A 41,240-nucleotide genomic window follows, 5' to 3' on the forward strand; every position below is an offset into this window, starting at 1 on the left:
AAGGAGCAGGACTATTCGCTCAACCCCGGCCGCTATGTCGGCGTGGTGATCGAGGAAGACGGCAAGAGCGAAGAGGAATTTATCGACGGCCTGCTGGCGATGAACGACGAGCTGACCCGTCTCAACGGCGAGGCCCGCGAACTGGAAACCGTGATCGCCCACAATATCCGCCAACTGACTGGCGAGGCCTGAGTGCGGCTGCCAGTCTTGGGGCGTACCCACAAGGAGCGTTACCGATGAAAAAGGATTTGATCGTCAAACTGCATGCCGCCTTCGAAGACATCGTTCAGCGCCACGCGGAAACCGCCACCGAATTCTGGCTGGCCCGCGAGCTGCAACCGATGCTTGGTTATGCCCGCTGGGAAAACTTCGCCAAGATCGTCGACAAGGCCAAGGCCTCCTGCGAGGCGGCGGGCAATCGGGTCGACGACCATTTTCGTGATGTCACGAAAATGGTCAGCCTCGGCTCCGGCTCCCAGCGCGCCGTCGAGGATATCGCCCTGACCCGCTACGCCTGCTACCTGATCGCGCAGAACGGTGACCCGAGCAAAGAGCCCATCGCCTTCGCCCAAACCTACTTCGCCCTGCAAACCCGCAAGCAGGAGCTGATCGAACAGCGCCTGGCGGAAAGCGAACGGCTGGTCGCGCGCAAAAAACTCACCGCCTCGGAAAAACAGCTGTCCAGCGTGATCTACGAACGCCTGGGTGAGGAACAGAGCTTTGCCCGCATCCGCAGTCGCGGCGATCAGGCGCTGTTCGGCGGCGTCAGTACCCAGCAGATGAAGGAACGCCTCGGCGTGCCGCAGAGCCGGCCACTGGCCGACTTTCTGCCGACCATCACCATCAAGGCCAAGGATTTCGCCAACGAAATCACCAACTTCAATATCAAGAAAGACGACCTCGACAGCGAACGCGAAATCACCAACGAGCATGTAAAGAACAATGCCGATGTGCGAGCGCTGCTTGGGGATCGCGGCATCGTGCCCGAGCAGTTGCCGGCGGCTGAAGATCTGAAAAAGATTGAGCGGCGGCATACGGCAGAGGCCAAGAAGCTGCCGAAGACGGTGGAGCGGTTGGATGATGAGTCAAAGCATGAGTAGTCAGCAAAAGGTCAATCTATGAGTGGTTTCGATGAGTACAAGCTGGGCGACTTGCTGACCTTCCAGCGTGGTTTTGACATCACTAAAAGCGAACAACAGGAAGGAGATGTTCCGATAGTTTCTTCGTCGGGTATTTCCAGCTTTCACAACCAGTCCAAATCGAGTGCGCCTGGTGTGGTGATTGGCCGTAAAGGCTCCTTGGGAACAGTGCACTACCTCAAAGCCAAGTATTGGCCGCATGACACGACGCTATGGGTAAAAGACTTCAAGGGTAACGATCCTAGGTTTATCTATTATTTTTTGCAGACCTTGCATCTTGAGAACTTTGACGTCGGATCGTCTAACCCCACGCTAAATCGGAATCACCTTCACAAAATAAGAGTGCTTTTTCCAAAGAAGCAACAGAAGAAAATTGCCGCCGTTCTTTCCGCCTACGACGATCTAATCGATAACAACCGCCGCCGTATCGAACTGCTGGAGCAAATGGCCGAGGAGCTTTACCGCGAATGGTTTGTGCGCTTCCGTTTTCCGGGCTATCGGCAGGCGAAGTTTGAGAAGGGCTTGCCTGTGGATTGGGAACGAAAGGCGCTTGGCTCTCTTGGAACATACCTGAATGGCTATGCATTCAAGCCCTCTGATCTGTCTCTAGCAGGCATTCCGGTCATTAAGATCAAGGAGATAAATGGCGGGGTTACGGCTGAAACCCCACGAAACAGTGGTGAGTCCATAGCCAAGAAATATCACTTCGATGATGGATCTATTATTTTTTCGTGGTCAGCAACCCTGGCTGTGAAAATCTGGGATCAAGGCCCAGGGCTCTTAAATCAGCATCTGTTCAAGGTCGCACCTGTTGACGTTATTCCCAGTAGCTTTTTGTATTTATCAATCAAATTCTGCCTGCCAATATTTGATTCGCTAACCACAGGCTCCACGATGAAACACATCAAGCGCAAAGAACTTGATGCTGTAAAAATCGGCTTGCCAGGCAAGGCGATTCTTGAGGCGTTTGACAGATCCGCCTCTCCGCTCGTGCAAGAGAAACTAAAGCTCTCAAAGTCGAACCAGCTCTTGATTGAAGCGAGGAATCAGCTTTTGACCAGATTGATCTCCGGCAAACTCCCCGTCGATCAACTGGATATCCAGTTTCCCCCCAGCATGCGCGAGGCCGACGCGGCCCGACAGGAAGTAGCCTATGCCTAATCTGTTTTCCGAGGACGATATCGAGCGCACCCTGCTGGGTCGGCTGCATGAGCAATACGGCTATGAATTGCTCAATTGCATAACCGCGCAGCCCGGTGATTTGCAGGACGGCTCCGGCCGCCGCGACAAGCGCGATGTCATACTCGGCGACAGATTGCAGGCAACCGCCCGGCGGCTAAACCCGCAGATACCCGATGCCGAGCTGGAGCAGGCCTTGGCGCAGTTCGCCGAGCGACGCCAGGCCATGACCCTGGTGGCCGCTAACCGCGAGCTGGATGCTTTGCTGCGCGATGGCATCGCCGTGCGTTACCAGCAGGACGGCCAATGGCAGCAGGAGCAGCTGCGCCTCATCGACTTCAACGAGGCGAGCAACAACGACTTTCTTGCCGTCACTCAGCTGTGGATCAAGGGTATCAACGACAAGTACCTGCGCCCGGATGTGCTGCTCTATGTAAACGGCATTCCGCTGGTGTTTATCGAGCTGAAAAATTCGAATATTCCGGTGCGCAATGCCTACGACGACAACCTGGTGCGTTACCGGAAGAGCATTCCGCAGCTTTTCCTCACCAACGCCTTCTGTGTACTCAGCAATGCCCTGGAAACCCGCGTCGGTAGCCTGACCGCTGAGTGGGAGCACTTCTTTAGCTGGCTGCGGGTGGACGACGAGAAGGAAAAGCTCGACCGCGCCCAGATCAAGGAGCAAGGCACCAGCATCGAGCGGGTGATCGACGGTCTGTTCGCCCCCGAGCGGCTGCTGGACTACGTGGAAAACTACGTGCTGTTCCACAAGCAGACGCAGAAGATCATCGCCCAGAACCACCAGTTTATCGGCGTCAACCGCGCCTTCACGCGCTTCCAGCAGCGCAAGGCGCTGCGCGGCAAGCTCGGGGTGTTCTGGCACACCCAAGGCTCGGGCAAGAGCTTTTCGATGATCTTCTATGCGCGCAAGATCCTGCGCAAACTGCCGGGGCACTTCACCTTTCTGGTGGTCACCGACCGTGATGACCTCGATGGGCAGATCTTCCGCAACTTCCTCAACACCGGCACGGTGCAGAGCCACGAGGCTGCCCGGCCGAAAAACAGCGAGGAGCTGCGCACCTTCCTCGGCCAGAGCAAACGCCTGGTGTTTACCCTGATTCAGAAGTTCCGCTACGACAAAGGCAAGACTTACCCCTTGCTCTCTGATCGCGACGATATTGTGGTGATCGTCGACGAGGCGCACCGCACCCAGTACAAGAGCCTGGCGGAAAACATGCGTGCCGGTTTGCCTAAGGCCAACTTCGTCGCCTTTACCGGCACGCCACTGCTGGGCCGCGAGCGCAAGACCAACCAGTGGTTTGGCGATTACGTGTCCGAATACAACTTCCAGCAGTCGATGGACGACGGCGCCACCGTGCCGCTGTTCTACCAGAAGCGCGTGCCCGAGGTGCTGATCCAGAACGACGACCTCAGCGAGGAGTTCTACCAGATCCTCGAAGAGGAAAATCTCGACGAGGCGCAGCAGGAAAAGCTCGAACGCCAGTTTGCCCAAGAAGTGCAGGTGATAAAGCGCGACGACCGCCTGGAAACCATCGCCCGCGACATCGTCTACCACTTCCCGCGCCGGGGTTATCTGGGCAAAGGCATCGTCATCGCCGTGGACAAGTTCACGGCGGTAAAGCTCTACGACAAGGTGCAGCGGCTGTGGAAGGAAGAACTAAAAGCCCTGCGCGGGCGGATCAAGGACACGCCCAACGAGGTGGAAAAGGCCCGGCTGAAAAAGATCGTCGCCTATATGCACGTCGTGCAAATGGCCGTGGTGATCAGTGAGGAAGCCGGCGAGGAAGAGAAGTTCAAGCTGCAAGGCCTGGAAGTCGCCCGCCACCGCCAGCGTATGAACGCGCTGGACGAGCACGGCCATGATATCGAGCACAACTTCAAAGAACCTGAGCACCCGCTGCAGCTGGTGTTCGTCTGCGCCATGTGGCTGACCGGCTTCGATGCGCCGACCGTTTCCACCCTGTACCTCGACAAGCCGATGAAGGGCCACACCCTGATGCAGGCCATCGCCCGCGCCAACCGGGTGACCTCGCACCAGATCAACGGCACGAATAAGACCAACGGCGAAATCGTCGATTACTACAACGTCTTCCGCAATATGAAGCAGGCGTTGAAGGATTACGCCCAGGGCGAAGAAGGCACGGACGAGCCGCCGGTGCAGGACAAGAGCGTACTGCGCGGGCTGCTGGACGATGCCATCGCCGAAGGCCTGGGTTACTGCCACGAGCGAGGCATTGCCCTGGAAGAGGTGCTGGGCCGCGAGGAGATTTTCAAGAATCTCAGCCGCTTCAACGAATTCGCCGACATCCTGCTGGGCAATGAGGAGTGGCGCAAAACCTTCAACGTCTACCAGAACACCGTCGCCGCCCTGTACGAAGCGTGCAAACCGGAGATCCTCGGTAACAAGCTGGTGCGGGTGGTGGCAGCCTTCGATTACTTGCGCGGGGTGATCGACAGCCTGGTCGAGCAGGTGGATATCGACCAAGTGACCCGGCGCATCGACGAACTGCTGGATGAAAGCGTGGTGGTGGATAACGCCGAAGCCTTCCATCAGCAAGAACCGCAGGGCGCTTACCAGATCGTGCGCAAAGGCCGTACCTGGGACCTGAGCAAGATCGACTTCGACAAGCTACGTGAAGAGTTTAAACAAACTGCCTACAAGAACATCGAGATCGCCGACCTGCGCGGCTTTCTGGAGCAGAAGGTGGCGCAGATGCTGGCCGTGAATAAAACCCGCAGCGACTTCGCCCAGCGCCTGCAGGAAATCATCGACCGTTATAACGCTGGCGGCTCGGCCACCGAGGACTACCACGAAGAACTGCTGCGTTATCTGGAAGCGCTGAGCGCCGAAGACGACCGGCATATTCGCGAGGGCTTGAGTGAAGACGAACTGGAGCTGTTCGACCTACTGAAGAAGGACAGCATGACCCAGGATGAGACCCAGAAGGTCAAGCTGGCAGCCAAATCGCTGCTGCAGCGCTTGCTGGACGGTCAGCCCAAGGTTCTGGTGCAGGACTGGTTCAAGGACAGCCAGACCCAGCGCAGCGTTCGCTCCGCAGTGGAGCAGGTATTGGATAGCAACCTGCCGGAGAGTTACGACCGGGTGCTGTTCAAGGAGAAATGCGACAACGTCTTCGAGCTGGTACTGGATTACGCCAGCCAGGGGCGTAAGTGGGCGGCTTGAGTTGTTGCTACTCGCCGCCCACCTCTTCCACGTGCAGCGCGCCGGTTTCGTGACTTTCCAGCACCACATAGGCGCTGGCGCAGAACAGCGAGTTGAGGCGCTTCATGTCGCCGATCAGCTCCAGGTGCAGCGAGCTGGTTTCGATGCTCTGCACCACCTGGCGGTGCAAGCGGCCGACGTGGGCATGCGCCAGGCGCCGTTCCTGGGCGCGGAAGCGGCGCTTCTCGCGCAGCAGTTGGCGAGCGCTTTCGGGGTCGGCGCTGAGGAACACGCTGAGGCCCAGGCGCAGGTTGGCGAGCAACTGGGCATGCAGGCTGGCCAGTTCCTCCAGGCCGCTGTCGGAGAACGAATGGCGTTGTGCGGTCTTCTGGTCCTGCACCTTGCCGAGCATGCGTTCGAGGATGTCGCCGGCCTGTTGCAGGTTGACCGCCAGTTCGATGATCTCCGCCCAGCGCCGGCTGTCGTGTTCGCTCAAGACCTCGCGCGGCACCTGGGCCAGGTACAGTTTGACCGCGCTGTACAGTGCATCGACATCGTCGTCGAGGCGGCGCAGTTCCTTGCTCAGCGCCGGCTGGCTGCCGCGTAGCACCTCCAGCAGGTGGCTGAGCATGGTTTCGATCAGGTCGCCGATGCGCAGGGTTTCGCGCACCGCATTGGCCAGCGCCAGGCTCGGCGTGGCCAGCGCGGTGGGGTCGAGGTGGCGCGGGCGAGCCACGCCGTTTTCGTCCGGGCGATCCGGCAGCAGCCAGTTGCAGAAGCGCGCCATCAGATCAATGCTCGGCAGCATCAGCAGGCAGCGCAGGCCGTTGTAGAGCAGGTGGAAGCCGATCACCAGTTCCTCGGGGCGCCAGTTCAGGCTGTCCAGCCAGTTCACCAGTGGGTCGAGCAGCGGAATCACCAGCAGCAGGCCGATCAATTTGTAGAGCAGGCTGCCCAGCGCCACGCGGCGCCCGGCCGGGGTTTGCATGCTGGTGTTGAGGAAGGCCAGCACGCCGCTGCCGATGTTGGCGCCGATGACCAGGCCGATGGCCACCGGCAGGCTGATCAGCCCCGAGCCGGTGAGGGTGGCGGTGAGCAGCACGGCGGCCAGGCTGGAGTAGGAAATCAGTGCGAATAGCGCGCCGACCAGGGCATCCAGCAGCAGGTCGCCGGTCAGCGAGGCGAACAGCACCTTGATGCCCTGGGCCTGGGTGATTGGCGTGGCGGCGGCGACGATCAACTCCAGCGCCAGAATCATCAAGCCCAAGCCGATGGCCACGCGGCCGAGCTGGCCGGCGCGGGTCTGTTTGCGCGAGAGGAAGAAGATCACTCCGAGGAAGATCAACAGCGGCGACAGCCAGCTCAGGTCGAAGGTCAGCACCCGCGCCATCAGCGCCGTGCCGACATCCGCGCCGAGCATGATCGCCAGCGCCGGCGGCAGCGCCATCAGGCCCTGGCTGACGAACGAGGTCACCAGCAGCGCGGTGGCGTTGCTGCTCTGCACCAGCGCGGTGACGCCGATGCCGGCGGCGAACGCCAGTGGTCGTTTGCCGACGTTATGGCTGAGGATCTTGCGCAGGTGCGAGCCGTACACGCGCAGGATGCCGCTACGCACGATATGCGTGCCCCAGATCAGCAGGGCAATGGCTGAGAGCAGATTGAGCAGGGTCAGCATGTGGCCTCCTGGCGAGAGCGGCGTGTCGGCGAGTCGTGGACACCGGCTTTGGGGGCCGTTGGCGGCTATTGGGCTCGTCGGCTTCGCGGGGGCTTCTAGGTTGCAGTTAAGCGTGTCTGGCGCGCTTTTGCCTCAGGGATTCGGCGGATTTGCCGAGCAGCGTTCCGCCCAACGGCATGGACAGCCCGCCACGACTGGCTAGGGTGGTGTTACCGAAGGTTGTGATTTTCGCGCGCGCGTGGCCGCCTTGTTCGATGCGCAGCGTCTACATGGAGGTATCCGATGTTTAGAATCCCCTTGGCTCTCCTGCTGCTGTTAACGGTTGGCGGCTGCGGTACCCGCGAAGTGACGGTGGAGCGTAGCGCCGAACGCATCGGTACCAAGATATCCAGCTACGAGGATCGGTTTGGCGTGTGCTGGCCGTTCGAGCTGGATCGGACTGTCACCGGTACGTCCCCGCCACTGGGCGAAGCCGGCGAGGTGATCGCCGGTTTCCACAACCATGTAAAACGTGGGCAGACCTGCCACACCCAGGATAGCCGCGCTTACCACGGCGTTTTCGTCTTCGACTTGAGCGACCTGCGAGGCGACGCGGTGATTGCCGCCACCTTGCGCCTGGAGCGGCGCAACACGCCGGTGCCGATCAATATAGAGCGCGCGGTACCGAGTGGCGTCGTCCGCAGCGCGTTGTGCAATTTACGCTTGCGCGTCGCCACCGAGTCGCTGAATGCCGGCACCACATTTGGCGAAGTGGCGGCCATTAACCTGCGCCGCACCGGGGTACAGCAGGACCAGTCGACGGTTGCCGTAGGGGTCGGGGTCACCAGGGAGGTTCAGCAGTGGGTGCAGGGCCGGCGGGAGAATTTCGGTTTCGTCCTCGGTCCGGAAGAGGGCGCCATCGACAAGAACGAAAACACCTGCACCGGCTATTGGTTCAACCCGCGCCTGGAAATCCGCGTACTGCGCGCGATTGACCCAGAGCCATAGTGGACACGGCGCATTCAGGCGTAGGGCGGACATGCCGCAGCGCGACTTGTCCGCCGCAAAGCTCGGTGGACAAGGCTTCGCCATGTCTACCCTACGGGCTTGTGTGGGGAGCGGATAAATCCGCGCCCCACACGAGCCAATGGCCCTGGTCAATCTGCCTGGCGAGTCGCCATGTTGGTCGCCGCTCGCCCCTGCTACCCTAGCGGCCATCGATGCCAACGGCCGTTGCTCATGCTCACGCTCTACCACGCCCCTGACCTGGAAACCCTTGGCGAGCTGGCCACCACGCTGCTCGCGACGCCTGCACGCGATCCGTTCGCGCCGGCGCGGGTGGTGGTGCCGAGTCAGGGCATGGGCCGCTGGCTGACGTTGGAACTGGCGCGCAGTCAGGGCATCGCCATGCAGCTGGAGGTGCAGCTGCCGGCCAAATTTGTCTGGGACCTGTCGCGGTTGTGCCTGGGGCAGCTGCCGGAGCAGTCGGCCTTCAGCCCCAGCAGCTTGAGCTGGCGGCTGTATGACTGGCTGTGCGAGCCGGCCCATCTGGCCGAAGCGCCACGCCTGGCGCACTATCTCGCCGGCGGCGATGAGCGGCGTAGGCTGTCACTTGCCGTCAAGATCGCCGACGTACTCGACCAATACCTGCTGTATCGCGACGACTGGCTGGCCGCTTGGGAGCGCAACGAGCTGCTCGATCTCGGTCCGGACGAGGCCTGGCAGGCCCTGCTCTGGCGCGAGTTGACCAAGGACGGCCACCCGCACCGCGCGCGCCTGCTCGAAGACCTGTTGCGCCGCCTGTATGACGCCACGCCCATCGCCGGGTTGCCTGAACGTCTGCTGGTGTTCGGCATCAGCAGCCTGCCGCCGCACCATATGCGCGTGCTGGAGGGCCTGGCGCGGCACACCCAGGTAGTGATCTTCGCGCTTAACCCGTGCCGCGAAGCCTGGGGCGAGATTCGCGATATCCGTGAGCTGGCGCGCCAGCCCGAGGCCGGCCCCGAGGATTGGTACCTGGATGTCGGCCATCCGCTGCTGGCTAGCCTGGGCAAGCAGGGTCGCGACTTTTTCGACAGCCTGTTCAGCCTGGCCTCGGTCGAAGGCAGCCAGGAAACCGGCCTGTATTCCGAAGATGACGACCTGCACGACGCCAGCCTGTTGCAGGCGCTGCAGAACGACATCCTGCGCCTGCGCACCCGGCAACCCGATGAGCGCCTGGTTTTGCGCGAAGACGACCGCTCGCTGGAACTGCATATCGCCCACTCGCCGCTGCGCGAGGTGGAAATCCTGCATGACCAACTGCTCGCGCGCTTTGCCGCCGACCCCGCGCTGACCCCGGATCAGGTGGTGGTACTGACCCCGGATATCGAGCGTTACGCGCCCTATATCGAAGCCGTTTTCGCCCCGCGTGAAGGCGTGCCAAGGATTCCCTTTAGCCTGGCCGACCGCAGCCTGCGCGCGGAAATCCCGCTGATCGAGGCCTTCCTCAATCTGCTGGCGCTGCCGGAAAGCCGCTTTGCCGCCGAGGAAATCCTCACCGGGCTGGAGCAGCCGGCCATCGCCCGCCGCGCTGGGATCGAAGCCGAAGACCTGCCGCTGCTGCGCGACTGGCTGCGCGAGGCCGGCGTGCGCTGGGGCCGCGATGGCGCGCACCGCGAGCAACTGGGCCTGCCGGCGGATGCCGCGTTTACCTGGCGGCAAGGGCTGGACCGCCTGCTGCTGGGCTTCGCCGCACCGCCACAGCTGGCCGGCCTGGGCGCGCCGCTACTGGGCGACAGCTGGCCGCTGGATGCCCTGGAAGGCGGCCGTGCGCAGCTGCTCGGGCGCCTGGTCGCATTCGTCGAGCGCCTGGCCGCGCTGGCGCAGCAGCTGCAACGCGCGCGCAGCCTCAGCGAATGGGCCGAGAGCTTGCAGCAACTGATCGACAGCCTGTTCGACGAGCGCGAGGCCGGCGACACCCTGTTGCTTTTGTCCAAGGCCTGCGCGGCGCTCAAGGAACAGGGCGACGCCTCGGGTGTCGAGCGGCCGATCGAGCTGGCGCTGATCCGCCAGCAGCTGACTGCCGCCCTGGAGCAAGGCAGCGCCGCCTCCGGGTTCCTCACCGGCGCGGTGACCTTCTGCACCATGGTGCCGATGCGCAGCCTGCCGTTTCGCCTGGTCTGCCTGCTCGGACTGGACGACGGCGCATTGCCACGCCGTACCCCGGCCGCCGGCTTCGACCTGATCAGCCAGGCGCCGCGGCGTGGCGACCGCGCACGGCGGCTCGACGACCGCTACCTGCTGCTGGAAACCCTGCTCTCGGCGCGCAGCGGCCTGTACCTCAGCTATGTCGGCCGCGACCCGCGCAGCAACGCCGAACTGCCGCCCTCGGTGCTGGTCAGCGAGCTGCTGGATGTGGTCGATCTCACTGCGATCTGTGCGGCGGATGGCGAGAAAGCCAGCGCGCGAATTACCCAGCAGCATCCGCTGCAACCCTTCGCCCCCGGCAATTTCGCTGGCGGTCAGCAGGCCGGTTTCGCCGCGCCCTGGTTCCGCGCCGCCCAGCGCCTGAGCCAGGCCGCCGAGTCGCCAACGCCTTTTGCCAGCGTGCTGGCCGAGCCGGATCAGGACCGGCCGGGCGGCGCTCCGCTGACCCTCGAACCCAGCCAGTTGATCCACTGCTTCAAGCACCCGGCGCGCTACCTGCTGGAGCAGCGCCTCGGCCTGCGTCTGGCCGAGGGCGAGGAAGCCCTGGCCGGCGACGAGCCCTTCAGCGTCGAGTGGACCAGCCAGCACGGTCTGCGTCAGCTGGCACTGCACGCCATCGAGCGGGGCTGGAGTGAGCGCCAGGAGCGCGCGGTGGCTGCCGCTTCCGGCTGGCTGCCGGTGGGCGAGCTGGGCCAGGCGCACTGGGGGCAGATTCGCGGGCCGATCCGCGCCTTCGCCCCGACCCTGTTCGACGAGCGCCCGGATGACCCATCGCAGCCGCTGCTGGTGGATATCGAGCTGGCCGGCGTGCGCATTCACGGCTGGCTGGACGGGGTCAGCGCCAGCGGCCTGTTCGACTACCGCCTGCGTGATCTGGGAGCCTGGGAACTGGCGCCGTTCTGGCTGCGTCACCTGCTGCTCAACTGCGCCGCCACGCCCGGCATCAGCCGCGACAGCCGCCTGCTCTCGCCAAAAAGCGAATGGCGGCTGGGGCCGCTGGCGGGGCCCCTGGAGCTGCTCGAGCCCTGGCTGCATGCCTACAAAAGCGCGCTATGCGAACCCTTGCCGGTACTCGCCAAATGCAGCTATGGCTTCGCCAAAAAATGGCGCAAACCCGGGCGCAAGGAGCCGATTGATGCGGCGCGCAGCGAGGCGCGAGTGATGTGGCACGGCAACGACTACATGACCGGCGAAGGCCAGGACCCCTGGAACGCGCTGGCCTTCCGCGACCGCGAGCCGCTGGGCGAGCGCTTCGAAGCGCTGGCCGAACAACTCTACGGCCCGGCGCTGGATGCCCTGCAAGGCAGTGAAGAGGACGAGGCATGAGCAGCGCCAGCCTGGATTTGTTGCAGGACAGTTTCACCGGCCGCTCGCTGATCGAGGCCAGCGCCGGTACCGGTAAGACCTGGACGCTGACCGCGCTGTACGCGCGCCTGCTGCTGGAAAAGCAGCTGAATGTCAGCCAGATCCTGGTGGTGACCTTTACCACCGCGGCCACCGCCGAGCTGCGCGAGCGCATTCGCTTGCGGCTGGCCGAGCTGCTGGCGGTATATGACCAGGGCCCGGGCAGCGACGAGCTGCTCAATCGCCTGCACGCCCAGTACCCGGACGCGGCCAGCCATCGGCGCTTGCTGCTGGCGGTGCACGGTTTCGACGAGGCGGCGATCTTCACCATCCACGGTTTCTGCCAGCGCGCCTTGCAGGACGCCGCGTTCGAGGCCGGCGGCGATTTCGACAACGAGCTGACCCATGACGACCGCGAGATCCTCGACGCCCTGCTCGCCGACCTCTGGCGGCATGAGCTGGCCGCCGCCGAGCCGGAGTGGGCAGCGTTTCTGGTGCAGCACAAGCTGACCCCGCAGAGCCTGCGCCAGCGCCTGCGCAATCACCTGGGCAAACCCTATCTGCGTATCGAGCCGCAACCGGGGGTCAGCAGCGAGATGAGCGCATTGCGCGCCGCCTGGCAGCAGGCCCAGCGCCTCTGGCAGGGCGAAAGCGCCGGCTGGCTGGCGCAACTTAAGGCCTTCGACGGCTTTAAGAGCAATATGTGCAACCCGGCCAAGCTGGGTGTCTGGCAGGCCGAGCTGGATGGCTATTTCAGCGATGCAGCGGCGCTGTTCAGCAAGACCGAGGCGCATCGCCGGCTGTCCCGCGAGGGGCTGCTCAAGGCCAGCAAGAAGGATCAGGAAGCGCCGGCCAACCCGCTGGCGGCCGCCTTGCAGGAATTGTGCAACGCCCTGGACGCGGCGCAGCCGGAGGCCGAGCAGCGCCTGATCGATTTGCAGGTACGGCTGATCGGTCAGCTCAACGAGCAACTGCCGCAACGCAAGGCGGCGCAGCGCCTGCTGGCCTTCGATGACCTGCTCAACAAACTGCAACAGGCGCTCTACGGCGAGGGCGGCGAGCATCTGGCCGGCACCCTGCGCACGCAGTACCCGGTGGCGCTGATCGACGAGTTCCAAGACACCGACCCGGTGCAGTACCAGGTGTTTCACCGTATCTACGAGCGCGATGGGGACTTATGTTTTGTCGGCGACCCCAAGCAGGCGATCTATGCCTTTCGCGGCGCGGATTTGGCCACCTACCTCAAGGCCCGCGCCGAAGCCGCGCGCCAGTACAGCCTGGCCACCAACCATCGCTCCACGCCCGAGCTGATTGCCGCGCTCAACCAGCTGTTCAGGCGGCCCATGCCCTTTGCCGAGAAGGGCTTGGACTATCCGCAGGTCGGTGCCAGCCAGCGCGCGCGGCCACAGCTGGTGCTGCCGAGCGTCGAGGCGGAGACGGACGCGCCGCTGGCGCTGGTCTGGCTGGATGACGAGCATCTGGGCAAGGGCGAAGCGGGCGCGCTGGTGGCGCGCGATACGGCGCGGCGGATCGCTGCCGTGCTTAGCGCCAGCAGTCGTGGCGAAGCCTATTTCGAGCAGACCGGTGAACGCACGCCGCTGAAAGGTGGCGATATTGCCGTGCTGGTCGCCAGCCACCGCCAGGCCAGCGAAGTGGCCGCCGAACTGGCCACCCGTGGCGTGCCCAGCGTGCGCCGCGGCAAGGAAAACGTCTGGCATAGCGAAGAGGCCGGCGAGCTGGCCGCGGTGCTGGCCGCCTATGCCGAACCGGGCCGCGAAGGCGCGTTGCGCTATGCCCTGGCCAGCCGTTTGCTCGGGCGCAGCGCGGCGGATCTGGCGGCCTGCCAGGACAACGCCCAGGCCTGGGACGATGAGCGCGAAGCGGCCGAGCGCTACCACCAGCTGTGGCAGCAACAGGGCTTTATGCGCGCCTTCCGCGCCTGGCTGGATGAACAGAAAGTCGCCCAGCGTTTGCTGGCGCTGGTGGATGGCGAGCGTCGCCTGACCAACCTGCTGCACCTGGCCGAACTGCTGCAAACCGAGAGCCTGCAACGTCCGGGGCTGGAGCAATTGCTCAGCTGGTTCAATGCCCAGCGCAGCGCCGAGAGCCATGGCGAAGAGGCCCTGCTGCGACTGGAAAGCGATGCCGAACGGGTGCAGATCGTCACCATCCACACCTCCAAGGGCCTGGAATACCCGCTGGTGTTCTGCCCTTACCTGTGGGACGGCGCGCTGTTGCGCCAGAGCGAAGACATCACCTGCCACGCCGAGGACGGCACGCCGCTGCTCGATCTCGGTGGCGAGCAGTTCGATACGCACCGTGAGCGCGCTCGGCATGAGCGCTTCGCCGAGCGCCTGCGCCTGACCTACGTGGCCCTGACCCGCGCCCGTGATCGGCTGTGGCTGCACTGGGGGCCGGTGGACTGCAAGGCGAAGAAGGACGGCACCCTGAGCGAGAGCGGCCTGCACAGCAGCGCTCTGGCCTGGCTGCTGCACGGCCGTGAGCTGCCGGGCGACGATGCCCTGAGCGAGCTCGCCGGTCATCTGCAAGGCCTCAGCCCCCATGGCCTGCGCGTTGAAATCGAGCAGCTGGTCGGCCTCAGCCAGGGCCATATGGTTCTCCAGCCGCTGCGCGACAGCGAGGCCAGCGCCGCCGGCGAACAGCGTGCCCCGGCACCGCAGCAACTGTCCACTTTGCAACGCAGCCTGCACAGCGCCTGGCGCATCGGCAGCTTTTCGGGATTGGCGGCGGGCATGCATATGGAAGCGCCGGACCGCGACGGCCTGGTCATGCCCGCTGCCAGCGAGCCGGGCAGCGGCTTCTTCGCCTTCCCCCGTGGCGCGCGCGCCGGTACCTGCCTGCACGCGATTCTCGAAGACTGGGCGCGCGGCAAAGCGGCACTGGCCGAGTTGATCGAGCCGGCGCTAAGTGGCCACGGCATCAGTAGCGACTGGAGTGCGGTGGCGCTGAGCCAGCTGCAGCAGGTCATCGACACCGATCTGGATGGCCAGGGCCTGACGCTGGCCGGGCTTAATCCGACGCGGCGGCTGCCGGAACTGGGCTTTACCTTTCCGCTGGCCGGGCTGGATGTGCAGCGCCTGCGTGTGATCCTTAGCGACCCGATCCACGGCCTCGCCGCGCCGATGCGCGAAGCGGCGGCGCGCCTGGAATTCGACAGCCTCAAGGGCTTCCTCAAGGGCTTTATCGACCTGACCTTCGAGCATGACGGGCGCTGGTATATCGCCGACTACAAGTCCAACTGGCTCGGCCCGGACGCCAGCTACTACGGCGGCGAGCGTCTGCTGCAAGCCCTCGCGGCCGAGCATTACTACCTGCAATACCTGATCTACCTGGTGGCGCTGCGGCGCTTCCTGCGTCAGCGCCTGAGTGACTTCAGCAACGAACAGCTCGGCGGTGCTTACTACCTGTTTCTGCGCGGCATGCCGGAGGCCGGGGTGTACTTCTCGCGCCCGGCCGATAGCTTGCTGGATGCGCTGGATAGCCTGTTCGCGGAGGGGCACTGATGCTGCTACCCGTGCACGGCCAGCAATACCGTAGGGCGGACATGCCGAAGGCTTGTCCGCCATCGCGGTCGCAGGCTGCGCCATGTCCACCCTACAGACGCGCATTGTTTGCGGAGGGCAAATGACGGCTTTTGTCGGAGCGGGCCGCGCTCGCGAAAATTCGGCGGCGCAAGCGTATCGCGGGCATGGCCCGCTCCTAGCGGAGTATCGCCATGCTGCCTGATCTACCCCTCGGTCCGTTGGAACGTGCCCTGGTCGACAGTCTGCAACGTCTCGACCCGGCGGCCTCGCCAATGCTGCTGGCCTCGGCTGCCCTACTCTGCGTCGCACTGGAACAAGGCGATGTGTGCCTGCCTTTGGCACGCCTGGCCGGGCAGCGGCCCTGGCCGGACAGCCCATTCAGCTTGCCAGCCTTGGCCGACTGGCAGGCGCAACTCGACGCGTCGCCCTTGGTCGGCGGCGATGGCGACTTCGCCCCGCTGATCCTCGACCATGGCCGGCTCTATCTAGCGCGCTACCAGGCCTACGAACGCCAGTTGGCGACGCAGCTACTGCAACGGGCCGCCGATCTGCCTGTGGTCGATGAGGCGCAACTGAGCGAGAGCCTGAGCCGGCTGTTTGCGTTCAACTCTTTATCACAGGCGGGGCAGCAGCAACCTGACTGGCAGCGCCTGGCCGCCGCGCAAGCGGTGCGGCGCAAGCTGGCGGTGATCTCCGGCGGCCCCGGCACCGGCAAGACCACCACCGTGGTGCGCCTGCTCGCCGCCCTGCTGGAGCAACGGGGCGGCCATCCGTCCGGCGGCGCTTCTTTGGCCATCGGCCTGGCCGCCCCCACGGGTAAAGCGGCGGCGCGGATGGCCGAGGCGATCCGCCATGCCAAGGCCAACTTGCCGGTCAGCGAAGCAGTCAGGTCGGCGCTGCCGGACGAAGCGCGCACCCTGCACCGTCTGCTTGGCAGCCGTGGTGACAGCCCGCAGGTACGGCATCACGCGGCCAACCCGCTGGCGCTGGACGTGCTGGTGGTGGACGAAGCTTCGATGGTCGACCTGGCGCTGATGGCCAAGCTGGTCGATGCCCTGCCGGCCAGCGCGCGGCTGATTCTGCTCGGCGACAAGGACCAGCTGTGCGCCGTGGAAGCCGGCGCGGTGTTCGCTGAGCTCTGCGAGGGTCGCGGCTTCGATGCCCAGGCCGCGGCGGATCTGCAACGTATCACCGGCCAGCAGGTCGCCGTCGACACGCCGAGCTCTGCCCTTGGCGATGCCGTGGTGCTGCTGACTCACAGCCACCGCTTTGCCGGCGACAGCGGCATCGGCGAATTGGCGCGGCGGATCAATGGCGGCGATGTCGGCGGCACCCTCAATCTGCTCAAGGAAGACCGCAGCGATCTGGCCTGGAATGCCGCGCCGACCCCGGCCGATCTGCTGGAGCGGTTGGACCGTGGCTATGCGCCCTTTATTGCCGCCGCAAAAAGTGGTGATGCGGCTGCGACCTTCGCCGCGTTCAACGCCTTCCGCGGCCTGACCGCCCAGCGCGAAGGCGCCTGGGGCTTGGCGGGGATCAACGAAGCGCTGGAGGCGCGGATCAAACGCCGCAGCCAGGTCGCCAGCCGCGAACGCTGGTACGTCGGCCGGCCGATCATGGTGCGGCAGAACGATTACGCCCTCGGCCTGTTTAACGGCGATATCGGTATCTGCCTGCAAACTGAATACGGTCTGCGGGTCTTTTTTGAAGGTGAGGGGGCGGGCGAAGAAGCTTTCCGCCCCTTTGCCCCGGCGCGCCTGCCCAGCCACGACAGTGCCTTCGCCATGACCGTGCACAAGAGCCAGGGCTCGGAGTTCAGCGAAGTGCTGCTGGTGCTGCCCGAACAACCCAGCCCACTGCTGAGCCGCAGCCTGTTCTACACCGGCATCACCCGGGCCAAGCACAAGGTGGAGATCTGGGGCCTGCCGGCGCGCCTGGCCGATGCGGTGGCCACCCGCGCCGACCGCGCGGCGGGCTTGGCGGAACGGCTGGCGGTGGAGCCGTCGCTGCCGGACAACGCGGTCGCCGCGCAGGATCAGCTGAGCCTGTTCTGATGCGCGGCGCAGGGCCGTCCCTTCAAGACCGCGCCCAGCACGACTGTCTGTGGCAGGCGTTTTAGCTGCGCGCTTTCATCGTCTGGTCCAGGCTGCCGAGCGTGCAGGCGCTAAAGGACACGCCGCCAATCGGCCAACCCGTCCCGTGACTCTGTTGAACGCCGGTTGAGGCGTCGCTGTATTGCTATCGCTGCAACAAAAAAGCCCCTGGAAAATACCTTCCAGGGGCTTTGGTTCAACTGCTCAGCAGATAAGGCAAACGCCTGGCCAATCGGCCCCGCTGTTTATCCCGCTATCTGGCTTACTGCCCCGGAATATCCTTGCGCAGTTTTACCGGTTCGAGGTCGTCTTCCTCGGCGCGGCGGCGGGCGGTGCGCATGCGGATGTTGATCGCTTCGACCGCCAGCGAGAAGGCCATGGCGAAGTAGACGTAGCCTTTTGGCACATGCACTTCGAAGGCTTCGGCGATCAGCACGGTACCGACCACGATGAGGAACGACAGCGCCAGCATCTTCAAGCTCGGGTGCTTGTCGATAAAGTCGCTGATGGTTCCGGCGGCCAGCATCATCACCAGCACGGCGACGATGATCGCGGCGACCATGACCGGTACGTGGTCGACCATGCCGACGGCGGTGATCACCGAATCCAGCGAGAAGACGATATCGATGATGGCGATCTGGATGATGGTGCCGATGAAATGCTTGGCTGCGCCTGTGGGGGCCTGCGCGGTTTCATCTGCGCCTTCCAGGCCGTGGTAGATCTCGCTGCTGCTCTTCCACAGGAGGAACAGGCCGCCGAAGAACAGGATCAGGTCACGGCCGGAGATGCCCTGGCCGAACAATTCGAACAGGTCGGTGGTCAGGCGCATGATCCAGGTGATCGACAGCAGCAGGAGGATGCGCGTGACCATGGCCAGGCCCAGGCCGAATAGCCGCGTGCGCTTCTGTAGGTGTGGCGGCATGCGCCCGACCAGAATGGCGATCATGATGATGTTGTCGATGCCGAGGACGATCTCCAAGGCGGTCAGGGTCAAAAAGGCGACCCAGATTTCCGGGCTGGTCAGCCACTCCATGATGCAGTTTCCTCGCGTGTGCTCAATGTTGGTGATAACGCAATGAAGCCGGGCTGTGCCGGCTTCATGGGTAGGGTTTCAGGTCGCGGTGATCAAGGTGTGCCGAACAAGGGGAACACACCCAGTAACAATGCCGCGAGCAGGATACACAGGCAGATCAATACCGCCCACTTCAATGTGAAGCGCTGGTGGTCGCCGAATTCGATCTTGGCCAGGCCGACCAGCAGGTAAGTGGATGGCACCAGCGGGCTGAGCAGGTGCACCGGCTGGCCGACGATCGAGGCGCGGGCCATTTCCACCGGGGTGATGCCGTAATGCCCAGCGGCCTCGGTGAGCACCGGCAGCACGCCGTAGTAGAAGGCGTCGTTGGACATAAAGAAGGTGAACGGCATGCTCACCACTGCGGTGATCACCGCCATGTACGGGCCGAGTTCCGGTGGGATGATCGCCAGCAGGCTCTGCGACATGGCGTCGACCATGCCGGTGCCGGAGAGGATGCCGGTGAAGATGCCCGCGGCGAAAATCAGCCCGACCACCGCCAGGACGTTGCCGGCGTGCGCGGCGATGCGCTCCTTCTGCTGTTGCAGGCAGGGGTAGTTGATGACCATGGCGATGCTGAAGGCGATCATAAACAGCACCGGCAGCGGCAGCAGGCCGGCGATCAGCGTGGCCATCAGGGTCGCGGTCAGGGCGCCGTTGATCCACAGCAGTTTGGGGCGGCGCGCTTCCGGGTACTGTGAGACGCTGATCTCGGCGTGCTGTTCATGGTCGTCCGGCAGGTGCAGCACGCCGAGGCGCGCGCGCTCGCGTTTGCCATAGGCGTAGGCGAGGCCGAACAGGGCGATGCACCCGGCGATCATGGCCGGGATCATCGGCACGAAGATGTCCGATGGGTCGACATGCAAGGCGCTGGCGGCGCGGGCGGTCGGTCCGCCCCAGGGGGTCATGTTCATGATCCCGCCGGCGAGGATGATCAGCGCGGCCATGATCAGCGGGCTCATGCCCAGGCGGCTGTAGAGCGGCAGCATGGCGGCGACGCAGATCATGTAGGTGGTCGCGCCGTCGCCGTCGAGGGAGACGATCAACGCCAGTGCGGCGGTGCCCATCGAGACTTTCAGCGGGTCGCCTTTGACCAGCTTGAGGATCAGGCGCACGGCCGGGTCGAACAGGCCGGAGTCGATCATCAGGGCGAAATAGAGGATGGCAAACATCAGCATCACCCCGGTCGGGGCGAGCTTGCCGATGCCTTCGAGCATCATCGGGCCGATGCCGGCAGCGAAGCCGCCGATCAGGGCGAACACGATCGGCACGATGATCAGGGCGATCAGCGCGGACAGGCGCTTGCTCATGATCAGGTACATGAAGGTTATGACCATGGCGAAGCCAAGGAAGGTCAGCATAGCGGTATCTCCGGGGTGAGTGAGGCGCGGCGCGGGCGTGGGGTCAGCGCAGGGCGTTCAGCGGGCGGAGAACAGGCACGGCATGGCTGTGGCGGCGGGAAAAAAGCATGGCAATCACCATTTTGTTGTTGTCGGGATTGGCCGGGCGGCAGAACTGCGGTGCGCGCCCGAAACCGGCCGGTCTGATGCCGGCAGTGGGCGGATGCTAAGGGGTGAAGCTTTCAGCCAGCTTTCGGTCAGCCAGGGCCGGCCGTTGCGTGGCATCTTGCGACCGACGGTCGGTCCGCGCCGGACAGGCCGGCGTGATGGCGCTGGCGACGCTTAGGCGGGGCTACCTTGCAGGATAAACATCACACCGAGCAGCGTGGCGGCCGCGAGCAGGGTTTGCAGGGTGATGATGCCGGCCATCAACTGGCTGTCACCGCCCAGCTGGCGGGTCAGTACATAAGCGGTGGGCGCTGTGGGCAGGGCGAAAAACAGCACCAGCACGGTACTTTCCATCGCCGGCAGTTGCAGGCCATAGGCCACGGCCCAGGCCAGCAGCGGCATGGCCAGCAAACGCAGGAGGCTGTTCCAGGCCAAGGCCGGCACTTCGCCGCTGAGCTGTTCGGGTTTCAGCGCCGCGCCGACGCAGAGCAGGCCCAGCGGCAGGCTGGCGGCCGCGAGCAGGCTGAGCAGGCGGCCGCTGCCGCCGGGCAGGCCGAGGCCGCCGAGGTTGACCAGGGCACCGCCGAGGCAGGCGAGAATCAACGGGTTTTTCAGGATCGGCAGCAGCAGGCTGCGGGCACTGACCCCACGCTCGGCGGTCAGCGACCAAACCGACAGCACGTTCACCGTCGGCACCATCAGCGCCAGCATCAGCGCGGCCAGGGTCAGGCCATCCTGACCGAACAGGCTGCCCACCGCCGCCAGGCCCAGGTACGTGTTGAAGCGCAGAATGCCTTGGCTGAAGGCGCCGAAACGCCCGGCTGGCCAGCCGCGCACACGGCGCACCAGCAACAGCGCCAGCCAGGCGATGCCGAGGCCGAGCAGCACCGCCAAGGCCAGGCGCGGCAGGGCCGGGTTGTTCAGCGGCGCGGTGGCCAGGCTGCTGAACAGCAGGGCGGGGAACAGGATGAAGTAATTCAGGCGCTCGGCGCCCGGCCAGAAGGCCTCGTTGGGAAAGTCCCAGCGGCGCAGGTAATAACCGGCCACGATCAAGGCGAACAATGGCCACAAGGCCAGTAACAACTCCAGCACGGCAACCCCCGCCAACGGATAAGCGGTCATCTTGGTCAGCGCCACGCCGTGACGCAAGGGCGAGATCGGGATTAGGCTGATGGCTGCACCGGTCGGCGAGGACGCGTCATGCACGAGATACACCGGGGGCGCTGCCAGTGCGGCGCCCTACGCTACCAATTCCAGGCGCCGCTGCGTGACATCGCGCACTGCCACTGTTCGATCTGCCGGCGCAGCACCGGCGGCATCGTCACCACCTGGATCAGCGTGCCGCTGGCGAGCTTTCGCTGGCTGGCCGGCACGCCCCGCGAGTACGCGTCCTCGCCGAGCTGCACGCGCAGTTTCTGCCCCGTCTGCGGCGCGCACTTGACGCTGTTCACCAGCCTCAGCCCGCAGACCCTAGACGTGACCATCGCCACCCTTGAACACCCTGAACAGGCCCCGGCCGATCGGCATATCTGGATGCAGAATCGCTTGCCGTGGCTGCACCTCGATCCGCAGTTGCCGGAGGAAGAGCAGGAGCAAATCCCGTAGGGCGGAGAGGCCGAAGGCTCGTCCGCCGCCGTATCCGCGGCGCCAGTGTGCTGCCGCGGTATAACGGCACGCCTGGCCGGTAGCTCACCTGATCACGGCACACCGGATTCGCCTACGGCAGTTCTAGCCCGCCGCTGGCCTTGTGCAGTGTGCGCAGGTGTTCGCCCAGCTGCGCCAGGTTGGCTTCGTTGGCTTCCAGCTCGGCCAAGCGTTGCGGTTCCAGCAGATTGCGTACCTCTTGGTCGAGGTTGTCGCTGAGCTGGCGCAGCTGTTGCTGGCGGCTGCGGCTTGCGCTTTCCAGGCGTTGCCATTCGGCGCGTTGCGGCAGGCCGTAGCCGCCGTCCAGCAGCTCGGCCGGGCGACTGAGAAAGCCGCTGTTGGCGAGGATCTGCTCCAGGGCGCCACCGGCTTTATCCAAGCTCGGATCTTTGGCGGCGCGGCCGGTCAGGTAGCGCTGCTTGAGTTCATCCTGGGCCAGCAGCAATTGCCGGCGCAGCGCCGCCTGCTCCAAGAGCAGGAGCGCGGCGCTGGCGCGCAGGTCGGCTTGGGCGAACCACGGGCGGCGGGCGCTGGAGGGTTGCGCGAGCCAGTCTTCGACGTTGTCCTGGCTGATCGGTAGACGCTGTTGCAACACCGTGAACATGGCCTGGTAACGGTCGCGGAAAGAGTCGAAGCGGTAGCCCAGGCGCAACGCTTCGCGCGGATCAAGCAGCACGCTGCGGTCGGCCAGGTCGCGCGCCACCAGGGTGTCGAGCAGGCCGTTGGGCATGATGCTGTCGAGGGCCTGCAAGCGCGGATGCTGGCTGCCGCTGCGCAGCAACTTGAGGGTCTCGACCGCACAGTTGTTGGAAATGAAGTAGTAGTCGCCGTCGTAGCTCCAGTGCTGCTCGGCGGCGCGGGTGACCAATTGCTCCAGTTGCGCGCGCTCAAGTTTCAGCGGCACCGAGGCCAGGCTGCGCAGCTCGACCTTGGTGTATTCCTCGATCACCTGCTCCAGCGGTAGCACGAACAGTCGCGAGGGGTAAGCACCGGTCAGGCCATCCCAGCTGGACAGCTGCAGATCGCCGACAAACGCGCGGTAGGACAGCACCAGGTGGTGATCGAGGTCCAACCGGCAATCCGCGCCGCGTGGCCGCCCCGGTGCGCAGATCACCAGGCGCAGCATGCTGTGCCCCCAGCGGCTGGCCCAGGCCTGGTTGGCCTCGGCCAGCAGGTAATCGACCTGGTAGACCCGCTCCAGGTCGAGGGCGCCGAGCGGTTGACGGGCGAAATCACGCCCGGCGTTCAGGTAGGCGTAACTGTCGGCGCAAGGCTGCTGATTGGCCGGCACCCAGCCCGACGTGGCGTTGCCGAAATGTGCTTGCAAGTAGCCGGCGAGCGAGGGGCGCCGGCACGCGTAGCTGGGGTCGAGCAGGAAATACTCCATGTTCACCGCGACGAACTCGCGCGGGTTGCTCAGTTCGTAGGCATCCGGGCTGCGCGCCACCTGGCCGTTCTCGTGCTCGCGTTCGCCGCGTCGACCGACCTGCTGTGGCCAGCCGGCCAAGTCGAGTAGGCGCGGGTCGTCGCTCAGCGTGAATCGCCTGGCCGTCTGCCCGCGACACGCGTCGGGCAGGCCGACGGGACCGAGGCTGTCGAGCCGCTGCCGGCACCGCAACAGGCGCTGCTTGTCGGCTGTCGACCAGAGCTGGGCACGGTCATACAGATGCGTCAGTTCATGGATCACGGTAGCCAGCAGCTCGCGCCGCACGGTGCCATGCGGGCGCTGGGTGGTGGCGCTGGCGGCACTGCCATCGCTCAACGCCGGCAATAGCGCGGCATTCAACTCGATACCGCTGAAACGCCCGGCGCGCCCATACACCTCAGCCGGCATCTGCCGCCAGCGCACTTTGATGCGACGGTCCAGTTGTTGGCGGAACAAGGGGGGTAAGGCGGCGAGCGCTTCACTCAACAACGCTTGACTGGCGTGCCGTTCGTCACTGTTGAGGGCGTCGGTATCCAGTGCCAGGCGCAACCCGGCATGCCCGCTGGTGCTGGCGAACAGAGCCAGCGCCAGCAGCCCGGCACGCGTTAAGCTCACAGTGCGAGGATGGCTTCGGCCAGTACCAGATCAGAGGCGTTGTGTGCTTCAGGCACCTGGGCGCGGATGCTGCCTAGCGCGGCTTCCAGTTGAACCCCGCGGATCGCGCCTTGGCTGGCAACGAAACTGGCGGCGTCGTCACGTGCGGCGAGGACGATTTTGGAGTCGCGGATCGAGGTGGTGGTATCCGAGGTGAAGTCGAGGGTACGGTCTACTGCGCGGATAATGATGTTACTGGTGGCAACCAATGTTTGTGCCTGGACGCTGCCAGCGAACAGCGCAAAAAAAGCAACAGCAGTGAGCAAAGGACGCTGCATGGCAATCTCCGGTAAACGACATGATGGCTCTTTCGACGCATATGGTCTGCGTCAGTTCCGTGCGCAGCATGCCACACAACCAGCGGCGTGCCGCGCAGCAGGCGAAATAGGAGTGTACGAGTCATGCCGGGCTGAGCCGCTACTGCCCGCGACGGTACACCACTGCCACGATCTGGCCGTGGCAGTCTCGGGGGTTAGAGGCTGAGAATCGCCTGCGCCAGTTGCAGGTCGTTGGCCGCCAGGCTCGGTGCCTGTTGGCGAATATGCTCTAACGCCGCCTCCAGTTGCACGCCACGGATAGCACCCTGGCTGGCGACGAAGCTCGCCGCATCGTCGCGCGCGGCGAGTACGATCTTGTCATCACGCAGCGACGAGCTGACATCGGACGTGGCTTCGCTGGTGGCCGCCACACCGCCGACGATGGCATCGGTGGTGACCACGAAACTGGTGGCCGACGCGCTGGTGGCCAGAGTCAGCAGGGCGGCCGCACTGAAAAGACGGAAAGCAGTCATGATCAAACTCCTTACAGACGAGAACGGCGCAGCAGAGGGGTTGCTGCGTAGACGGTAAGCCTAGCGCAAGCCCGCTAGCAGGGGCCAGTTGCCGGGCGTTATGGTGTGACCGTGCGGATGTTGTTTGGTTGTGTCGGGGGCAGTGATAGGGATCGGATAAGATGCTATTTTGAGCGCAGATCAGAGGCGGAACTTTGTGTAAGATGCGGCCATTATCTGAGTATTGAAGCTATTTACCTTAGTTCGATGGCTTTTTGCAGGCCGCACGGTTTGCTCCGCTAGCTGGGTCGGCTACGACGAAGCTGACTTCTCTTGGTGTAGACACTAATAACAATTAACTGTGCAGCTGGGGCATGTTCGCCCGGCGATGAGAGGAGTTGTTTTCGCGACATGATCATCCTCGTGGGATCGAAAATCGATCAAGCCAGTATCCAGGGTTCCCTCGGTAAACCAGAATACAGTTACTTTTTCCTGATGAAAGACTTCCTCCCGGCGCTCGAACGCCTGGGGCGTGTGCTGTTGGTAAAAAGCACCGAGGAAATCGACAGGCTGTATGAGCAGCACCGCGCGGCCGGTGAAGAGGTGGTGTTCTTCAGTTTCAGTCCGCCCCATCAGGCCCCGCTGGGACTGAGTTGTCCGACCGTTGTGGTTTTTGCCTGGGAGTTCGATAGCCTGCCGTCCGTCGCTTGGGATGGTAATCCGCAGAACGATTGGCGCTATGCCTTGGCAAACCTGCAGGGGGCCATTTGCACCAGCCGAGAAACCGCCGGGTTGGTCGAGCACGCGATGCCTGATGGGTTTCCAGTTATTGCCTTGCCTGCGCCGGTCTGGGATCGCTATGCCTATCTTGGGTCGCCTGACGGGTTGCCGATCGAGCTTGGCGAGCGCGAATTTCCATTCGCCGGTATCGTCATCGACAGCCCCACCTTGGGGTTGTCCGCCGATGGTTTGGTGCGCAAACCAGAGCCTGTGGTAGAACCGCCCGAGCCCGAAATTGAAAGATTGCTTCTGTCGGGTGCTCCACGCCATTTGATCTGGCCATTGAGCAAGGCCCTGTTCAAAGGTTGGTGGCGCGAGATGCGTCAGCCACTGGGTCCCCTGCTCAACGCGCCCCTTCCGGTTGAAGCCGTTGCACCACAAGACCCGGCGGCTGCACCCAAGCCGCAGTTGTTGAGTGTCAGTGGCGTGGTCTACACCACGGTGCTGAACCCGGCCGATGGGCGCAAGAACTGGGTCGATCTGGTCACCGCCTTCTGCTGGGCGTTCAAATACACCGAGAACGCCACCCTGCTGCTAAAAATGACCCACCACGATCTTGAACATTACCGGATCGTGCTGATGACACTGCTGTCTCGTCTGGCACCGTTTCGCTGTCGCGTGCTGGTGCTACATGGATTTCTCGAGGACACGCAGTACCGGGAATTTATTCGGGCGAGCACCTATTACGTCAATGCATCCTCTTGCGAGGGTTTATGCCTGCCCCTGATGGAGTTTCTCTCCAGCGCCAAGCCGGTGATAGCCCCCAAACACACCGCCATGGCGGATTATCTGAACGATCAACTGGCCTTCGTACTCCAAACTTCCTTGGAGCCGACCTGCTGGCCCCATGACCCGACCGGCATGATGTTTACCCACAAGCATCGACTCAATTGGCAATCCCTCGTTGAGGCCTTTCGCGACAGTCACCAGGTCGCGTTAAGCGACCCAGCCCGTTACCAAGCTATGTCGCGCAGCGCTTATCAGCAGATGCAACACTTCGCCGCAGTCGAGTCAGTTAGCGAACCGCTGATGCGCTTTCTCGACGAGGTGTTATTGAGTGCTTCAAAACCATCCCAGGACCTGCGGATCGACAGGAGCCTGGCCGAATGAAGATTCTCGTTTATTCCCAAGTCAATGCTGCCAATATTGCATCCAGCCTAGGCCTACCGGAGTACAGCTATTACTTCGTACTGCGCGATTTTCTCCCCGCGCTGCGGCGTCTAGGTGATGTAGAGATCATCGAGACACCTGAATTGCAGGTTGATCGTCTCTACGATCAGGCCTGCGCCGCCGGTGAGCGTTGTGTGTTCCTATCATTTACGCCGCCGCACAAGACCCCGCTCACCCTACGCTGCCCAACTGTTTCCGTTTTCGCTTGGGAGTTCGACAGCATTCCCAACGAACCTTGGCTTGATGAGCTGAACCAGGATTGGCGTTATGTACTGAGCAAGTGCGGTCTTGGCATTACGCACTCGGAGCTTACGGTGCAGGCGGTCAAAACCGAACTGGGTAAAAATTTTCCGATCATCAGCGTTCCCTCGCCGGTCTGGGACAAATACCAAGGGTTGCGCGAGCAATCCTCGGCGCTGCCATTGGTTTGCCCGTTGCGGATCGAGGTACGTTCCGGGGTCGTGTTGGACACCCACGATGTCGCCTTAGAGCCTTACATGCCTGGTCTCGATGCGGTGGCCAATGCGGTGAAAGCTGCCCGCGCCCAAGAGCGGCCCGCAAGCTCAACTGGAGGCACCAGCGACGCTCTGCTGATCCAGCCCTTCCGTCAGCAGTCAAGGCTAAGGGTCAGTCGTCGCTATCTCGGTGAATGGTATCTGCGCTGTGTGCGCGACCGACTATTGCCCTCACCTCGCCCGGCAACTGCAACAGCTTTGACGCTAGTGAGCGAAGACAAGACTAAACACCTTGAACCATGCAATACCGTGGAGCCCAAGCTACTGCCTAAATCCGGCCTAACACCGCAGACACAGGAATGGGACTTGGCTCCTTGCAGCTTCGAACTATCGGGGGTGGTTTTCACTGCATTGTTCAACCCGTACGACGGCCGTAAGAATTGGGTCGACATGCTCACCGCCTTCTGTGCGGCATTTAAGGACACCCCAGACGCCACGCTGTTGTTCAAACTCGGCCACCACGAATACCAGTCAGCCCTAAACGACATGTTGATGTGTATGGCGCGTATGCCGGCCTTCCGCTGCCGGGTGGTGCTGCTGCAAGGCTTTTTGGAAGGCCCCGAGTTCGACAGCCTGATCCGCGCTAGCGCTTTCGTGATCAATGCCTCCCATGGCGAGGGCCAGTGCCTGCCGCTGATGGAGTTTCTGTCCTGCGGCAAACCGGCAATCGCCCCGCAACACTCGGCGATGCGCGACTATATCGACGAGGACGTGGCCTTTATCGTCGACAGCTGGCTGGATGCCTCCGCCTGGTCTCACGACCCACGCTTGGCTTACCGCACCTGTCGTCACCAGATCGACTGGGCTTCGCTGGTCAAGGCATACAGCGACGCCTATGCCTGTATGACGGATGACCCTGAACGCTACGCGCGGATGTCGGCAGCAGCCGTCGAGCGCATGCGCGGGCACTGTTCTGTGGAGATTGCCAGCGAGCGTCTGCGCACTTTTCTGAATATTGACGAGGCCTCAAGCCGATGAACCCACTCGACCTACTCCGTCGTCTGGCCGGGGTGAAAAATAATGCACGCGCTGTCGAGATAATATCGGATGAGGCGCCCAATATGCCGGACGCCGTCGACGCTCGAGATTGTGGCTTGATTGATGCCGTACAGAGCGGCTGGTTCCTGAACGCCACTGACGAACTGTTTTCTGGCTTCCCCATCGACCCGCAGGATGTTGTGCTGGATGTTGGCTGCGGCGCAGGTGGCGCGACCTTGTTCTGCGCCAACCGCGGCGCCCATGTAGTGTTCAGTGATGTGGTTCCAGAGAAAATCGAGGCCCTGCGGCAAAAACTTGAGCAAACCCCCGCTCGGGCCGTTGAAGGTCTGGTATCCGACAGTAGCCCGCTACCACTGGTGGCTGAATATGCCTCTCGGGTAATTGCCCTGGAAATGCTTGAGCACGTTGATGACCCGGCAGCCGTGCTGCGCGAACTGGTTCGGGTGGGGCGTCCAGGGGCGCTCTACCTGTTAGCAGTGCCTGACCCGGTTGCCGAACACATACAGTTGGATTGTGCCCCGGCACATTATTTCCAATCGCCCAATCATATTCATATTTTCGAGCGCGAAGCCTTCGGCCAGTTGGTTGAGGGGGCTGGGTTGGTCATCGAGCGCCGCGCGTCCTACGGGTTTTATTGGAGCATGTGGATGCTGATCTACTGGTCACAACTCAAGGCCTCCGGCAAACAACAGACAGGTGAAACTCATGACGTGGTGCATCCGCCCTACTCACCACTCCTCGACAACTGGACTGGCCTCTGGCACCAGCTTATTCAAATGCCCGAGTTTTCTCCGGTTAAACAGCAACTGGATCGCCTGATGCCTAAAAGCCAGGTCATTGTTGCGCGTAAGCCCGGTTGATCCGTGTCCTCAAGGCTCACTGTCCTACTATGAGAATCCGCACATGCTGAGTCGGCTCAAGCGCCTACTGACCCCACCTTCCGAGCCACAGCTTGCCCGCGAGTCGGTACCTCAGGCACCTGTCCCCGCAGAGCCCGACATCGATATCGGTCTGGTCGATATCCACCTCAGTGGCTGGCTGCAAAATGACACTGGAGAGCTGGTCAAAGGGTTCGCCATCGGACCTGAGGATTCAGTGCTGGATATCGGTTGCGGTGCAGGCGGCTATGCCCTTTTCAGCGCCAGACAAGGTGCGGAAATGATTCTTGCCGATGTCGACGCCGAGAAACTGGAAACTGCTAGACAGCGCCTGCAAGCCGAAGCCGCGCGAAGCGTACAAATTCTGGTTACCGACGCCAACCCCATCCCACTGCCTGACGGACGAGTCAGCAAGGTCGTAGCCATGGAGGTGCTGGAGCATGTCGATGACCCAGCGCAATTTATGGCCGAGCTCGTTCGTGTTGCCAAACCTGGCGCACAGTTTCTACTGACCGTACCCGATGAAATCATTGAGGGCGTACAGAAGCATATCGCGCCACCTGTCTATTTCGAGAGCCCTAACCACATCCGCATCTTCAAGCGCGGCGAGTTGGAGCGTCTGGCGATGGATGCCGGTCTGGTCGTCGAGAGCAGCATGCAATATGGCTTCTACCACTCGGTATGGTGGTCGCTGTATTGGGCTTGTGAAAATCAGCCGCTTTCGCCACCGTGGCATCCGTTGCTGGAAAACTGGGCTGAAACCTGGTCGACCCTGTTGTCGCTGCCAGCCGGTCCGCAGATCAAGGCAGCACTGGATGCGGTGATGCCGAAAAGCCAAGTGATAGTCGCGCGCAAACCTTGAGTCGAACGGTCGAGATGAAAAATAGAATCGAAGATATCGAGTTATTGCGTGGTTTGGCGGTGCTGTTTGTTGTTGTCTATCACGCCAGTACGACCTTAATGACGTGGACAACTCCAGCCTTGACCCGCTTCTATAGCTACTTTGGCGGGGGCTTTGGCGTTGACCTGTTTTTCGCAATCTCAGGCTTTGTTATCGCCCGCGATCTAGTGCCTCGACTACAAAGCAGTAATGATTTTTTATCTGCACTACGAATTACCTTGGCCTTCTGGACACGACGAGCATGGCGCCTTTTGCCCTCTGCTTGGTTATGGCTAGCCATTATTTTACTTGCCGCTATTGGGTTCAATCAGTCGGGTACATTTGGCAGTTTCAGAACTAACTTCGAAGCCACCATTGCCGCTGTTCTGCACGTTGCAAATATCCGTTTCGCTGAGCTATTTATGCAGTGGGATTACGGCGCGAGCTTTGTGTACTGGAGTTTGTCGCTGGAGGAGCAGTTCTATTTGGCGTTTCCGTTTCTTATATTGTTGACCCGTCGATTATTACCCTACGCCCTTGTAGGGATGGTTTTATTGCAACTGTTTACACTCAGAACACCGATGCTCATGATGTTCCGTACCGACGCGCTGGCCTTGGGTATCTTAATTGCGCTCTGGAGTGCACATCCGTCCTACAAGTTGTTCCAGCCCGCCTTCCTTGCGCGTGGTTGGTGGGGGCCTGTCATTCTTGTTGGCCTGCTGGCCTGTCTAGCGGCACTCGGCACCGATCAACTGCGGATAGTCTCTGTACGAATTGGCATGATCGCACTCCTCTGCGCAGTACTTGTTCTGATCGCTTCGTATGATCGAGATTACCTTTTTCCTCGCGGTGCTTTCAAAAATCTAATGATTTGGTTTGGTACGCGCTCGTACGCCATTTACTTGATCCATGTTCCCGCCTTCTTCTTTACCCGCGAAATATGGCATCGTCTTTATCCGGATCAGGCCAGTTTCGGTGATCAATTTTTTTATCACTTCGTGCTCACGGCCGGAGCGCTGATTATTGTGCTTAGCGAACTTAACTATCGCTTTATCGAATGTCCACTGCGTGAGCACGGCAAACGCATCGCACAACGCATGTTAACCGGGCGGGAAATTTCTGCCGGTACAGATAACCCTATTCATAGCCGTTGAAAACCGTCAGCACTACTGCAGCCAGGATGCCTTCGCCCATGCCATTCATTTCCTACGCGCAAAATTTTGAAGATGTGATGCTGTGGCGGGCCCTGAGATTTTTCGGGCCCGGTTTCTATATTGATATCGGCGCCAATCACCCAACCCACGACTCAGTAACGCGCTCGCTGTACGAGCGCGGCTGGCGCGGCATCAATATTGAGCCGGTGCTGCACTACCACCAGTCACTGTGCGACGAGCGCCCCGAGGATATAAACCTCTGCGTGGCAGTAGGTGACCGAGAAGATGAACTGGTGTTCTTCGAGTCACCAGAAACGGGGCTTTCAACCCTCAGTCTGGACATGGCGCAACTGCAACAAGCCGAAGGCATTCCTTTTATCCAACGTACGGTAAAGACACGAACCCTGGCCAGCATTTGTGAAGAGCATGCAAACCATGAGCGACCGTTTCATTTCCTTAAAATTGATGTCGAAGGTTTTGAAGAGCAGGTGCTGCGTGGAATGGACTTCCAGCAATGGCGCCCTTGGCTCATCCTCATTGAGTCACCATTTAACAGAGAGCCAGAATGGCAATCCATTATCTTACAGGCGAACTATCAACTCGCCCTGTGCGACGGCATTAACCGCTATTACGTCGCGCAGGAAAAACTCGAGTTACTTGCGCCACTGTCTATGCCGCCCAATTTCCTTGATGAGTTTCAGCTGTGTTACGGGCACCGCTTCAGCCACCCGGTCGTGGACATTGAACCGCTGCAAGTAAACCTGAAAAGCGCCATGCAGCGTGCCGATTTTGCTGAGGCGCAGTTAGCCGCGATTTACAGCAGCCGCCTGTGGAAGGTGGCAAGGCTAATCACCTCGTTGAAGCGATTGGTTGCCGCTCGTTAGCTGAATATCAGATAACAGCACAAGGTACGTGGGCAGATTAAAGTTCGCTCAGCTAAAAGCTCGGCACAGTTCTTCGCTCTCCCTGATCCGCTGCAAACAGGTTGAACACGCATGAGAAAGAAAATATTGGTGACCGGGCTGTCAGGATTTGTCGGGCAGCACCTGCAGCGCCTACTCGTCGGCACCCAGGCAGCACTTGACTGGCAGTTGCTGCTACCTGAGGGCAGTTATGATCTGCTCGATAGCGCTGTGCTAAACCGCATGCTGGAGCAGCACCAGCCGGATGCGGTTATCCATTTGGCGGGCCAGACATTCGTTCCAGAAGCATTCCGCGATCCGGCACGTACCCTCCAGGTCAACCTATTGGGCACGCTCAACCTGCTGCAAGGCATGAAAAATACAGGCTTCGACGGCACCTTCCTCTACGTCAGTTCCGGCGACGTATACGGTCAAGTTGCAGAAGCTGACTTGCCAGTCGTCGAAACATTGATTCCACAGCCGCGAAACCCCTATGCAGTGAGTAAAAATTCGGCTGAATTACTCTGCTTGCAGTGGAGCTATACCGAGCCCTGGCGCATCATAGTGGCACGCCCGTTCAACCATATCGGTGCAGGTCAGGGCGAAGCTTTTGTCATCTCCAATATGGCCAGACAGATAGCTCGGGTTCGCCTAGGGTTGCAGTCGCCGCGCCTGGATGTCGGGGATATTGATGTAACCCGCGACTTTCTGGATGTGCAGGATGTCATCGAGGCTTACCTGCTCCTGTTGGAGCATGGCCGCAATGGCGAGGTCTATAACGTTTGCTCTGGCAATGAACGTCGGGTTCGCGACCTGATCAAAGAAATGGCCGAATTGGCCGGGGTGAAGGTGGAGCTGGCGCAGGACTCCGCGCGGATGCGCAGAGCCGAGCAGCGTCGGGTTGTCGGTAGCTCCGACAAACTACAAAAAGAGACCGGGTGGAAACCTGGCGTAAACATCACGGAGACCCTGCGCAGAGTGCTCTCTGACTGGGAAGAAAGAGAACGACAATAATGAGTAAAAGTGCACTGATTACCGGGCTTACCGGGCAAGATGGGGCCTATCTGGCGAAACTGCTGCTGGACAAGGGTTACCAGGTTCACGGTCTGGTGGCCCGGCGCAGCAGCGATACGCGTTGGCGTCTGCGCGAGTTGGGTATCGAGTCTGAGATCAACTATCTGGATGGCGACCTCGCCGATGCCAGCTCGGTGCAGCGGGCGGTGTTTAAGGCACGTCCCGATGAAGTCTATAACCTCGGCGCACAGAGTTTTGTGGCAACCTCCTGGGATCAGCCGATCACCACCGGTATCGTCGATGGCCTGGGCGTTACCCATATGCTGGAGGCGATTCGCCAGTTCAGCCCGGAAACGCGTTTCTACCAGGCCTCGACCAGCGAGATGTTTGGCCTGATTCAGGCTGAGCGGCAGGATGAGAACACGCCGTTTTATCCACGTAGCCCTTATGGGGTGGCCAAGTTGTACGGTCACTGGATTACCGTCAATTATCGCGAAAGCTTTGGCCTGCATGCCTCCAGCGGCATCCTGTTCAACCATGAATCGCCGCTGCGCGGTATCGAGTTCGTCACCCGCAAGGTCACCGATGCCGTCGCGCGAATCAAGCTGGGTAAACAGCGAGAGTTGCGTCTGGGTAATATCGACGCCAAACGCGACTGGGGCTTTGCCGGCGACTATGTCGAGGCAATGTGGTTGATGTTGCAGCAGGACAAGGCCGACGACTATGTCGTGGCTACAGGTGTGACCACCACTGTACGCGAGATGTGTCGCATTGCTTTTGCCCACGTGGGCCTGGACTACCAAGCGCATGTGGTGATCGATCCGGCTTTCTTCCGCCCAGCCGAAGTAGAGGTGTTGCTGGGCAACCCGGGGAAGGCCGAGCGGGTACTGGGCTGGGCGCCTAAGACCAGTTTGGCAAGCCTGATCCAGATGATGGTGGACGCCGACCTTAAACGCGTGGCCAAGGAGTAGGTCCATGTTAGTTCCCGTGATTCTCTCCGGCGGTGCCGGCACCCGGCTGTGGCCGGTATCCCGAGAAGGGCAGCCCAAGCCCTTTATGCGGCTACCCGATGGCGAGTCGTTACTGGCCAAGACCTACCGACGGGCCGCCGAGCTGCTGGCCCAGGGTGGCGATATCGTTACGGTGACCAACCGCGACTACTACTTCCAGAGCAAGGATCACTTTCTTGCCGCCAAGCTGCCGCGTCAGCATGCCCACTTTATCCTCGAGCCCCTGGGCCGCAATACCGCCCCAGCCATTGCCGCGGCGGCGCTGGTGCTGTGCGAGCGCTACGGTGATCAAGTGATGATGGTGGTGATGCCCGCCGACCACCTGATTCAGGACTCAGATGCCTTTGTCGCGTCAGTGAAACAGGCCGCTGCACTGGCCGCAGATGGCTACCTGGTCACCTTCGGCATCCGTCCTACGGCACCCGAAACCGGATTTGGTTATATCGAAGTCGGCACGCCGCTGGATCAGCAGGGCGCTGCCTTGGTCGAGCGCTTTGTCGAAAAGCCTGACCAGCACACCGCCGAACACTACCTAGCCAGCGGCACGTTCCTGTGGAATTCGGGGATGTTCTGCTTCACCGCCAGCACCCTGCTAGGAGAGCTCGAAGCCCATGCCCCCGAGTTGCTCGAATTGGCCGCTGCCTGCGTGGCAGCGAGTCCTGCCCAGGATCTGGGCGCGGTGATGCAACAGGAGCTGAATGCCGAACACTTCGCGGCCCTGCCGGATATTTCCATCGACTATGCACTGATGGAGCGTTCGAACAAGGTCGCAGTGGTCCCCGCAAGTTTCGGCTGGAGTGATATCGGTTCCTGGGGGGCCATGAGCGATCTGGTCATACCGGATGCGCAGAACAATCGCGCGACGGGCGAAGCGATCTTTATCGACAGCCGCAATACCTTCGTACAGAGCGAAGGCCGCCTGGTGGCGACAGTTGGGGTAGAGGACTTGATCGTCATCGATACGGCCGATGCCATTCTGGTGGCCCACGCCGACCGTGCCCAAGATGTAAGGCAAGTGGTCAAACGCTTGAAAGACAACAACCACGATGCCTATCGCCTGCACCGCACCGTGAGTCGCCCCTGGGGCACCTATACGGTGCTGGAGGAAGGCCTGCGTTTCAAGATCAAACGTATCGTGGTCAAGCCCGGCGCAGCGCTATCGCTGCAGATGCACCACCACCGCAGCGAACATTGGGTGGTGGTCCAAGGCATGGCCAAGGTCACCAATGGTGACGGAGCGCGCCTGGTCAACAGCAACGAATCGACCTTTATCCCAGCCGGGCACAAGCACCGCCTGGAGAACCCTGGGGTGATCGATCTGGTCATGATTGAAGTGCAGAGCGGCGAATACCTGGGCGAGGACGATATCGTTCGTTTCGAAGATCAATACGGCAGGATTCTCTAGTGGCGATCGGCATGGTACGTGCGGTCTGGAATTACCGCGGTTTTGTCCTGGGTAGCGTCAAGCGCGAGTTTCAGACGCGCTACCGCAACTCCTTGCTGGGCGCGACCTGGACGATCCTCAATCCCCTGTCGATGATCATCGTTTACACGGTGATCTTCTCCCAGCTGATGAAGGCCCGCCTACCCGGCGTGGATAACAGCCTGGCCTACGGTATTTATCTGTGCGCGGGAATTCTCGCCTGGGGCTTTTTCGCCGAGGTGATTGGCCGTAGTCAGTCGGTGTTTCTCGAACATGCCAACCTGATCAAGAAGCTCAGCTTCCCGCGTATCTGCTTGCCGCTGATCGTGGTGCTGAATGCCGGGGTCAACTTCGCGATCATTTTTGCGCTGTTTCTCGGCTTTTTACTGGTGACCCAGAACTTTCCCGGTTGGGCCATTCTTGGGGTGATTCCGGTCCTGTTGATTCAGATCGCCTTCTCCATTGGCCTGGGCATCATTCTCGGGGTGCTGAATGTGTTCTTCCGCGATGTCGGGCAATTCACCGGGATCTTTCTGCAGTTCTGGTTCTGGTTTACCCCCATCGTCTATCCACTGTCGATTCTCCCCGAAGCAATCCAGCCCTGGATCGCGATGAACCCGATGGTGCCGCTGATTTCTGCTTATCAGGGCATTTTTGTCTATGGTCAATGGCCCGACTGGTCGGCGCTCTGGCCGACCGCGCTGTTCGCGACAGCACTTTGCCTGTTGGGCATGCGCTTGTTTCGCAAGCGCTCCGGCGAAATGGTGGATGAGCTCTGATGGGCAGTATTCAAGTTAGCCAACTGGGCAAGGCCTACAAACAATACCCCACGCGCTGGTCGCGCCTAGCCGAATGGCTGATCCCCTTCTCGGCGCCGCGCCACCAGTTGACTTGGGTGCTGCAGGACGTCTCCTTCCAGGTCAAACCTGGCGAGGCGCTGGGTATTATCGGCGTCAACGGTGCAGGCAAGAGCACGCTGCTAAAGATGATCACCGGCACCACCCAGCCCAATGCAGGGCGTATCCAGATCGAAGGGCGCGTTGCCGCGCTGCTCGAGCTGGGCATGGGCTTCCACCCAGACTTCAGCGGTCGGCAGAATGTCTGTATGGCGGGTCAGTTGCTGGGCCTGAGTATGGAGGAGTTACAGACGCTGATGCCCGAGATTGAGGCCTTTGCCGAGATCGGCGAGTACATCGACCATCCGGTGCGCACCTACTCCAGCGGTATGCAGATGCGTCTGGCCTTCAGCGTGGCAACCGCGCGCCGCCCCGATGTGCTGATCGTCGATGAAGCACTGTCGGTCGGCGATGCCTATTTCCAGCACAAGAGCTTCGATCGCATTCGCGAGTTTCGCAAGGCGGGCACCACCTTGTTGATCGTGTCGCATGATCGGCAAGCGATTCAGTCGCTTTGCGACCGCGCCATCCTGCTGGTCGGCGGCCGGCTGGCGTTGGAAGGTGCGCCGGAAGAGGTGATGGATTTCTACAGCGCGATGCTGGCCGAAAAGGAACAGCAAACGGTACGCCAGGAGCGCTTAGCGGGGGGGCAGATTCGCACCATCTCCGGTACTGGCGAAGCGGGTTTTGCCGATGTGGCCCTGATCAATGAGCAAGGACAACGGATCGAGGTGGTCTCTGTCGGTAGCACCGTCACGTTGCAGGTGATCGTCGATATCAAGGTCGATATTCCGCGCCTGGTGCTGGGCTTCATGATCAAGGACCGTATGGGGCAGGCCATCTACGGCATCAATACCCATCGCCTCAACCGGTCACTGGAAAATCTCACCGCAGGTGAGCAAGTGATTTATCGCTTCGAGTTTCCCGCACGTTTGGGCAAGGGCAACTACTCCATCGCCTTGTCTCTGTCGCGTTTCGACTCGCACCTGGACACCAATTACGAGTGGCGCGATTTTGCGCTGGTGTTCCACGTGATCAATATCGCGCAGCCGGACTTTGTCGGGTGCGCCTGGCTGGACTCGCGCGTAGCGATTGAACGTACTGTCCCGCTGCCCTCACCGGCGGGTCATTGAGAGCCGATATGCGTTTATTAGTTGAATGTACCTATGTGTTTGAGCACCCCGACGATAACTCGGGGATTCAGCGTGTCGTGCGTAATGTCATTAGCCATCTGCGCGCAGTGAACGCAGAGGTCGAATGCATCCCCGTCATGATGCAAGGCGGGCAGGTGCATCGAGTGCTGAGTCTGGCGCCCTTGCCGACTACGCGGCTGTCGCGTGTCAGCCGGTTGCGCGTGAAGCTGGAGCACTGGCGCAACCGCTACTGGTATTGGCACGCGCGTCTGGAGCGGTTCTGGCCGATGCGCAGTTCGCATAACGTGCGACGAGCGCTCTATATCCTGTGTCGACTAGGCAGCATGAGCTTCAGCGTTCCCTTGCGGTTGATCGACCGTTTCAACGACGACACGCCAGCCCCTGAGCGTGCCGTGCCTCTGCAGACTCGTCCGGGCGATCAATTGGTGCTGCTGGACTCCTCCTGGCATGCCGATTTCTTCCCATTGGCAGAGCGATTGAAAGCCGAAGGCGTGGGAATCGTCTCGGTGATTTACGACCTGATCCCCCTCACCCATCCGCAGTTTTGCGATGCTGGCTTGGTTCGTGTGTTCGACCGCTGGTTTGAGTGGATTGCCCAGACTGCCGACGGCTTCATTGCCATTTCGGCCACCATCGGCGATCAGGTTCGCGCCGAGGTAACCCGCCGCTTGGGCCGCGAGCAGGCCGAAAAACGCTGGTTCGATCACTTCCACCTGGGTTCCGAGCTGGACCTGGCTGCCGTCAGCCCGCGCCTGGATAAGACGCTGGTGCGCCTGTTCGATGGCCATGCCCCGGTTTACTTGATGGTCAGTACCATTGAGCCGCGCAAGAATCACGCTTACTTGCTGGGTGCGTTCGAGCAGCTCTGGGCCAAGAGCTCACCTGCGTGCCTGTGTATCGTCGGCCGTGTCGGTTGGAAGTGTGACGCGCTAATCGAGCGCATCAAGAGCCATTCGGAGTTGAATAAACGCCTGTTCATGTTCAACCAGCTCGACGATGCGGGCTTGGAGCATGCGTACAGCCATGCTCGCGCGCTGGTCTTCCCCTCGTTTGTAGAGGGTTTCGGACTGCCGCTGGTGGAAGGCATGCAGCGTGGGCTGCCCGTGATGGCCAGCGATATCCCGGTGTTCCATGAAATTGGCGGTGACTTCATGGCTTATTTCGACCTGCACGATACGGCGTCGTTGGCCTCGCTGATCGAGCGGTTCGAAGCCAGTGGCGATTTCCCGGCTGCGGCCGCGATGAGCAATTGGTCCTGGTTGACCTGGAACGCATCGACCCAGCAGTTGATTGCGCGGATTACCGCGCATCTGAGCCAGTCCGCTCCTGGACAGAAGACGTTGTGTGATGTCGATGCGCTCTACGATCGCCCTTAACGCCGGGATTCTTCGAGCACCACGTACTGGAATCGGACATTACCTGGCTGAGCTGGCAACGGCGCTTGATGCCGAACGCGATCTGCAGCTGCAGTTCTTCAACGGCTGGAGTTGGCAACGCCAGTTGCCCTCGGCGCCTATGCCCGGTTATTCGCGTTGGAGTGGATTGGCCAAGCAGTGGCTGCCCGGCGCTTATCGGCTACGCCGACTCCTCGAGCAACAGCGTTTCAATGCGGGCCTGCGCCATCACCCCGTGGCGCTGTATCACGAACCGAGCTTGTGGCCACTGGCTTTCGACGGGCCGATGGTGATGACCCTGCACGATCTGACGCATGTGCATTACCCCGAAACCCAGCCGGCCGATCGCCTGGTCGAGATCGAACGGCATGCTGCACGCAGCGTGCAGCAGGCGCAGCGGATACTGGTCGATTCGCAGTTCGTCGCTGGCGAAGTCGCGGCATATTACGCTGTCGATCGAGACAAAATCGTGGTCGCGCCACTGGGCTGCGCGCCACGCTTCCACCCACGCGATGAGCGGCTATTACGTGAGCCTTTGCAGCGCTTGGGGCTTGAACCTGGCAAATATCTGATATGTGTAGGCACGCTGGAGCCGCGTAAGAATCTGCAGCTGGCCTTGCGTGCCCATGAGCGACTGCCGGTCAGCCTGCGGCAACGCTTTCCATTGGTCATCGTCGGCATGTCCGGTTGGCGCGGCGATGAATTCGCTGAATTGCTCCAGCGTGGCCTGGCCGGTGGGCATGTGCGTTTGTTGGGCTATCAACCGGATGAGGTATTGGCAGAAGTGCTGGCGGGTGCACGGCTGCTGGTGTTCCCATCGCTCTACGAAGGTTTTGGTCTTCCCGTGTTAGAGGCCATGGCCAGCGGTATACCGGTCGTGCTTAGCGGCACGGCGTCCCTTCCAGAGGTGGCAGGCGACTCGGGAATCTATGTCGCTCCAGACGACGAGGCCGGGTGCACCGAGGCCATCGTGCAGTTGATCGACGACGATCGGTTGTGGGGCAGCCGCCGCGCTGCTGGGCTGCAACGCGCCAAGCATTTTTCTTGGAAGAACTGTGCGGCTATAACCGCCGGTGTTTATCGACAGGTCATGGAGAGCTAATGCGCGTTCTGCATTTTTTTAAGACTTACCTGCCTGAGTCGATGGGCGGCATTGAGCAGGTCATTTATCAGCTCTGTCAGAGCGGTGTGGCCGAGGGCATAGACAGCCAGGTGCTGACGTTGAGTGCCACACCGGAACAGCAAGAACTGATCCTGGGCGATCACCGCGTGCATCGGGCCAAGCTGGACTTTCACCTTGCCTCCACGGGGTTCTCTTACAGCGTGTTCAGGCGCTTTCGCGAGCTCGCGGCTGAAGTGGATGTGGTCAATTACCACTTTCCCTGGCCTTTTATGGATGTGGTGCATTTCGCATCCGCAGTCAGCAAGCCGACAGTGGTGACCTACCACTCCGACATCGTTCGGCAGAAGTACCTGCTGACGCTGTACAAGCCGCTTATGCATAAGTTTCTCGGCAGTGTGGATCGGATTGTGGCGGCTTCGCCTAACTATCTGCGTACCAGCGAAGTGCTTGCCCGGCACAAAGACAAGACGCGGGTCATCCCCTATGGTCTGGATAAAGCCTCCTACCCAATACCCTCGATCGAGCGGATCGCGCACTGGCAGCAACGCTTCGGCCAACGCTTCTTCCTGTTCGTGGGGGTGATGCGCTACTACAAAGGCCTGCATATTCTGCTGGAGGCGGTAAAAGGCACGGGCTATCCAGTCGTCATCGTCGGTGCCGGCCCGTTGGAGCAGGCGTTGCGCGCGCAGGCGCAGGCTTTTGGATTGCACCACGTGCACTTTGTCGGGCGCCTGGGTGACGAGGACAAGGTCGCGCTACTCAAGCTGTGCAGCACCATCGTCTTTCCTTCGCATTTGCGCTCGGAAGCCTTTGGCATATCCCTTCTGGAAGGTGCAATGTATGGCAAGCCGATGATTTCCAGCGAGATTGGTACGGGCACCAGCTATATCAACATTCATGGTCAGACGGGGTTGGTCGTGCCGCCGAGTGACCCACAGGCTTTCCGCGAAGCCATGCGCACGCTGTGGGATAACCCGGAGCAGGCGGCGCAGATGGGGCAGCAGGCAGAGCGCCGGTACGAACAGCTGTTCACTGCCGAGCGAATGGGCCACCAGACGGCCGCCCTCTACCGGGAACTGCTGGCCGGCAAGCGTTCAGGGCGTTGAGTGTTGAGCGCAGGATAGTCAAAGACCGAGGGCTGTAGCGACTCAGCGCCAGAACGGCTTCTCCAACTCGGCAAACCGCGCGCTCGGACTAATCCCCGCATCGGCCAACAAGCGCTCATCCAATGCCGCCAATTGTCGGCGTGTGCGGGCGTTGAGCTGCCAGCGTTTTAGGATCGTCGGCAGGCGGGCGAGCCATTGAGTGCGTGGCGGGTTGAGTGTGAGGGGGCTGCTGAGGCTGCGCTCCATGGCGATAGACCTTCCCGCGCCAGGCGGGTGTGGGGGTATGGGTATCCATACTGGCGCAGGGGCAATTCAGGTGGCAGTCACAGCAAGGTGAAATTGTATTGGCTCAGTTTCGGATTTTAGCCAACTGTTCTGTTGGCAATCCGTATGACCTGTACTGGCGGTGCTGCAATCGGTTGTCTAGTCCTGAAATAGGTTT

31 protein-coding genes (1 of these 31 running past the window's edge) are annotated in these 41,240 nt (G+C 61.6%); 23 read left to right on the top strand and 8 right to left on the bottom strand.

Annotation, left to right across the window (positions count from 1 at the left end; genetic code table 11):
- The 4 genes in view from B3M58_RS19565 to B3M58_RS19580 are tightly spaced (at most 44 nt apart) and all read left to right on the top strand, a layout consistent with a single transcriptional unit that may run on beyond the window.
- Positions 1–192 carry the final stretch of a type I restriction-modification system subunit M gene (locus tag B3M58_RS19565; RefSeq protein ID WP_296221643.1) on the top strand. It extends 1,887 nt beyond the left edge of the window, so 192 of the gene's 2,079 nt are visible here — the last part of the coding sequence; its start codon lies beyond the left edge, outside the window; it ends in the stop codon at positions 190–192.
- 44 nt (positions 193–236) lie between these two features.
- A complete protein-coding gene (gene dinD, locus B3M58_RS19570; RefSeq protein WP_296221644.1) occupies positions 237–1,100 on the top strand; it encodes a DNA damage-inducible protein D in 864 nt (287 codons plus the stop codon).
- An 18-nt stretch (positions 1,101–1,118) separates the two neighbouring features.
- Positions 1,119–2,300, top strand: coding sequence for a restriction endonuclease subunit S (locus B3M58_RS19575; protein WP_296221645.1), 1,182 nt, complete (start codon positions 1,119–1,121; stop codon positions 2,298–2,300).
- Entirely contained in the window at positions 2,293–5,523 is a 3,231-nt protein-coding gene (locus tag B3M58_RS19580) for a type I restriction endonuclease subunit R (RefSeq protein ID WP_296221646.1), read from the top strand. Before B3M58_RS19575 ends, B3M58_RS19580 begins: the two co-directional genes overlap by 8 nt.
- A gap of 7 nt (positions 5,524–5,530) precedes the next feature.
- Here B3M58_RS19580 and B3M58_RS19585 read toward each other — a convergent pair whose 3' ends face one another.
- Positions 5,531–7,177, bottom strand: a complete 1,647-nt coding sequence (locus B3M58_RS19585; RefSeq protein WP_296221648.1) for a Na/Pi cotransporter family protein — start codon at positions 7,175–7,177, stop codon at positions 5,531–5,533.
- Between the two features lie 282 nt (positions 7,178–7,459).
- Here B3M58_RS19585 and B3M58_RS19590 point away from each other — a divergent pair, with 282 nt between their 5' ends.
- The 4 genes from B3M58_RS19590 (at position 7,460) to recD (ending at position 17,288) form a co-directional block, all read left to right on the top strand.
- Positions 7,460–8,164 carry a hypothetical protein gene (locus B3M58_RS19590; RefSeq protein WP_296221650.1) on the top strand — a complete coding sequence of 235 codons (705 nt, stop codon included), beginning with the start codon at positions 7,460–7,462 and terminating at the stop codon, positions 8,162–8,164.
- Positions 8,165–8,395: 231 nt separating this feature from the next.
- On the top strand, positions 8,396–11,671 hold the full coding sequence (gene recC / locus B3M58_RS19595) for an exodeoxyribonuclease V subunit gamma (protein ID WP_296221652.1): 3,276 nt from the start codon (positions 8,396–8,398) through the stop codon (positions 11,669–11,671).
- Positions 11,668–15,213 carry an exodeoxyribonuclease V subunit beta gene (gene recB / locus B3M58_RS19600; protein ID WP_296221654.1) on the top strand — a complete coding sequence of 1,182 codons (3,546 nt, stop codon included), beginning with the start codon at positions 11,668–11,670 and terminating at the stop codon, positions 15,211–15,213. The genes recC and recB overlap by 4 nt, the downstream gene beginning before the upstream one ends.
- Positions 15,214–15,425: 212 nt before the next feature.
- Positions 15,426–17,288, top strand: a complete 1,863-nt coding sequence (recD, locus tag B3M58_RS19605; protein WP_296221656.1) for an exodeoxyribonuclease V subunit alpha — start codon at positions 15,426–15,428, stop codon at positions 17,286–17,288.
- A gap of 301 nt (positions 17,289–17,589) precedes the next feature.
- Here the strand turns inward: recD and B3M58_RS19610 are convergent, their stop codons facing one another.
- The 3 genes from B3M58_RS19610 to B3M58_RS19620 form a co-directional block, all read right to left on the bottom strand.
- Positions 17,590–18,360: a TerC family protein gene (locus B3M58_RS19610; RefSeq protein WP_296221658.1), complete on the bottom strand. Its 771-nt coding sequence runs from the start codon at positions 18,358–18,360 to the stop codon at positions 17,590–17,592.
- Between the two features lie 92 nt (positions 18,361–18,452).
- On the bottom strand, positions 18,453–19,760 hold the full coding sequence (locus B3M58_RS19615; protein ID WP_296221660.1) for a CitMHS family transporter: 1,308 nt from the start codon (positions 19,758–19,760) through the stop codon (positions 18,453–18,455).
- Positions 19,761–20,081: 321 nt separating this feature from the next.
- Positions 20,082–21,029, bottom strand: a complete 948-nt coding sequence (locus tag B3M58_RS19620; RefSeq protein WP_296221704.1) for an AEC family transporter — start codon at positions 21,027–21,029, stop codon at positions 20,082–20,084.
- Between the two features lie 78 nt (positions 21,030–21,107).
- Here B3M58_RS19620 and B3M58_RS19625 point away from each other — a divergent pair, with 78 nt between their 5' ends.
- Positions 21,108–21,512 (top strand): GFA family protein, encoded by a 405-nt coding sequence (locus tag B3M58_RS19625; RefSeq protein ID WP_296221662.1) that lies wholly within the window; start codon positions 21,108–21,110, stop codon positions 21,510–21,512.
- Between the two features lie 112 nt (positions 21,513–21,624).
- Here B3M58_RS19625 and B3M58_RS19630 read toward each other — a convergent pair whose 3' ends face one another.
- The 3 genes from B3M58_RS19630 to B3M58_RS19640 form a co-directional block, all read right to left on the bottom strand.
- Positions 21,625–23,592, bottom strand: a complete 1,968-nt coding sequence (locus tag B3M58_RS19630) for a DUF4105 domain-containing protein (protein WP_296221664.1) — start codon at positions 23,590–23,592, stop codon at positions 21,625–21,627.
- A complete protein-coding gene (locus tag B3M58_RS19635; RefSeq protein WP_296221666.1) occupies positions 23,589–23,909 on the bottom strand; it encodes a DUF2388 domain-containing protein in 321 nt (106 codons plus the stop codon). Before B3M58_RS19635 ends, B3M58_RS19630 begins: the two co-directional genes overlap by 4 nt.
- A 194-nt stretch (positions 23,910–24,103) precedes the next feature.
- Positions 24,104–24,421, bottom strand: a complete 318-nt coding sequence (locus B3M58_RS19640; RefSeq protein WP_296221669.1) for a DUF2388 domain-containing protein — start codon at positions 24,419–24,421, stop codon at positions 24,104–24,106.
- Between the two features lie 390 nt (positions 24,422–24,811).
- Between B3M58_RS19640 and B3M58_RS19645 the strand changes: the two genes are divergently transcribed.
- The 14 genes from B3M58_RS19645 (at position 24,812) to B3M58_RS19710 (ending at position 40,798) form a co-directional block, all read left to right on the top strand.
- The gene (locus tag B3M58_RS19645) at positions 24,812–26,290 is read left to right on the top strand and encodes a glycosyltransferase (protein WP_296221670.1); all 1,479 of its coding nucleotides are present in this window, start codon (positions 24,812–24,814) and stop codon (positions 26,288–26,290) included.
- Entirely contained in the window at positions 26,287–27,843 is a 1,557-nt protein-coding gene (locus tag B3M58_RS19650; protein WP_296221672.1) for a glycosyltransferase, read from the top strand. The genes B3M58_RS19645 and B3M58_RS19650 overlap by 4 nt, the downstream gene beginning before the upstream one ends.
- An 83-nt stretch (positions 27,844–27,926) precedes the next feature.
- Positions 27,927–28,724: a class I SAM-dependent methyltransferase gene (locus B3M58_RS19655; protein WP_296221705.1), complete on the top strand. Its 798-nt coding sequence runs from the start codon at positions 27,927–27,929 to the stop codon at positions 28,722–28,724.
- 43 nt (positions 28,725–28,767) lie between these two features.
- Positions 28,768–29,604, top strand: coding sequence for a class I SAM-dependent methyltransferase (locus B3M58_RS19660; RefSeq protein ID WP_296221674.1), 837 nt, complete (start codon positions 28,768–28,770; stop codon positions 29,602–29,604).
- Between the two features lie 14 nt (positions 29,605–29,618).
- Positions 29,619–30,776: an acyltransferase family protein gene (locus B3M58_RS19665; RefSeq protein WP_296221676.1), complete on the top strand. Its 1,158-nt coding sequence runs from the start codon at positions 29,619–29,621 to the stop codon at positions 30,774–30,776.
- Between the two features lie 38 nt (positions 30,777–30,814).
- Positions 30,815–31,660 carry an FkbM family methyltransferase gene (locus tag B3M58_RS19670; RefSeq protein WP_296221678.1) on the top strand — a complete coding sequence of 282 codons (846 nt, stop codon included), beginning with the start codon at positions 30,815–30,817 and terminating at the stop codon, positions 31,658–31,660.
- A gap of 111 nt (positions 31,661–31,771) precedes the next feature.
- Positions 31,772–32,692, top strand: a complete 921-nt coding sequence (locus B3M58_RS19675; RefSeq protein ID WP_296221680.1) for a GDP-mannose 4,6-dehydratase — start codon at positions 31,772–31,774, stop codon at positions 32,690–32,692.
- Complete coding sequence (gene gmd / locus B3M58_RS19680) at positions 32,692–33,663, top strand: GDP-mannose 4,6-dehydratase (protein WP_296221681.1); 972 nt, start codon at positions 32,692–32,694, stop codon at positions 33,661–33,663. Before B3M58_RS19675 ends, gmd begins: the two co-directional genes overlap by 1 nt.
- A 4-nt stretch (positions 33,664–33,667) precedes the next feature.
- Entirely contained in the window at positions 33,668–35,107 is a 1,440-nt protein-coding gene (locus B3M58_RS19685; RefSeq protein WP_296221682.1) for a mannose-1-phosphate guanylyltransferase/mannose-6-phosphate isomerase, read from the top strand.
- Entirely contained in the window at positions 35,107–35,904 is a 798-nt protein-coding gene (locus B3M58_RS19690; RefSeq protein ID WP_296221683.1) for an ABC transporter permease, read from the top strand. The genes B3M58_RS19685 and B3M58_RS19690 overlap by 1 nt, the downstream gene beginning before the upstream one ends.
- Positions 35,904–37,154, top strand: a complete 1,251-nt coding sequence (locus B3M58_RS19695) for an ABC transporter ATP-binding protein (RefSeq protein ID WP_296221685.1) — start codon at positions 35,904–35,906, stop codon at positions 37,152–37,154. Before B3M58_RS19690 ends, B3M58_RS19695 begins: the two co-directional genes overlap by 1 nt.
- 8 nt (positions 37,155–37,162) lie before the next feature.
- Positions 37,163–38,551 carry a glycosyltransferase family 4 protein gene (locus B3M58_RS19700; protein ID WP_296221706.1) on the top strand — a complete coding sequence of 463 codons (1,389 nt, stop codon included), beginning with the start codon at positions 37,163–37,165 and terminating at the stop codon, positions 38,549–38,551.
- A complete protein-coding gene (locus tag B3M58_RS19705; RefSeq protein ID WP_296221708.1) occupies positions 38,529–39,671 on the top strand; it encodes a glycosyltransferase family 4 protein in 1,143 nt (380 codons plus the stop codon). Before B3M58_RS19700 ends, B3M58_RS19705 begins: the two co-directional genes overlap by 23 nt.
- Positions 39,671–40,798, top strand: a complete 1,128-nt coding sequence (locus B3M58_RS19710) for a glycosyltransferase family 4 protein (RefSeq protein WP_296221686.1) — start codon at positions 39,671–39,673, stop codon at positions 40,796–40,798. Before B3M58_RS19705 ends, B3M58_RS19710 begins: the two co-directional genes overlap by 1 nt.
- A gap of 42 nt (positions 40,799–40,840) precedes the next feature.
- Here B3M58_RS19710 and B3M58_RS19715 read toward each other — a convergent pair whose 3' ends face one another.
- Positions 40,841–41,044, bottom strand: coding sequence for a DUF1127 domain-containing protein (locus tag B3M58_RS19715; RefSeq protein WP_296221688.1), 204 nt, complete (start codon positions 41,042–41,044; stop codon positions 40,841–40,843).
- Positions 41,045–41,240: the final 196 nt, after the last annotated feature.

Origin of the sequence: Pseudomonas sp. UBA2684 (genome assembly GCA_002354655.1) — a bacterium.
Taxonomy (GTDB): domain Bacteria; phylum Pseudomonadota; class Gammaproteobacteria; order Pseudomonadales; family Pseudomonadaceae; genus Aquipseudomonas.

Excerpts from the sequence above, each read along its gene's own strand:
- B3M58_RS19625 (WP_296221662.1), top strand. The coding sequence starts at position 21,108 with ATGCACGAGATACACCGGGGGCGCTGCCAGTGCGGCGCCCTACGCTAC.
- B3M58_RS19575 (WP_296221645.1), top strand. The coding sequence starts at position 1,119 with ATGAGTGGTTTCGATGAGTACAAGCTGGGCGACTTGCTGACCTTCCAG.
- B3M58_RS19695 (WP_296221685.1), top strand. The coding sequence starts at position 35,904 with ATGGGCAGTATTCAAGTTAGCCAACTGGGCAAGGCCTACAAACAATAC.
- recC (WP_296221652.1), top strand. The coding sequence starts at position 8,396 with ATGCTCACGCTCTACCACGCCCCTGACCTGGAAACCCTTGGCGAGCTG.
- B3M58_RS19620 (WP_296221704.1), bottom strand. The coding sequence starts at position 21,029 with ATGACCGCTTATCCGTTGGCGGGGGTTGCCGTGCTGGAGTTGTTACTG.
- B3M58_RS19610 (WP_296221658.1), bottom strand. The coding sequence starts at position 18,360 with ATGGAGTGGCTGACCAGCCCGGAAATCTGGGTCGCCTTTTTGACCCTG.
- B3M58_RS19650 (WP_296221672.1), top strand. The coding sequence starts at position 26,287 with ATGAAGATTCTCGTTTATTCCCAAGTCAATGCTGCCAATATTGCATCC.
- gmd (WP_296221681.1), top strand. The coding sequence starts at position 32,692 with ATGAGTAAAAGTGCACTGATTACCGGGCTTACCGGGCAAGATGGGGCC.
- B3M58_RS19700 (WP_296221706.1), top strand. The coding sequence starts at position 37,163 with ATGCGTTTATTAGTTGAATGTACCTATGTGTTTGAGCACCCCGACGAT.
- B3M58_RS19590 (WP_296221650.1), top strand. The coding sequence starts at position 7,460 with ATGTTTAGAATCCCCTTGGCTCTCCTGCTGCTGTTAACGGTTGGCGGC.
- B3M58_RS19675 (WP_296221680.1), top strand. The coding sequence starts at position 31,772 with ATGAGAAAGAAAATATTGGTGACCGGGCTGTCAGGATTTGTCGGGCAG.
- B3M58_RS19685 (WP_296221682.1), top strand. The coding sequence starts at position 33,668 with ATGTTAGTTCCCGTGATTCTCTCCGGCGGTGCCGGCACCCGGCTGTGG.
- B3M58_RS19655 (WP_296221705.1), top strand. The coding sequence starts at position 27,927 with ATGCCGGACGCCGTCGACGCTCGAGATTGTGGCTTGATTGATGCCGTA.
- B3M58_RS19615 (WP_296221660.1), bottom strand. The coding sequence starts at position 19,760 with ATGCTGACCTTCCTTGGCTTCGCCATGGTCATAACCTTCATGTACCTG.
- recD (WP_296221656.1), top strand. The coding sequence starts at position 15,426 with ATGCTGCCTGATCTACCCCTCGGTCCGTTGGAACGTGCCCTGGTCGAC.
- recB (WP_296221654.1), top strand. The coding sequence starts at position 11,668 with ATGAGCAGCGCCAGCCTGGATTTGTTGCAGGACAGTTTCACCGGCCGC.
- B3M58_RS19665 (WP_296221676.1), top strand. The coding sequence starts at position 29,619 with ATGAAAAATAGAATCGAAGATATCGAGTTATTGCGTGGTTTGGCGGTG.
- B3M58_RS19645 (WP_296221670.1), top strand. The coding sequence starts at position 24,812 with ATGATCATCCTCGTGGGATCGAAAATCGATCAAGCCAGTATCCAGGGT.
- B3M58_RS19710 (WP_296221686.1), top strand. The coding sequence starts at position 39,671 with ATGCGCGTTCTGCATTTTTTTAAGACTTACCTGCCTGAGTCGATGGGC.
- B3M58_RS19580 (WP_296221646.1), top strand. The coding sequence starts at position 2,293 with ATGCCTAATCTGTTTTCCGAGGACGATATCGAGCGCACCCTGCTGGGT.
- B3M58_RS19705 (WP_296221708.1), top strand. The coding sequence starts at position 38,529 with ATGCGCTCTACGATCGCCCTTAACGCCGGGATTCTTCGAGCACCACGT.
- B3M58_RS19585 (WP_296221648.1), bottom strand. The coding sequence starts at position 7,177 with ATGCTGACCCTGCTCAATCTGCTCTCAGCCATTGCCCTGCTGATCTGG.
- B3M58_RS19635 (WP_296221666.1), bottom strand. The coding sequence starts at position 23,909 with ATGCAGCGTCCTTTGCTCACTGCTGTTGCTTTTTTTGCGCTGTTCGCT.
- B3M58_RS19640 (WP_296221669.1), bottom strand. The coding sequence starts at position 24,421 with ATGACTGCTTTCCGTCTTTTCAGTGCGGCCGCCCTGCTGACTCTGGCC.
- B3M58_RS19660 (WP_296221674.1), top strand. The coding sequence starts at position 28,768 with ATGCTGAGTCGGCTCAAGCGCCTACTGACCCCACCTTCCGAGCCACAG.
- dinD (WP_296221644.1), top strand. The coding sequence starts at position 237 with ATGAAAAAGGATTTGATCGTCAAACTGCATGCCGCCTTCGAAGACATC.
- B3M58_RS19670 (WP_296221678.1), top strand. The coding sequence starts at position 30,815 with ATGCCATTCATTTCCTACGCGCAAAATTTTGAAGATGTGATGCTGTGG.
- B3M58_RS19715 (WP_296221688.1), bottom strand. The coding sequence starts at position 41,044 with ATGGAGCGCAGCCTCAGCAGCCCCCTCACACTCAACCCGCCACGCACT.